At 68.7% G+C, this 40,631-nt stretch carries 37 protein-coding genes and 1 pseudogene; 21 read left to right on the top strand and 17 right to left on the bottom strand.

The window, feature by feature from the left end; genetic code table 11:
• The 3 genes from FHD68_RS04080 to FHD68_RS04070 all read right to left on the bottom strand — a co-directional run.
• Nucleotides 1-646, bottom strand: a 646-nt coding sequence (locus tag FHD68_RS04080) for an urease accessory protein UreD (RefSeq protein WP_139085300.1), incomplete at its 3' end; no start/stop codon positions are given.
• Nucleotides 647-771: 125 nt separating this feature from the next.
• Nucleotides 772-1,536, bottom strand: coding sequence for a GNAT family N-acetyltransferase (locus tag FHD68_RS04075; protein WP_127897887.1), 765 nt, complete (start codon nt 1,534-1,536; stop codon nt 772-774).
• A gap of 118 nt (nt 1,537-1,654) precedes the next feature.
• On the bottom strand, nt 1,655-2,734 hold the full coding sequence (locus tag FHD68_RS04070) for an AI-2E family transporter (protein ID WP_167550362.1): 1,080 nt from the start codon (nt 2,732-2,734) through the stop codon (nt 1,655-1,657).
• A 153-nt stretch (nt 2,735-2,887) separates the two neighbouring features.
• Here FHD68_RS04070 and ndk point away from each other — a divergent pair, with 153 nt between their 5' ends.
• The 4 genes from ndk to FHD68_RS04050 all read left to right on the top strand — a co-directional run bounded on the left by ndk (nt 2,888) and on the right by FHD68_RS04050 (nt 5,552).
• Nucleotides 2,888-3,310 carry a nucleoside-diphosphate kinase gene (gene ndk, locus FHD68_RS04065; RefSeq protein WP_045981761.1) on the top strand — a complete coding sequence of 141 codons (423 nt, stop codon included), beginning with the start codon at nt 2,888-2,890 and terminating at the stop codon, nt 3,308-3,310.
• A gap of 110 nt (nt 3,311-3,420) precedes the next feature.
• Nucleotides 3,421-4,347: an ACP S-malonyltransferase gene (gene fabD, locus FHD68_RS04060; protein ID WP_127897889.1), complete on the top strand. Its 927-nt coding sequence runs from the start codon at nt 3,421-3,423 to the stop codon at nt 4,345-4,347.
• A gap of 63 nt (nt 4,348-4,410) precedes the next feature.
• The gene (gene fabG, locus FHD68_RS04055; protein WP_127897890.1) at nt 4,411-5,148 is read left to right on the top strand and encodes a 3-oxoacyl-ACP reductase FabG; all 738 of its coding nucleotides are present in this window, start codon (nt 4,411-4,413) and stop codon (nt 5,146-5,148) included.
• A 170-nt stretch (nt 5,149-5,318) separates the two neighbouring features.
• A complete protein-coding gene (locus FHD68_RS04050) occupies nt 5,319-5,552 on the top strand; it encodes an acyl carrier protein (RefSeq protein ID WP_042251881.1) in 234 nt (77 codons plus the stop codon).
• Nucleotides 5,553-5,637: 85 nt separating this feature from the next.
• Here FHD68_RS04050 and FHD68_RS04045 read toward each other — a convergent pair whose 3' ends face one another.
• Complete coding sequence (locus tag FHD68_RS04045) at nt 5,638-6,456, bottom strand: sulfotransferase family protein (RefSeq protein ID WP_045981788.1); 819 nt, start codon at nt 6,454-6,456, stop codon at nt 5,638-5,640.
• 166 nt (nt 6,457-6,622) lie between these two features.
• Between FHD68_RS04045 and FHD68_RS04040 the strand changes: the two genes are divergently transcribed.
• Together FHD68_RS04040 and FHD68_RS04035 are read left to right on the top strand one after the other, a co-directional pair.
• A complete protein-coding gene (locus FHD68_RS04040) occupies nt 6,623-8,200 on the top strand; it encodes a DUF5928 domain-containing protein (protein WP_045981764.1) in 1,578 nt (525 codons plus the stop codon).
• 12 nt (nt 8,201-8,212) lie between these two features.
• Nucleotides 8,213-8,587 carry an HIT domain-containing protein gene (locus tag FHD68_RS04035; protein WP_045981765.1) on the top strand — a complete coding sequence of 125 codons (375 nt, stop codon included), beginning with the start codon at nt 8,213-8,215 and terminating at the stop codon, nt 8,585-8,587.
• 1 nt (nt 8,588) lies between these two features.
• Here the strand turns inward: FHD68_RS04035 and FHD68_RS04030 are convergent, their stop codons facing one another.
• Nucleotides 8,589-9,512 carry an ABC transporter ATP-binding protein gene (locus FHD68_RS04030; protein ID WP_045981766.1) on the bottom strand — a complete coding sequence of 308 codons (924 nt, stop codon included), beginning with the start codon at nt 9,510-9,512 and terminating at the stop codon, nt 8,589-8,591.
• A 90-nt stretch (nt 9,513-9,602) separates the two neighbouring features.
• On the opposite strand from FHD68_RS04030, the gene FHD68_RS04025 reads away from it, so the two are divergent.
• Complete coding sequence (locus FHD68_RS04025; protein ID WP_045981767.1) at nt 9,603-9,848, top strand: zinc-finger domain-containing protein; 246 nt, start codon at nt 9,603-9,605, stop codon at nt 9,846-9,848.
• Between the two features lie 55 nt (nt 9,849-9,903).
• On the opposite strand, the gene FHD68_RS04020 is transcribed toward FHD68_RS04025, so the two are convergent.
• Nucleotides 9,904-10,086 carry a DUF2256 domain-containing protein gene (locus FHD68_RS04020; RefSeq protein ID WP_045981768.1) on the bottom strand — a complete coding sequence of 61 codons (183 nt, stop codon included), beginning with the start codon at nt 10,084-10,086 and terminating at the stop codon, nt 9,904-9,906.
• A gap of 82 nt (nt 10,087-10,168) precedes the next feature.
• Here FHD68_RS04020 and polA point away from each other — a divergent pair, with 82 nt between their 5' ends.
• From polA to queE, 5 genes are all read left to right on the top strand, one after another.
• On the top strand, nt 10,169-12,967 hold the full coding sequence (gene polA / locus FHD68_RS04015; protein ID WP_139085296.1) for a DNA polymerase I: 2,799 nt from the start codon (nt 10,169-10,171) through the stop codon (nt 12,965-12,967).
• A 97-nt stretch (nt 12,968-13,064) separates the two neighbouring features.
• Complete coding sequence (gene fnrL / locus FHD68_RS04010; RefSeq protein ID WP_127897893.1) at nt 13,065-13,835, top strand: transcriptional regulator FnrL; 771 nt, start codon at nt 13,065-13,067, stop codon at nt 13,833-13,835.
• A gap of 88 nt (nt 13,836-13,923) precedes the next feature.
• Nucleotides 13,924-14,631, top strand: coding sequence for a 7-cyano-7-deazaguanine synthase QueC (gene queC / locus FHD68_RS04005; RefSeq protein ID WP_127897894.1), 708 nt, complete (start codon nt 13,924-13,926; stop codon nt 14,629-14,631).
• Nucleotides 14,631-14,984: a 6-carboxytetrahydropterin synthase QueD gene (queD, locus tag FHD68_RS04000; protein WP_127897895.1), complete on the top strand. Its 354-nt coding sequence runs from the start codon at nt 14,631-14,633 to the stop codon at nt 14,982-14,984. The genes queC and queD overlap by 1 nt, the downstream gene beginning before the upstream one ends.
• Nucleotides 14,981-15,688 carry a 7-carboxy-7-deazaguanine synthase QueE gene (queE, locus tag FHD68_RS03995; protein WP_127897896.1) on the top strand — a complete coding sequence of 236 codons (708 nt, stop codon included), beginning with the start codon at nt 14,981-14,983 and terminating at the stop codon, nt 15,686-15,688. The genes queD and queE overlap by 4 nt, the downstream gene beginning before the upstream one ends.
• A gap of 79 nt (nt 15,689-15,767) precedes the next feature.
• Here the strand turns inward: queE and FHD68_RS03990 are convergent, their stop codons facing one another.
• A complete protein-coding gene (locus FHD68_RS03990) occupies nt 15,768-16,607 on the bottom strand; it encodes a universal stress protein (RefSeq protein WP_127897897.1) in 840 nt (279 codons plus the stop codon).
• Nucleotides 16,608-17,011: 404 nt separating this feature from the next.
• Nucleotides 17,012-18,325, bottom strand: a complete 1,314-nt coding sequence (gene miaB, locus FHD68_RS03985; RefSeq protein ID WP_127897898.1) for a tRNA (N6-isopentenyl adenosine(37)-C2)-methylthiotransferase MiaB — start codon at nt 18,323-18,325, stop codon at nt 17,012-17,014.
• Between the two features lie 64 nt (nt 18,326-18,389).
• Here miaB and FHD68_RS03980 point away from each other — a divergent pair, with 64 nt between their 5' ends.
• A complete protein-coding gene (locus FHD68_RS03980; RefSeq protein WP_045981775.1) occupies nt 18,390-18,710 on the top strand; it encodes a TfoX/Sxy family protein in 321 nt (106 codons plus the stop codon).
• Nucleotides 18,711-18,714: 4 nt separating this feature from the next.
• On the opposite strand, the gene FHD68_RS03975 is transcribed toward FHD68_RS03980, so the two are convergent.
• Complete coding sequence (locus FHD68_RS03975) at nt 18,715-20,010, bottom strand: alpha/beta hydrolase family protein (RefSeq protein ID WP_127897899.1); 1,296 nt, start codon at nt 20,008-20,010, stop codon at nt 18,715-18,717.
• A gap of 123 nt (nt 20,011-20,133) precedes the next feature.
• Here FHD68_RS03975 and FHD68_RS03970 point away from each other — a divergent pair, with 123 nt between their 5' ends.
• Together FHD68_RS03970 and FHD68_RS03965 are read left to right on the top strand one after the other, a co-directional pair.
• Nucleotides 20,134-21,495 carry an aminotransferase gene (locus FHD68_RS03970; protein WP_045981777.1) on the top strand — a complete coding sequence of 454 codons (1,362 nt, stop codon included), beginning with the start codon at nt 20,134-20,136 and terminating at the stop codon, nt 21,493-21,495.
• Between the two features lie 36 nt (nt 21,496-21,531).
• Nucleotides 21,532-21,756, top strand: a complete 225-nt coding sequence (locus tag FHD68_RS03965; protein WP_046000050.1) for a DUF2798 domain-containing protein — start codon at nt 21,532-21,534, stop codon at nt 21,754-21,756.
• Between the two features lie 107 nt (nt 21,757-21,863).
• Here FHD68_RS03965 and FHD68_RS03960 read toward each other — a convergent pair whose 3' ends face one another.
• Nucleotides 21,864-24,005, bottom strand: coding sequence for a ComEC/Rec2 family competence protein (locus FHD68_RS03960; RefSeq protein WP_127897900.1), 2,142 nt, complete (start codon nt 24,003-24,005; stop codon nt 21,864-21,866).
• A 107-nt stretch (nt 24,006-24,112) separates the two neighbouring features.
• On the opposite strand from FHD68_RS03960, the gene gltX reads away from it, so the two are divergent.
• From gltX to FHD68_RS03945, 3 genes are all read left to right on the top strand, one after another.
• Entirely contained in the window at nt 24,113-25,501 is a 1,389-nt protein-coding gene (gene gltX / locus FHD68_RS03955; RefSeq protein WP_127897901.1) for a glutamate--tRNA ligase, read from the top strand.
• A gap of 79 nt (nt 25,502-25,580) precedes the next feature.
• On the top strand, nt 25,581-26,870 hold the full coding sequence (locus FHD68_RS03950; RefSeq protein ID WP_127897902.1) for a citrate synthase: 1,290 nt from the start codon (nt 25,581-25,583) through the stop codon (nt 26,868-26,870).
• 88 nt (nt 26,871-26,958) lie between these two features.
• Nucleotides 26,959-27,624 carry an SDR family NAD(P)-dependent oxidoreductase gene (locus FHD68_RS03945; protein ID WP_046000053.1) on the top strand — a complete coding sequence of 222 codons (666 nt, stop codon included), beginning with the start codon at nt 26,959-26,961 and terminating at the stop codon, nt 27,622-27,624.
• 56 nt (nt 27,625-27,680) lie between these two features.
• Here FHD68_RS03945 and FHD68_RS03940 read toward each other — a convergent pair whose 3' ends face one another.
• The 5 genes from FHD68_RS03940 to FHD68_RS03920 all read right to left on the bottom strand — a co-directional run bounded on the left by FHD68_RS03940 (nt 27,681) and on the right by FHD68_RS03920 (nt 33,366).
• Complete coding sequence (locus tag FHD68_RS03940; protein ID WP_240542498.1) at nt 27,681-29,486, bottom strand: aminopeptidase P family protein; 1,806 nt, start codon at nt 29,484-29,486, stop codon at nt 27,681-27,683.
• Nucleotides 29,483-30,175, bottom strand: a complete 693-nt coding sequence (locus tag FHD68_RS03935) for a metal-dependent hydrolase (protein ID WP_127897903.1) — start codon at nt 30,173-30,175, stop codon at nt 29,483-29,485. The genes FHD68_RS03940 and FHD68_RS03935 overlap by 4 nt, the downstream gene beginning before the upstream one ends.
• 69 nt (nt 30,176-30,244) lie before the next feature.
• Nucleotides 30,245-31,996 carry a single-stranded-DNA-specific exonuclease RecJ gene (gene recJ / locus FHD68_RS03930; protein WP_127897904.1) on the bottom strand — a complete coding sequence of 584 codons (1,752 nt, stop codon included), beginning with the start codon at nt 31,994-31,996 and terminating at the stop codon, nt 30,245-30,247.
• A 70-nt stretch (nt 31,997-32,066) separates the two neighbouring features.
• Nucleotides 32,067-33,032, bottom strand: a complete 966-nt coding sequence (glpX, locus tag FHD68_RS03925) for a class II fructose-bisphosphatase (protein WP_127897905.1) — start codon at nt 33,030-33,032, stop codon at nt 32,067-32,069.
• 73 nt (nt 33,033-33,105) lie between these two features.
• Entirely contained in the window at nt 33,106-33,366 is a 261-nt protein-coding gene (locus FHD68_RS03920) for a BolA family protein (protein ID WP_045981785.1), read from the bottom strand.
• Between the two features lie 82 nt (nt 33,367-33,448).
• Here FHD68_RS03920 and FHD68_RS03915 point away from each other — a divergent pair, with 82 nt between their 5' ends.
• Nucleotides 33,449-34,078, top strand: a complete 630-nt coding sequence (locus FHD68_RS03915; RefSeq protein ID WP_046000058.1) for a J domain-containing protein — start codon at nt 33,449-33,451, stop codon at nt 34,076-34,078.
• Nucleotides 34,079-34,097: 19 nt separating this feature from the next.
• Here FHD68_RS03915 and lnt read toward each other — a convergent pair whose 3' ends face one another.
• Together lnt and FHD68_RS03905 are read right to left on the bottom strand one after the other, a co-directional pair.
• A complete protein-coding gene (gene lnt / locus FHD68_RS03910; protein ID WP_127897906.1) occupies nt 34,098-35,615 on the bottom strand; it encodes an apolipoprotein N-acyltransferase in 1,518 nt (505 codons plus the stop codon).
• A 572-nt stretch (nt 35,616-36,187) separates the two neighbouring features.
• Nucleotides 36,188-37,738: pseudogene (locus FHD68_RS03905) on the bottom strand (DEAD/DEAH box helicase); the annotation flags it as partial.
• A gap of 270 nt (nt 37,739-38,008) precedes the next feature.
• On the opposite strand from FHD68_RS03905, the gene argS reads away from it, so the two are divergent.
• Together argS and FHD68_RS03895 are read left to right on the top strand one after the other, a co-directional pair.
• Nucleotides 38,009-39,751, top strand: a complete 1,743-nt coding sequence (gene argS / locus FHD68_RS03900) for an arginine--tRNA ligase (RefSeq protein ID WP_045981793.1) — start codon at nt 38,009-38,011, stop codon at nt 39,749-39,751.
• Between the two features lie 73 nt (nt 39,752-39,824).
• On the top strand, nt 39,825-40,631 hold an 807-nt coding region (locus tag FHD68_RS03895; protein WP_139085294.1), incomplete at its 3' end, for an SPOR domain-containing protein.

The raw sequence follows: 40,631 nt of genomic DNA, 5'->3' as shown, positions 1-40,631 counted from the left end.
CGGCCAGCCGGTCGGGCGCGTCATCCGCGATCATCGCCAGCGTGGCCAGCGCCGGGGCACCCGCGGTCATGGCCGGGTTCGCCAGCCGCGCAAGCGCGTCGTCGTCCAGCGACAGCGCATCGTGGTGGATCACGCGACCCGCGCGGCGCACCACGCGGCGGTCGCGCAGATGCAGCCGCGTTGGGCGTTCGCCCATGGCCAGGCGGCCCAGGACCAGCATCTCCAGCAGCAGGCAGCCCGCGCCGGGGGCCAGATCGACGGTCGTGTCCCGCTCCAGCCGCGCATCGTCATAAAGGATCGTCTCCTGCGGCACCCAGTCCAGCCAGCCGCCGGCGCCGACCGTTATTGCGACCGAGGCCCGCGCAGGCGCGCCCGTCGCGCGATAGGCGCGTTCGGCGGTCTGGGTCGTGGCCAGGGCGCGCGTACCCGCCCGCAGGTCCACGCCAAAGGACAGCCCGTCGCCCGATGCCAACCCGCCCGCGGTGTTCAGGAACACGATCTCGGGCAGGCCCGCGGTCATGCGGGGCAGCATCGCCTTGGCCGACCCGCGCTGGGCCAGGTCGATCAGGCCGCGCGGCCCCATGACCACATGCGCCGCCCCGTGGCTGCGCTGCATGCGGATGGATGGGGCACCGGTGTCGAACATGGGGGCAAGGGGCGCCGGACATCGGGCAAGGTCAATCACCGCCCCCGGCCATCCTGCACCCGCCAAGGGCAGATCGCCCGCATGTGCCCACGGTTTGGGCAGCGTGCCCGTTTTCGGGGCGGATGTCAGGCGGGCTGCTGGGCCAGCGCGTGCAGCAGGCGGCGGCGGGCGGGAGGGATGGCGCGGATCTCGACCCCGGTGAAGACATGCATGGTCATCAGCGCCGGATCGACGACGGCATGGTCGCTGACCCAGCCCCCCATCGCCAGATAGCTGCGCAGCAAGGGCGGCATCGTCTCTGCCGCGCGGCGGGGGTCGGGCTGGCGCAGGCGCAGGGCGCGGGCAAAGCGGAACACGGTCGGCGCCTTGACGCGCGGCCACCAGCGTCGTGGCGCCAGGTGGCGGTCCTTGAGCATGGCAAAGGCCTCGGCATGGGTCTCGGGGTCGAGGCCGCTGAAGCTGGAACAGCCGAACAGCATCTCGATCCCGGTCTCCTCGATGAAACGGGTCAGCGCGCCCCAGGCCAGGCGGATCACGTCCGGGTCGTGGCAGTCGGGATGCAGGCAGAACCGCCCCATCTCGACCATCGGACCGTCGAATCGGCCAAGCGCGGCCAGATCGTAGAACTGCGCCGAATAGCTGCGCGCGATCTGGGAACCGTCGGCCAGTGGCAGAAATCGGAAGCTGCAGACCAGCCGATCATCCCGCAGGTCGTGGATCAGCATGTGGCGGCAGTCGTCGTCCAGATGGTCCGCGTCCAGTGACTGTCCGTCGTCGGACCGGCCCGTGCGCGCAACGAAGGCCAACCAGCGCAGCCGCTGTGATTCGCGCAGATCGCCCGGCGTTTCGGCCAGGCGGGCACGATAGCGGCCCTTGCAGAACGGTTGCATCGCGCGACCCCCGGTCAATGTCACCCGCAGCATAGGCGGATCATGTGTCGAAATCACGACCGGGCGTGCATCCGCGCACGCAAAAGTTGCATGCCCTGCCGCGCGATGCGGCAGGGGGTCAGTCCATGCGGTCGCCCAGCACGTCCTCGACATAGATGCGGCGGACAAGATGCATGACCACGATCAGCAGCGGCGTGGCCAGGATCACCGCGACCAGCCCGAACAGCGCACCGACCGCGACGATGGCCAGCACGGTCAGGGCCGGGGGCAGCTGGACCGCGTATTTCTGGATCATCGGCATCAGCACCTCGCCCTCGAAGACCTGGATGACGGTGAACAGCAGCGCGACGTAGATGGCCGTATCCAGCCCCTGCGGCGCCGCCACGACCACCGCGATCGCGCCCGAGAAGAACGGCCCGATGATCGGCACGATGTTGGTCAGGCCCGCGATCACCGCCAGGATGAAGGCCAGCGGCACGTCCAGCAGGTAAAGGCCGATCCCGGCCAGCACGGCGACGATGCCCATGTCCAGCGCCTGGCCCGCCATCCAGCGGCCCAGCTGTTCGCCCAGCTCGTCCATGATCTGCGCCGCCCGCGCGCGGCGGGGCAGGGACACCAGGCGCAGGGCGCCGCCGCGATACAGGTCCGCCTCCATCGCGATGTAGAGCGACAGGATCAGCAGCAGGAAGGCCGAGGACAGGCTGCCCAGGACCGAATTCAGGCCGCCCAGGACCATGCCGAACACGTCGGGCAGGCGCTGTGCCAGCTGCATGGCGTTGTCCTCTCCGGCGGCAGCCTCTCCGCGCTGGATCACCGTGTCGGCGACGGGCCACGATGACGCCCAGTCCTGGATGGCCTGCCACGAGCCGGGCAGGGCATCGGCCAGCTGACCGAACTGGTCCCCGACGGACGGTCCGGCCAGCCGCACCAGAAGCGCCAGCACCGCCATCACCCCCAGCAGCACGACCAGCACGCCCAGCTTGACGTTCAGGCCCAGAAGCCGGTTCAGCCCCCGTGCGCCGGCGCGCAGCGCGATGGCGATTAGGATCGCCGCAAAGGACATCAGCAGCAGGTTCGACCAGAACCAGGCCGCCGCCAGCAGCACGGCCAGCGCCAGCGTGGCCACGATGGTGCCGGTGGTCAGGGATCGCCGGGCCGTCGGCGGGGCGGGCGCGGGGGCCGGGGAAAGCTGCGTCATTGGGTCTCCTGCAGAGTGCACCGGGACAAGGCGCCGATGCGGCCGGGGGTTCCGCCCTGCGCGCGCGCCTTGCCGGGGGCGGACAAGCCTGCTAACCGGGCGCGGATTTCCTTTCATGCGGGCCCGGCCCGCGCATCAGACAAGGTGAAGACCATGGCCATCGAACGCACCCTCTCGATCATCAAGCCCGACGCGACCCGCCGCAACTTGACCGGCAAGATCGCCGCCAAGTTCGAGGAGGCCGGCCTGCGCATCGTCGCGTCCAAGCGCATCCACCTGTCGCCCGCCCAGGCCGGCAAGTTCTACGAGGTCCACAAGGACCGTCCCTTCTATGGCGAGCTGGTCGAGTTCATGGCCTCCGAGCCGGTCGTCGTGCAGGTCCTGGAAGGCGAGAACGCCATTGCCAAGAACCGCGAAGTGATGGGCGCCACCAACCCGGCCAACGCCGACGAGGGCACCATCCGCAAGGAATTCGCGCTGTCCATGGGCGAGAACTCGGTCCACGGTTCGGACGCCGCCGACACCGCCAAGGAAGAGATCGCGTTCTTCTTCTCGGGCCTGGAACTGGTCGGCTGATCGGGTCCACCGTCCCTGACGTTTGAAAAGGGGCCCCCGGTGGCCCCTTTTTCTTTGCGCCGCCAACGGCTATGCCCATCTGCAACGCAATGATCACAGGGGGGACCGCCATGCGGGCATTCGTGTTTCCGGGGCAAGGCGCCCAGACCATCGGCATGGGCCGCGAACTGGCCGAAGCCTATCCGGCGGCACGCGCCGTCTTCGACGAGGTGGACGAGGCCTTGGGCGAGAGCCTGTCCGCGCTGATCTGGGAGGGGGACGCCGGCACCCTGACCCTGACGCAGAACGCCCAGCCCGCGCTGATGGCCACGTCGATCGCGGCGTTCCGCGCGATGGAGGCGGAGGGCCTGAGCATCGCGAATGCCGATTTCGTCGCGGGCCATTCACTGGGCGAATATTCGGCGCTGTGCGCGGCCGGGTCGCTGACGCTGGCCGACACCGCGCATCTGCTGCGCCTGCGCGGTCAGGCCATGCAGGAGGCCGTGCCGGTGGGCGTGGGCGCGATGGCCGCGATCCTGGGTCTGGACTTCGAGACCGTCGACCGCATCTGCCGCGAGATCGGGGGCGACGAGGTCGTGCAGGCCGCCAATGACAACGACCCTGCGCAGGTCGTGATCTCGGGGCACAAGGGGGCGGTCGAGGTCGCGGCCGAGGCGATGAAGGCCGCGGGCGCCAAGCGGGCGCTGATGCTGCCGGTGTCCGCGCCGTTCCATTCGGTGCTGATGCAGCCCGCCGCGGCGGTCATGGCCGATGCGCTGGCGGGCGTGGACATCCAGCCCCCCGCCGTGCCCTTGATCGCCAACGTGCGCGCCGAGGCCGTGACCGAGCCCGGCGCCATCCGCCGCCTGCTGGTCGAGCAGGTGACCGGGACCGTGCGCTGGCGCGAGTCGATCGCCACGATGGCCGAGGGCGGCGTCACCGAGTTTTGGGAGATCGGCGCGGGCAAGGCCCTGTCGGGAATGATCAAGCGGATCGCCAAGGACGTGACGGTGCGCAACGTGGGCACTCCTGCCGATGTGGCGGCGCTGAAGGGCTGACCGGCGGACCGGGGCGCCGCCCCGGACCCCGGGGGTATTTGGACAAAAAAGAAGAGGCTTGGGATGTTCGATCTGACGGGAAAGACCGCGCTGGTGACTGGCGCGTCGGGCGGGATCGGCGGCGCGATCGCCGAGGCGCTGCATGGGGCGGGAGCCACGGTTGCGCTGTCCGGGACCCGCGAGGCGCCGCTGCGCGCGCTGGCCGACCGACTGGGCGAGCGGGCGCATGTCGTGACCGCGAACCTGGGCGATGCGGAATCGGTCCTGGCGCTGCCGAAGGCCGCGGCCGAGGCGATGGGGTCGATCGACATCCTGGTCAACAATGCCGGAATCACGCGCGACAACCTGTTCATGCGCATGTCGGATGACGAATGGGCGCAGGTGCTGGACGTGAACCTGACCAGCACCTTCAAGCTGTCGCGCGCGGTGCTGCGCGGCATGATGAAGGCGCGGTGGGGGCGGATCGTCAACATCACCTCGGTCGTGGGGGCCACGGGCAATCCGGGGCAGGGCAACTATGCCGCCGCCAAGGCGGGCGTGGTCGGCATGTCGAAATCGCTGGCCTACGAGGTCGCCAGCCGCGGGATCACGGTGAACTGCGTGGCGCCCGGCTTTATCGAGACGCCGATGACCGACAAGCTGACCGACGACCAGAAGGGCAAGATCCTGACCCAGATCCCCGCCGGCCGCATGGGCAGCGCCGAGGAGATCGCCGCCGCGGTCCTGTACCTGTCCAGCCCCGAGGCCAGCTATGTCACCGGGGCCACGCTGCACGTCAACGGCGGCATGGCGATGGTCTGACCCGGCGTCCGCGGCCGGGATTGCGCGCACGAAACCGTGCGAAATCGGTTGCATGAGGGTTCATGGGTGCTATATCCCCGCCTTTAGCAGCAGGGGAACCGCCCTGTGCTGAACCGGACCGCGTGTCCGTGCAAAACTTGGGCGGATGCCCGCGAGAATGAGGATATGACATGAGCGATATCGCTGATCGCGTGAAGAAGATCGTGGTCGAGCATCTGGGTGTCGACGAGGACAAGGTGGTCGAATCCGCTTCGTTCATCGACGACCTGGGTGCCGACAGCCTCGACACCGTCGAGCTGGTCATGGCGTTCGAGGAAGAGTTCGGGATCGAGATCCCCGACGATGCCGCCGAAACCATCCAGACCGTCGGCGACGCGGTGACCTTCATCAAGGGCGCGGTCTGATCCACGCTTTTGGCCGCGCCCCGGTGCGGCAGGATTTGCGGCGCCCCCGAAAGGGAGGCGCCGTTTTTCATGGCCGGGTGGCGGATCAGCGTCCCAGCTTGGCGTGCACCTCGTCCAGGTCGACCTCGCCCAGGGGCATCTTGTTGTCCGGATCGTCGAAGTCGTAGCGGAACAGCCGGAAGTCGTCCTTGTAGATCTCCCAGATCAGGTGCCGCGACAGGTCGTCGAAATAATCGCTGACCTTATGCGCGCGCTTGGGGCCGTGGCCTTCGGATTCGTTGAACCGGGGCACCTGATCCAGATCGATCGCGACCTTGGTGTCGGCGGCGGCCAGCACCTTTGCCATGCCCTCGTTGAACGCCTCGGTGAAGAAGATCTGGTCGTAGCGCCCGCCGTTCACGATGAAGGTCGAGATGTGGCCCGACATGGCCGACCAGTGGATGTCTGGCTCCATCGGCTTGCGGAACCGGACGGTGTCGCGCGCGAACAGCAGAAAGCGGCGAAAGCTGGCGATCTGGTCGAATTCGAAGCCGTTGTCGGGGCTGCCCACGTCGATGCCGTAACGCTGGACCAGCTGCGGGACCAGGTTGCCGCGATAGCGGCGGCCGTTGCGCTGGATGCCCGCGATCTTGTCGAAGAACGACGACAGCAGCCGGGCATAGGGGTTGCGCACGCAGGTGAAGGTCACGCCCGAACGCGCCCGGACCGCGCGTTCGATCGGATCGTGGCTGTGGTCCTGGGCCCATTTGTGCAGCCCGTCGGTCGAATCGTGGATGTCCCCGTCGAAGAAGCGGCCGTGGTCGGAATGGAACATGATCTGGCCGATCGTCGAGCAGGCGCATTTCGGCACCACCCGATAGATCAGGCTTTCGCTTTCCGTCATCCAGACACCGGGGAAACCCATCGTGACATCCACTTCGCTTGCGATCAACGGGTCAGAGGCCCTGGCGTCGGGCCGTCCTGCTTGTCCCACCGACAAAAAAGGTTACACATTCAAACCAAAACCCGCAGACATATTCAACGCCTTACGTCAAACTGCACCTATTTGGCCCCGGGGGACCGTCCAGCGCATGGCACGCATCGCCTTCATCCTGCTGATGCACAAGGACCCGCAGGGTGTGATCGATCAGGCGCGGCGTCTGACGGCGACGGGGGATTACGTGTCGATCCATTTCGACAAGCGTGCCCCGCGGGCGATGTTCCAGCAGATCCGCGATGCGCTGGACGACCATCCCCGCGTGACCTTTGCGGCGCGTCGGCGCAGATGCGGATGGGGGGAATGGTCGCTGGTCGCCGCCACCCTGGAGGCTCTGCGCGCGGCCGAGACGGCGTTTCCCCAGGCCACACATTTCTACATGCTGTCGGGCGACTGCATGCCGATCAAGTCGGCGGAATTCGCGTACAATTATCTGGATGCCGAAGATTGCGACTACATCGAAAGCTTCGACTTCTTCAACAGCGACTGGATCAAGACCGGCCTGCGCAAGGAGCGGCTGATCTATCGCCACTGGTTCAACGAACGCAGCCACAAGGCGCTATTCTATGCCAGCCTGCAGCTGCAGCAGCGGCTTGGGCTGACGCGGCGGGTGCCCGACGACCTGCAGGTGATGATCGGGTCGCAATGGTGGTGCCTGCGCCGCCAGACGGTCGAGGCGATCCTGGACCTGATCCGCGCGCGCCCCGAGATCGTGCGCTTCTTCAGCACCACCTGGATCCCGGACGAGACGTTCTTTCAGACCTTGGTGGCCCATGTCGTGCCGCGCCAGCAGATCCGCACCCGCACGCTGACCTTCCTGATCTTCAGCGATTACGGGATGCCGATCAATTTCCACAACGACCATTACGACCTGCTGCTGCGCCAGGATTACCTGTTCGCCCGCAAGATAAGCCCCGAGGCGCAGGAACTGCGCGCCCGCCTTGGCGCGCTGTGGCAGGCCACGGGGCAGGATTTCACCATCTCGGCCGAGGGGCGGCGGCTGTTCAGCTTTCTGACCGGCCGCGGGCGCATCGGGCGCCGCTTTGCCCCGCGGTTCTGGGAGACGGACGGCAGTCTGGGCGCCGAACGCGTGGTCCAGATCGTGGTGGCCAAGAAATGGCACGTCGCCAAGCGGCTGACGGCGGCCATCCGCGCCGCTACGGACATTCCTGCGGTCGATTACGTGTTCAACGAACAGGACGCGCACCTGCCGGACATGGGCGGCGTGGCATCGACCGTGGACAAGCGCGAGCGTCACCGCCGCGCGCTGGTCAAGCTGATGTTCGAGCAGTTCGGCAGCGACCGGCTGGTGTTCTGCGTCGATCCGTCGGCGGTCAGCCTGATCGCCGATTTCGACGCCGACCGGGCGCAGACGCGGGTGCTGTTCGTGGACAGCCGGTTCGACGACGATTACGTCCGCGGTCATATGGGCAGGGTCGGCCTGGTCAGCCCGGACGCCCCGTCCGACATCGTCCACCGCCTGCTGCCCATCGTGCGCAACGACCTGCAGCACGAGGCGGACCGCCTTAGGGAGGCGGGGTTCCGCCATCTGGCGACCATTTCGGAATCCGCGGGGCCCGATCGCAACGCCGCGGCGCTGGCCGCGTTCCTTGGGGTGCCCGAGCCGCAGGCCCGCGCCCTGGCGGAGACGCCGCATCTTTTTGCCGACTGAAGGAAGACATTCATGGCCTATGACGACAGCAACATCTTTGCCCGCATCCTGCGCGGAGAGATCCCCAACGACACCGTGGCCGAGAATGATCACGCCCTGGCGTTCCGTGACATCGCGCCCAAGGCGCCCAGCCATGTCCTGGTGATCCCCAAGGGCCGCTATGTCGCCTTCGACGATTTCGCGGCCAACGCGTCCGAGGCCGAGATCGCGGGCTTCATGCGGCTGTGCGCCCAGGTCTGCGCGCTAGAGGGGGTGGGCCTGGATCGGGGCAACGGGTTCCGCGCCATCACCAATGCAGGCCATGACGGCGTGCAGGAGGTGCCCCATTTCCACCTGCACATCATGGGCGGGTCGATCATGGGGCCGATGATCGGGGCGCGCGGCTGATCTAGTCGCGGGTCAGTTCGACGAAGACGTCCTCCAGGTCGGGCTGTTCGGCGGCGACGTCCAGGATCGGCACGCCCGCGGCGCGCACCGCGTCCAGGATCTGGTCGGCGCGCAGCCGCGACGGGGGATAGGTGATCGCCAGCCGCCCGTCGGGCCGCGTCTCTGGGCGCGCGCCCGCGGGCAGGGGCGGGTGCGGTACCGCGCCGCCCGTGTCCAGCACCAGCGTCTTGCCGTCAGTACGCGACAGCAGGTCCTGGGTCGATTGACGCACCACCACCTGGCCGTGATTGATGATGGCGATCTCGTCGCACATCTGTTCGGCCTCCTCCAGGTAATGGGTGGTCAGGATGATGGTCATGCCCTGTTCGTTCAGGCGGCGGACATTCTTCCACAGCATCTCGCGCAGGGTGATGTCGACGCCCGCGGTGGGTTCGTCCAGGACCAGGATGTGCGGGCGATGGACCAGCGCCTTGGCCAGCAGCAGCCGCCGCTTCATCCCGCCTGACAGGTTCCTGGCATAGGCGTTGGCCTGGTCGGTCAGGCCCACCAGTGCCAGCAGCTCATCGGTCCAGCGTTCGGATTTCGGCACGCCGTAAAGGCCCGCCTGGACCTCCAGGCTGGCGCGGGGAGAAAAGAACGGGTCCATGTTCAGTTCCTGGGGCATGACCCCGATGGCGGCGCGCGACTGGCGCGGGTTCACGTCCTGGTCGAACCCCCAGATGGAAACCTTTCCGGCAGTCTTGTTCACCAGCCCCGCCAGGATGTTGATCATCGTCGACTTGCCCGCGCCGTTGGGGCCCAGAAGGCCGAAGATGCTGCCGGCGCGGATGGTCAGGTCGACACCCTTGAGCGCGTCCTTGGCCGGGGCGTTGCCTTGGGCGGCATAGGTCTTGCGAAGACCGGTGATCTGGATGGCGTCGGGCATGGGATGATCCTTGCAGAGCTTGCGAAGGCAGGCGGCGCTGCGCTAATGGGGTTAGACCAGATGATGCACGCCGCCACAAGAAGGCCAGCCATGACGCAGCACGTGACGCCCGAGACCCCCCTGTCGACCGAAACCGGGCCAGAGGCCACGACCCGCCCCGCCCCCGTGACCGAGGTGGTGACCCGCTGGCGCGTCAGCTGCGACGGCGATGATGCGGCGGGCCTGGGCCATCCGCGCGTCTGGCTGGCGATCAGCCCGGACATGGGGTTTGTCGATTGCGGTTATTGCGACAAGCGCTTTGTGATCGACCGCGATCACGCCCACGACGACCATTGACCCGCTGAGGATCGTCCCGACCCGCGTCGGTTTGCCGCCCCCATCGAGGGGGCCGTCAAACCGGGGCGGCCTTGCCGCCCGGCGCATCCCCGCGGGTCTTGCCCTTGCCCCGGCAGCGGTCCGAGCAGTAGCGGACATTGTCCCAATCGCGTTCCCATTTCTTGCGCCACGCGAAGGGCAGGCCGCAGGCCGCGCAGATCTTGGTCGGCAGGTCGGATTTGCGGCGCATCTTGGGCATGACGGTTTCCTGGGGGCATCGCGCTGGAAGATCGGTCCCGGTCGTGGCACAAGGCGGCCCTGACCAGCAAGGATAGGTGATCATGGGCGAGCGTTTCGGCAAGGGCTGTCATCTGCATCTGATCGACGGATCGGCCTTCATCTTCCGCGCCTATCACGCGCTGCCGCCCCTGACGCGCAAGTCGGACGGGCTGCCGGTGGGCGCGGTCGCGGGGTTCTGCAACATGCTGTGGCGCTATGTGCAGACCGATGACGGGCATACCGCGCCGACCCATGCGGCGGTGATCTTCGATCATTCCTCCAAAACCTTCCGCAACGAGATCTATCCCGCCTACAAGGCGCAGCGCCCCGAACCGCCCGAGGACCTGCGCCCGCAATTCCCGCTGACCCGCGACGCGACCCGCGCCTTCAACATCGCCTGCATCGAGACCGAGGGCTATGAGGCCGACGACATCATCGCGGCCATGGCCTGCGCGGCGCGCAATGCCGGCGGCACGGCCACGATCATCAGCAGCGACAAGGACCTGATGCAGCTGATCGGCGATGGCGTCGACATGCTGGACCCGATCAAGAACAAGCTGATCGGCCCCGACGAGGTCTTCGAGAAGTTCGGCGTCGGTCCCGACCGCGTCGTGGACGTGCAGGCGCTGGCGGGCGATGCGGTCGACAACGTGCCGGGTGCGCCGGGCATCGGCATCAAGACCGCGGCCCTCTTGATCCAGGAATACGGCGATCTGGAGACGCTGCTGTCGCGTGCCGAGGAGATCAAGCAGCCCAAGCGCCGTCAGACCCTGATCGAGCATGCAGACCAGATCCGCGTCAGCAAGCGCCTGGTCCAGCTGGATTGCGACACGCCGCTGGACGTGACGCTGGAATCGCTAGAGGTGAAGGCCCCCGATGCAGACCGCCTGCTGGCCTTCCTGTCCGAGATGGAGTTCCGCACGCTGACGAACCGCGTGGCGGAATCCCTGGGCGCCGAGGCCCCGGCCGTACAGGCGGCCCCCGCCAGCGAGGCGCCCGCGGCCCCTGATCAACCCGCCATCGACACCGGCGGCTATGAGACGGTGACCACGCCCGAGGCGCTGGACGCCTGGATCGCCGCGATCCGCGAGGCGGGGCAGGTCGCCATCGACACGGAAACCACGAGCCTGGACGAGATGCAGGCCGATCTGGTCGGCATCAGCCTGGCGGTCGCGCCGGGGCGGGCGTGTTACATCCCCCTGGGCCATGTCGCGGGGGGCGACGACCTGTTCGGCCAGTCCGCGCGGGTGGCGGGGCAGCTGGACCCCGCCGCCGTGCTGGCCGCGCTGAAGCCGGTGCTGGAGGATGCCGCGATCCTGAAGATCGGGCAGAACCTGAAATACGACTGGAAGATGCTGGCCCGCCACGGGGTCCAGATGGCCCCGATCGCCGACACGATGCTGATGTCCTATGCGCTGAACGCGGGCACGCACAATCACGGCATGGACGAGCTGGCCGAACGCTATCTGGGCCACAAGTGCATCTCCATCAAGGAGCTGATCGGTTCAGGCAAGAGCCAGATCCATTTCGGCCAGGTCGCCATCGACAAGGCCGCGCCCTATGCGGCGGAGGATGCTGATGTCACGCTGCGCCTGTTCCAGCATTTCGCGCCGATGCTGCCGGTGGAGAAGGTCTCGACCGTCTATCACACGCTGGAACGCCCGATGATTCCGGTCCTGGCCCAGATGGAGATGGCGGGCATCCGCATCGACACCGACGTGCTGAAGCGCATGTCGAACGCATTCGCGCAGAAGATGGCCGGGCTGGAGGATGAGATCCACGGGCTGGCGGGGCAGAGCTTCAACATCGGCAGCCCCAAGCAGCTGGCCGAGATCCTGTTCGACAAGATGGGACTGAGCGGCGGCAAGCAGGGCAAGACCGGGGCATTTTCCACCAGCGCCGACGTGCTGGAGGATCTGGCCGCCGAAGGCCACGACCTGCCCGCGCGGGTGCTGGACTGGCGCCAGATCAGCAAGCTGAAATCGACCTATACCGACGCGCTGCCCACCTATGTGAATGCCGAGACGGGGCGGGTCCATACCAGCTATTCGATCACCGGGGCGCAGACGGGGCGGCTGTCCTCGACCGAGCCGAACCTGCAGAACATCCCGATCCGGACCGAGGAGGGCCGCCGCATCCGCCAGGCCTTCATCGCACCCGAGGGGTTCAGGCTGGTGGCTCTGGACTATAGCCAGATCGAGCTGCGGATCCTGGCGCATGTGGCCGACATCCCGGCGCTGAAGCAAGCCTTCCGCGAGGGGATCGACATCCACGCCATGACCGCCAGCCAGATGTTCGGCGTCCCGGTCGAGGGGATGGACCCCATGATCCGCAGGCGCGCCAAGGCGATCAATTTCGGCGTGATCTACGGCATCTCGGGGTTCGGGCTGTCCAGGAACCTGCGCATCCCGCGGGCCGAGGCGCAGAGCTTCATCGACACCTATTTCGAACGCTTCCCCGAAATCCGCGCCTATATGGACAAGACCGTCGCCGACGCGAAGCAGGACGGATACGTCACAACGCTGTTCGGGCGGCGGATCAACACGCCGGGCATCAACACCTCAGGGCCTGCTGCCGGGGGCGCGCGGCGCGCGGCCATCAACGCGCCGATCCAGGGGGCTGCGGCCGACATCATCCGCCGCGCGATGATCCGCATGCCCGACGCGATCCGCGACCTGCCTGCGCGAATGCTGCTGCAGGTGCATGACGAACTGGTCTTCGAGGTGCGCGAGGATGCGGTGGACGACCTGATCGCCCGCGCCCGGACCATCATGGAGGCTGCGCCCGAACCGTCGGTGCGCCTGTCGGTGCCCCTGGTCGTGGATGCGGGGCAGGGGATGAACTGGGCCGAGGCGCACTGACACCACACCTCGCTCCTGCCGGCGCTTTGTGGCGGGCGAACGATTCGGTTCGCCTGTCGTTGCGCCGCGCACCCCATGGGCCTATCTTGGGGTCACCATGCGCCCCCCCGTTCCGACCCAGGTTCAACCGTCAAGCCCCCTGCAAGGCGGTGCGCGCTGCGGCGACTGCCCCATCCGCTATCGCGCCGTCTGTGCGCAATGCGAGGGCGACGAGCTGGCCCTGCTGGAACGGATGAAGTTCTATCGCAGCTTCGAGGCCGGCCAGCCGATCGTCTGGGAGGGCGACCGGATGGATTTCGTGGCCTCGGTCGTCAGCGGGGTGGCGACGCTGACCCGGACGCTGGAGGACGGGCGCGCCCAGATGGTGGGCCTGCTGCTGCCCAGCGATTTCCTGGGCCGGCCGGGGCGCGACACGGCCGCCTACAACGCCACCGCCGCGACGGGGCTGGTGCTGTGCTGTTTCCGGCGCGGGCCGTTCGACCAGTTGATGCAGCGCATCCCGCATCTGGCGCATCGCCTGCTGGAGATGACCCTGGACGAGCTGGACGCGGCGCGCGAATGGATGCTGCTTCTGGGCCGCAAGACGGCACGCGAGAAGATCGCCTCGTTCATCGCCATCATCGCGCGGCGGCAGGCGGCCTCGCAGAAGCGCCGCCCGGCGGGCCGCATCGTGCTGGAGCTGCCTTTGACGCGCGAGGCGATGGCCGCCTATCTGGGCCTGACCATCGAGACGGTCAGCCGCCAGATGACCGCCCTGCGCCGCGACGGCATCATCGAGATCGTGGGCAAGCGTGGCGTCACCCTGACCGATTACGCCCGGCTGATCGCCGAATCGGGCGGGACGGGCGACGACGGGGCGACCGCCTGAGGGCGGCGCTTTTCATCGCGTGCTCGCTCTGCTAAGCGGCAGCTTCCCGGTCGCAGCCTACCCGGGTCACAAAAACAAGGGTTCAAACATGCACACTGCACTTGTCTGCTCGGGCGGGCTGGATTCCGTCTCGCTTGCCCATGTCCTTGCGTCCCAGGGGCGCCTGTCGCGCATCGTCAGCTTTGATTACGGCCAGCGCCATCGCAAGGAGCTGGATTTTGCCGGCGCCTGCGCCCTGCGGCTGGGCGTGCCGTTCCACCTGGTCGACCTGTCGGGACTGGGCGCGGCGCTGTCGGGATCGGCGCTGACCGACGATCTGGCCGTGCCCGACGGCCATTACGCCGAAGAGACGATGCGCGTGACGGTGGTTCCCAACCGCAACGCGATCATGCTGACCGTGGCCTTCGGCATCGCTGCCGCCAATGGCGATGCGGCGGTGGCGGCCGCGGTCCACGGGGGCGATCACTTCATCTATCCCGATTGCCGGCCCGGTTTCACGGACGCCTTCGCCGCCATGCAGCGCGCGGCGCTGGAGGGGTATGCCGATGTCGTGCTGGACGTGCCCTTCGTTCACCGCACCAAGGCCGACATCGTAACGGCGGGCGCTGCCGCGGGCACGCCCTTTGCGCAGACCTGGTCCTGCTACAAGGGCGGGGCGCGCCATTGCGGACGCTGCGGCACCTGCGTGGAGCGGCGCGAGGCGTTCCACCTGGCGGGCGTGGCCGATCCGACCGACTACGACGATGCCGATTTCTGGCAGGCGGCGGTGGCCGCCCATGCCGCGGGGGGCGCGTGATGTTCCGCATCAGCAAGGAGTTCCATTTCAGCGCGTCGCACCGCCTGGACCATCTGGCGCCCGATCATCAATGCGCGCGGCTGCACGGGCACAACTATATCGTCGTGGTCGAATTGGCGGCGCCGGATCTGAATGCCGACGGCTTCGTGCGCGATTACCACGAACTGGCGGCGCTGAAGGCCTATGTCGACGGGACGTTCGACCACCGGCATCTGAACGAAGTGCTGGACGTGCCCTCGACCGCCGAGAACCTGGCGCGGCATTTCTTCGACTGGTGCCGGGCACGCTGGCCCGAGACCAGCGCCGTCAAGGTCAGCGAGACGCCCAAGACCTGGGCCGAGTACCGGCCATGAAACCCCTGCGCATCGCGGAAATCTTTGGCCCCACCATCCAGGGGGAGGGCGCCCTGATCGGACAGCCCACGGTCTTTGTCCGGGCAGGGGGGTGCGATTACCGCTGTTCGTGGTGCGATTCGATGCATGCGGTCGACAGCGCCTTTCGCGATAGCTGGGCCGCGATGCAGACCGCCGAGGTCTGGGCGCAGGTGCGCGCGCTGTCGGGCGGGCGGCCGCTGACGGTATCCATTTCCGGCGGCAATCCGGCCATCCAGGACTTTGGGCCGCTGATCGCGACGGGCCGGGCCGAGGGCTACGGCTTCGCGCTGGAGACGCAGGGATCGGTGGCGCGCGACTGGTTCGCGGACCTGACGCTGCTGGTGTTGAGCCCCAAGCCGCCCTCCAGCGGCGAGACGCCCGACCCGGCGGCCTTCGAGGCCTGTCTGGCGGCGGCGCAGGGCACGCGGACGGTGCTGAAGATCGTCGTCTTCGACGATGCCGATTATGCCTGGGCGCGCGATTGGGCGGGGCGGTATCCGGATCTGGACCTGGTTTTGCAGCCGGGGAACCCGGAGGTGGACCCGGACGTGCCCGTCGCGGCGCAGGATGTCGCGGACCGGCTGCTATGGCTGGTCGACAAGGTGATGGCGGACGGCTGGTTCCGACCCCGTCTGCTGCCGCAGCTGCATGTCCTGCTGTGGGGCAACCGGCGCGGCGTCTGAGTTGCGTTCCGCGACGGCGGGGGGACTGGCCGTCCCCCCGCACCCCCCTGCGCGCATCCCCGCAAGGCGGCGTACGTCTTCAACGCGCCAGGAAGACCGGCACGCGCGCCTGTTCCAGCATGTTGCGCGTCGCACCGCCCAGGATCGCCTCGCGCAGGCGGGAATGGCCATAGGCGCCCATCACCACCATGTTGGCATCGACCTCTATCGCGCGGCGGTTGATCTCGTCGCTGATGCGGGGGGCGGTGCGGGCCAGCACCGCGATCTGGGCGTGGACGCCGTGCCGCGTCAGCATCTGCGTCAGCGCCCCCCCCGGATCGGAGCGTTCCGGCCCGCTGCTGCGCGGATCGATGCAGGTGACCTCGACCATCTCGGCGGCGCGCAGCAGGGGCAGGGCGCGGCGGATGGCGGCCAGGGCCTCGGCGGACTGGTTCCAGGCGATCAGGATGCGGCGCGGCGCGGCAACCGGCTCGCAGCCCTGCGGCAGGACCAGGACGGGGCAGGCCCCCTCGAACAGCGCGGCCTCGGTGATCAGTTCGGCGTCGCCGGGCTGGCCCTTGGCATAGGGGCTGGCCAGGATCGCCAGGTCCGAGAACCGCGCCCGCAGGCCCACCAGCGATGCGATGCCCAGGGACTGGGTCACCGCGGCCTCGCAGGACCAGCGCAGGTCGTGGGACGCGGCCATGCGGTCGCGCACCTTGCGGTCCAGCGCATTGGCATCGGTCAGCGCGCTGTCGATCGCCTCCTGCCATCCATAGGATGTGCCGCCGGGAAAGAAGTACCCGGCCTGGCTGTGGTCTATGCCCAGGCAGAGGATATCCAGATGCGCGTCATGCGCCGCGGCAAGCGCCGCGGCATCGTCCAGCTGCGGCACCTGGAACGGGTGGCTGAGGACTGTCAGGATCGTCTTGTAGGCCATGATCGCCTCCTGTTGCGGATAAGCCATCGTAGCGGTGCGGAGCGGGCGGCGCCTTGATCCTGATCAAACCCCGCGCGATGCGCAGCAGCGAAGGGACGCCGTCAATCGTGCCGCGGGGATCCATCAGGACGCTTGTCACGGCCGCGCGTTGGCTCTGGTAGCGCGCCGGCCCTGGTCGCGGGCGATGCGGGGCGCAGCGCTGGCAGCACTGGAGGGGCGATGCAGGAGTGCCGCGTCATCACGGATCCTGCCGTTCCGACGACGGTGGCGGCATGGGCACAGACCTGCCGCCTGGTTCATGACCCCGGTCCAGGGCCGTTCCGCATGTCGCATGTGGCGGCAGGCCGGTCCGGACCCGGCGGATGACCCGGTCACAGACCCGAACGGGCCGCCCCGCCGCCGGGCTATGCGACCAGTTCGCCGTGCAGCGAGTTGCGCTGGCTGCCGATGATGCGCACGGGGCGCAGGTCACCGACCTGGACGCGGTCGGTGTCGACGAAGACGGAATGCAGATAGTCGGACTTGCCGATCATCTGGCCCGCCTCGCGGCCCGCCTTCTCGAACAGCACGTTGACGGTGCGACCGATCATGCCGTCCTGGACCGCATGCTGCTGACGGGTCAGCAGGGCTTGCAACTCCTGCAGGCGGGCGTCGGCCACGGCGGCGTCGACCTCGGGGCGGTCATAGGCGGGGGTGCCCGGACGCGGCGAATACTTGAAGCTGTAGGCCATGCCGAAGCCCACCTGTTCGATCAGGCGCAGGGTGTCGGCGTGATCCTGGTCCGTCTCTCCGGGAAAGCCGACGATGAAGTCGCTGGTCAGCAGGATGTCGGGACGCGCCGCGCGGATGCGGTCGATCAGGCGCAGATATTGGTCCGACGTGTGCTTTCGGTTCATCGCCTTGAGGATGCGGTCGCTGCCCGACTGCACGGGCAGGTGCAGATAGGGCATCAGGTGGGGCACGTCGCGATGCGCCTCGATCAGGTCATCTGCCATGTCGTTGGGATGGCTGGTGGTATAGCGGATCCGCAGCAGCCCGTCGATCTCGCCCAGGGCGCGGATCAGGGCGCCGAAACCGCCCGGGCCCCCATGCCAGCCGTTGACGTTCTGGCCCAGCAGGGTGATCTCGCGCACGCCGCGTCCGACCAGGTCGCGGGCCTCGGCCAGGATGCGTTCGGCGGGGCGGCTGACCTCGGCGCCGCGGGTATAGGGCACCACGCAGAAGGCGCAGAACTTGTCGCAGCCCTCCTGCACGGTCAGGAAGGCCGCGGGCGCGCGCCGCGTTGCGCGGGGGGCGGGCAGGTGGTCGAACTTGTCTTCTTCGGGGAAATCGGTGTCGATGGCGGGCGCCTCGCCGCGCACCATGGCGGGCAGGCGGTGATAGGTCTGCGGCCCGACGACCAGATCAACCAGCGGCATCCGGCGGATGATCTCGGCCCCCTCGGCCTGGGCCACGCAGCCCGCGACACCGACCTTCAGGTCGGGGCGCGCGGCCTTCAGGGGCTTCAGCCGGCCCAGGTCGCTATACAGCTTCTCGGCCGCCTTCTCGCGGATGTGGCAGGTGTTCAGCAGGACCATGTCGGCGTCCGACTGATCCTCGGTCAGGACATAGCCCTCGGCGCCCATCGCCTCGGCCATGCGCTGGCTGTCATAGACGTTCATCTGGCACCCGTAGGTCTTGATGAACAGTTTCTTCGCGGCCGGGTTATGGGCGGTCATGTCATGCCTGTTCCTGAAGGTCGCGCAGCGATACAGGAAATGCAGGCTTTTGGAAAGGCACGGGATGGAGAGCGACCTGACCACCATCCGCAACATCGGCCCCGCCACCGCGCAGGCGCTGATCGCGGCCGGCGTGCCGGACGCGGCGGCGCTGCGGGCGATGGGGGCGGACGCGGCCTATCGCGCCTTGATGGACGCCGGAGAGCGTCCGCATTTCATCGGATATTACGTGCTGCACATGGCGCTGCAGGGGCGGCCCTGGAACGACTGCAAGGGCGCCGAAAAGGCCGCCCTGCGCGCGCGGTTCGACGCGCTGGTGGCCGAGCGTCGCCCGATGACGGCGCTGGAGGCGGCGCTGGACCAGATCGGCCTGCGCCGCCCCTGACGGCCTACTGACCGGCGTTCTTGGTTTCGAACATCAGCCCCTTGGCGCTGCGCTCGGGAAAGCCCGGCCAATAGCTGTGGGTCGCATCTGGCGTGCCCGCGTCATCGACCGACCAGACCCCGTCCTCGGCATCGGGCACCAGGTCCAGGAAGGCGCCGCGATCCTCGCCCTTCAGGTGCTGGTCCAGGAAGGCCGTGGTGAAATGCTGCAGGACGTTGTTCATTCGCACGCTGTCCCAGACCGGATCGGCGTAATGGTCGAAGGGCGCGCGGCCCAGGGATTCCGAGAAGGCCCAGGCCTCGACCGGGGCGGGGATCGGGGCAGCGGCGTTGTGGTTGGCATGATCGAAGGTCAGAAGGTGCCGTGTCGCCGCGGTCGTCTGGTCGAAGATCTGCCGGATCGCGTCATAGATCGACACGTCGTCATCGCTGCCCGCGACCAGCAGCAGCGGCTTGGTCATGCCGGCCAGCCCGTCCGCGTCCCAGAACTCGTGCTGGCGGCCCCAGGGGGCGATGGCCACGATGGCCTTGACGCGCGGATCGACCAGGGCGGCGTGATCCTCGCTGCCCGCGGCCAGCCGGGACAGCAGCTTCTGCGGCGGGATGAAGCGTTCGGGCTCGGTCCGGTCGATGGCGGTCTGCGACAGGCCCGCGCCGCCAAAGATCATCGCGCCGTATCCGCCCATGGAATAGCCCACGACGGCCGCCGTGTCGGCATCGGTGATCGCGCCGATCTCGTCCTCCAGCCCGGCCATGCTGTCCAGCAGGAACCGCTGGTCCACCGCCCGGTTCACCAGGGTCGAGGCAAACGCCCCCATGTCGTCGTACGTGCTGTCGGGATGGTCTGCGGCGACAACGACGTATCCCTTGGAGGCCAAGTTCTCGGCCAGGTGGCTCATCAGATAGCGGTTGCCGGGATAGCCGTGCGACAGGATGACCAGCGGGAAAGACCCCTCGGCCGGCGCCGCGTCGCGGGCGGCGCTGCCGGACAGGGTGGTGGGCGTGACCCCGTCGCGCAGGATCGTGTCATAGGTGGTGCCGGGTTCGGTGCCGTCGGCCGCAGGATACCAGATCTCTGCCTGCAGGGTGCGTTCCGCGGTGGGGGGCGTGCCCGTGGCGGTGGTCGCGATCACGTCGATGCGGTCGGGGTCGGTGAAGCTGGCGGCGCGCACGCCGACCGGATGCGGGCCGCGCGCGGCCAGTTCCGGCGCGTCGGGGCGGATCAGGTCGATGCGGTTTTCGGACAGGGCGGGGGCGGCGCAGGCCAGGGTGGCGGCAGCGGCCAGCATCAGGTGTCTCATGGGGGCTCCTCCGGCGGTTCGGGCGAACTGTGCCCCGGTTGCACGATCTGCACAAGCGTCCCCCATTGAACGCCGCCCGGCGCCCGGCTAGCCTGCCCCCAAGATCCGGCAAGGAGACCGACCATGACCACCCCGCAAAGCTGGGAAGCACGCGCCGACGAATACTCGCTGTACGGCTTCACCGACCTGCCAAGCGTCCACAAGCGCGGCGCCGTCGTCCTGACCCATGGCGAGGGCCCCTATGTCGTCGACGTGAACGGCAACCGCTATCTGGACGCCAATTCGGGCCTGTGGAACATGGTCGCGGGCTTCGACCACAAGGGCCTGGCCCAGGCCGCCAAGGATCAGTACGACCGCTTTCCGGGCTATCACGCGTTCTTCGGGCGGATGTCCGACCAGACCGTGATGCTGTCCGAGAAGCTGGTCGAGGTGTCGCCGTTTTCGCGTGGCAAGGTGTTCTACACGAACTCGGGCTCTGAGGCGAACGACACCATGGTCAAGATGCTGTGGTTCATGCATGCCAGCGAGGGCAATCCGCAAAAGCGCAAGATCCTGACGCGCTGGAACGCCTATCACGGCGTGACCGCCGTGTCGGCCAGCATGACGGGCAAGCCCTATAACGAGGTGTTCGGCCTGCCTCTGCCGGGCTTCATCCACCTGACCTGCCCGCACTACTGGCGTTTCGGAGAGGAGGGAGAGACCGAGGCGGCGTTCACGCAGCGCCTGGCGCGCGAGCTGGACGAGACGATCCAGCGCGAGGGCGCGGACACCATCGCGGGCTTTTTCGCGGAACCCGTGCAGGGTGCGGGCGGGGTCATTCCGCCGTCCGAGGGGTATTTCCAGGCAATCCTGCCGGTGCTGAAAAAGCACGGCATCCCGATGATCGCGGACGAGGTGATCACCGGGTTCGGACGTACGGGCAACACCTGGGGGTCGGTGACCTATGATTTCGTCCCCGACGCGATCATCAGCTCCAAGAACCTGACGGCGGGGCTGTTCCCGATGGGCGCGGTGATCCTGGGGCCGGAACTGACCGACCGCCTGCAGGCCGCCATCGACAAGATCGAGGAGTTCCCGCACGGTTTCACCGCGTCGGGCCACCCGGTGGGCTGCGCGATCGCGCTGAAGGCCATCGACGTGGTGATGAACGAGGGGCTGGCGCAGAACGTCATCGACCTGGCTCCGCGCTTCGAGGACGGGTTGCGGCAGCTGGCGCAGAACCCGAATATCGGCGAATATCGCGGCGTGGGCTTCATGTGGGCGCTGGAGGCGGTGCGCGACAAGGCGACCAAGACGCCCTTCGAGGGGCATCTGTCGGTCAGCGAGCGGATTGCCAACACGTGCACCGACATGGGCCTGATCTGTCGCCCCCTGGGGCAGTCGATCGTGCTGTGCCCGCCCTTCATCCTGACGCCCGCGCAGATGGACGAGATGTTCGAGAAGCTGGACAAGGCCTTGGGCAAGGTCTTTGCCGAGCTGGCCTGAGCGAGGGGCGGGGATGGGTTTCGGAAAGATCGCCGGATGATACCCGCACGCTATGCCCCGATCCTGTTCGGCTTCTTCCTGTCGGGGCTGATGTCGTCGCTGGTGTCGGGGATCGCCACGGTCCGGGCGGTGGGTCTGTCCGACGGGGTCGCGGGGCTGTGGCTGGGGAACTGGCTGTCCAGCTGGGCGGTGGCCTTTCCGGCGGTGCTGGTGGTGGCCCCGGTGACGCGGCATCTGGTCGCGCGACTGACGCGGGCCTGACGACGACCCTGTCGGCGGTTGCGCATGGCGCGGGGTTCGCCTGCGGGTCGTAAGAACCTGTCCGGACGACCGTGCGCGGCGATCGCGCCCCGGGCCGCGGGCCCGTGCTATCGCGACAGCCGCATCGGTTGACCCGTGGTAACCTGCGGTCCATCCGCGGTCATGCGGATCGCGACGGCGCCGCTGCGGCGGAGGCGTGTCGGGTCCAGCAGCAGGCACCGTGGCGTGCCGTCGATGTCGACGGGTTCGGTCGCGACCACGATGCGATCGGGACGACAGGCGGCGGCGGCGCGGGCCCCCGACCCCTTTCCGGTCAGGTGCCAGACCTGCCAGCCGCCGGACAGGGCTGCCAGCCGGTCGCGGCGGTCGCCGGTCCAGGCGGGGCGGGCGGCGGCGGTTTCCTGGTCGGCCATGTCGCCGTCCTCCTGCAGCCAGGTCGAGACGACGAAGGCGCCGCCAGAGGGCTTCGAGATGGCGCGGCCCTCGGGGGTCATCAGGCCCACGGCCTCGCCCTCCGGCGCGATCAGCAGCAGCGGGCGGCGGGCAGTCATCCACTGCGCGGCGGTGGCGATCAGCAGCGTCATCGCCAGCACGAAGCCTGCCTGCGTCAGCACCCCACGCCGCGCCGCGGGGCGCCAGCAGAGGATGCCCAGCACCGCGCCAAAGCCAATCAGCGGCACCACGGCGGCGGGCGGCTTGGCCACACCGGTCACCGCCCCGCCCAGATCGGCCACGAATCGCGCGACCCACAGCATCCATTCCGTGCCGATGCCCATGACCCACAGGGCCGGCGCCTCCATGCCGACCAGGGCCAGGACGGCGCCGATGACGCCAGCGGGCATCACCAGCGTGCCCATGACCGGCACCGCCAGCAGGTTCGCCAGCAGACCGTATTGCGCCATGCGGTTGAAATGCGCCGCGGCGATGGGCGATGTCGCCACGGCGGCGATCAGCGACGACACGATCAGCATCGCCACCGGGCGCAGCCACCATGGCAGGCGCGGGGACACCCGCGCCCAGGGGCCATAGACCAGGATCAGGGCCACGGTGGCGGCAAAGCTCATCTGGAAGCCGGCGCTGACGACGGCCTCGGGCGAGTAGATCAGCACGATGGTCGCGGCCAGGGCGACCGTGCGCAGGGAAATTGCCCGCCTGTCGGCGATGATCGCGCCCAGCATGACGGCGACCATGATGAACGACCGTTCGGTCGCGACCCCGCCGCCGGACAGCCACAGATAGGCCGCCGCCGCCGCCAGCGCGATGCCGGCCGCCCATTTGTGCATCGGTCGCGCCAAGCCGATCCCCGCGCCCTGCACCCCCACCAGGACCATGCGCACCGCGCCATAGACGAAGGCCGCCAGCATTCCCATGTGCAGCCCCGAGATCGAGATGATGTGGTAGAGGTTCGAGGCGCGCATCACTTCGTTCGTCTCCTCGGCGATGCCGGAGCGGTCGCCGGTCATCAGGGCGGATGCCACGGCCCCGGCCTGTCCGCCGATGCGGTCCTGGATCGCGGCGCTGATCGACATGCGCGCCCGGTGCGCCCACCATACGCCCCCCTGCGGCGGCGCCACGGCCATGATCGGCGTGCGCGAATAGCCGACGGCGCCCAGGCCGTCGAACCATGCGAACATCCGAAAATCGAAGCTGCCCGGGGACGACGGGGCGGGGGGCGGGCCCAGATGCCCGGTCAGCATCACCCGCTGGCCCAGGGGCGGCAATGCGTCGTCGCCCATCAGCGACAGGCGCACCCGCGCGGGCGTGCGGTCGGGCGACAGGTCATGCAGCACGACCCCGTCCAGCGTCAGGCGCATCCGGTCGCGCCCCGACCGGTCGATCTGGATCACCCGCCCCTCGACCGGGCCGTAATAGCGCCATTCCAAGACCGGGGCCGCGACATGCGCGGCGCGGAACGCGACCAGGCCGGTGCCGGCGATCACGAAGGACAGCGCCAGCGCGGCCAGATGGACGGCATCGGCCTGCGGCCAGTCGATCCGGCCTCGGTCGGCCCAGAGGGGCGCGTGGCGTGCTATGGTCAGCGACAGCGCCAGCAGGCAGGCCATCACCGTCCAATGGGCCGCGCCGAACAGCGTCGGATGCAGGAACCACAGCCCGATCCCGGCGGACAGGCAGACCGGCACCCAGGGAAACAGTCCCGCGCGCAGCGCCGCGGCGGGGCGCGGGGCGGCCACAGGGCGGGTTGCGGTCTGGGGCAGGGGAGGCGCGACCGCACCCGATTGGGGCAACATCCTTGTCCTTTCGCGACCCGGTGACTATCACTTGGCCGCAAGATGGCACGGGGATGCTTACCAAAGCGTTAACGCCGTGCCGCGCCAGACCCTGCCCGAAGGCCGCCATGACCCAGATCGTTACCCGTTTTGCCCCCTCTCCCACCGGATACCTGCATGTGGGCGGCGCCCGGACGGCGCTGTTCAACTGGCTGTTCGCGCGGGGGCGGGGCGGCAAGTTCCTGTTGCGGATCGAGGATACCGACCGCGCCCGGTCAACCCCCGAGGCCACCGCGGCAATCCTGAAGGGCCTGACCTGGCTGGGCCTGGACTGGGACGGCGAACCCGTCAGCCAGTTCGAACGCAAGGACCGCCATGCCGAGGTCGCCCGCCAGATGCTGGAGCGGGGCTCGGCCTACAAGTGCTTCTCCACCACCGACGAGATCGCGGCCTGGCGCGAGGCGAACCCGCGCCAGCCCTTCCTCAGCCCCTGGCGCGATGCGACCGACCTGCCCGACGCGCCCCATGCGATCCGCCTCAGGGCGCCGCGCGACGGCGAGACGGTGATCGACGATCAGGTGCAGGGCGCGGTGCGCGTGGCCAACGACCAGCTGGACGACATGGTGCTGCTGCGCAGCGACGGCACGCCCACCTATATGCTGGCCGTGGTGGTGGACGATCACGACATGGGCGTGACCCATGTGATCCGGGGCGACGACCACCTGACCAACACCGCCCGCCAGATCCAGATCATCGACGCGATGGGCTGGCCGCGCCCGACCTATGCCCATATCCCGCTGATCCACGGAGAGGACGGCAAGAAGCTGTCCAAGCGTCACGGCGCTGTCGGCCTGCACGAATTCGCGGCCTTGGGCTATCCGCCGGCGGCGATGCGCAACTATCTGGCGCGGCTTGGCTGGAGCCATGGCGACGACGAGCTGTTCGACGATGCCCAGGCCCGCGCCTGGTTCGGGCTGGAGGGGATCGGGCGCGCGCCCGCGCGTCTGGACTTCAAGAAGCTTGAGCATGTCAGCGGGCACCATATCGGTCAAATGCAAGACGATCAGGTGCTGGCCGCGCTGGAGGATTATCTGCGCGAGACCGGCGCCCCCGCGCTGACCGCGACGCAACGTCAGCGCATCCTGGGCGCGATGGCGGCCTTGAAGGAAAAGGCGAAAACCCTGCCTGCGCTGCTGGACCAGGCGCGCTTCGCGATGATCGACCGGCCCGTCGCGGTCGACGAGAAGTCGGCCGAGGCGCTGGATACGGTATCCCGTGGTATGCTGAAATCATTGACTGCCGCAGTGCAGAATGCTAGCTGGAGCCGAGACGATCTGGAGGGGGCGGCCAAGGCGGTCGCAGAGCAGAACGGCGTCGGACTGGGCAAGATCGCGGGGCCGTTGCGCGCCGCCCTGGCCGGGACCAGCGCAACCCCCAGTGTGTTCGACATGATGACTGCGCTTGGCCGCGAGGAGACGCTGGCCCGGCTGCAGGACCAGACCGATTTGGCAGGCTGAAGCCTGCCCTTACATGCCAGGGCTGTCTGACGGGTTTACGCGGCGGACCGCCCGGCCTTAGCCGGAAGGACGCCTTCGCATGGCCGACAAGACCGCTAAACTGCATCTGAACGGGCAGGATTACGACCTGCCGATCCTGTCCCCGACCAAGGGGCCGGATGTCCTGGACATCCGCAAGCTCTATGGCCAGGCGGACGTCTTCACCTATGACCCCGGCTTTACCTCGACCGCCAGCTGCGATTCGACGATCACCTTCATCGACGGCGACAAGGGCGAGCTGTGGTATCGCGGCTATCCGATCGAGCAGCTGGCCGCCAAGTCCTGCTATCTGGAGGTCTGCTATCTGCTGCTGTACGGCGAGCTGCCGACCGAGGTGCAGATGGACGATTTCCGCGCCCGCGTCACGCGCCACACGATGGTGCACGAGCAGATGCACAACTTCTTCCGCGGCTTCCGTCGCGATGCGCATCCGATGGCGACCATGGTCGGCGTCGTGGGAGCCATGTCCGCCTTCTATCACGACTCGACCGACGTGAACGACGAATGGCAGCGCGAGGTCGCGGCGATCCGCCTGATCGCCAAGCTGCCCACGATCGCGGCGATGGCCTATAAATACTCGATCGGCCAGCCCTTCGTCTATCCGCAGAACGACCTGGATTACGCGTCGAACTTCCTGAACATGTGCTTTTCGGTCCCGGCCGAGAAATACGAGGTGAACCCGGCCCTGGCCCGCGCCATGGACCGCATCTTCACCCTGCATGCCGATCACGAGCAGAACGCGTCCACCTCGACCGTGCGCCTGGCGGGATCATCGGGGGCGAACCCGTTTGCCTGCATCGCGGCGGGCATCGCCTGCCTGTGGGGTCCCGCCCATGGCGGCGCCAACCAGGCCTGCCTGGAGATGCTGCGCGAGATCGGCACCGTCGACCGGATCCCGGAATACATCGCCAAGGCGAAGGACAAGTCCGACCCGTTCAAGCTGATGGGGTTCGGCCACCGGGTCTACAAGAACTTCGACCCGCGCGCGACGGTCATGAAGGAATCGGCCGACGAGGTCCTGGACCTGCTGGGCGTGGGCGACAACCCGACGCTGCAGGTCGCCAAGGAGCTGGAGAAGATCGCGCTGGAGGACGAGTACTTCATCGAGAAGAAGCTGTACCCCAACGTCGATTTCTATTCGGGCATCATCCTGGAGGCGATGGGCTTCCCCACGTCGATGTTCACGCCGATCTTCGCGCTGTCGCGCACGGTGGGCTGGATCGCGCAGTGGAAAGAGATGATCGGCGATCCGCAGAACAAGATCGGCCGTCCGCGCCAGCTGTATGTCGGCAGCGACCGCCGCGACTATGTGGACCTGAAGGCGCGCTGAGCGTCCTGGCAGGTCAGGCATGGGGGTCCCTTCGGGGGCCCCTTTTTCGTGGTTGCGCGGGGGGACGCGCGGTGGCAAGGGACCGGACATGAGCGAGATCGAACAGACAGGCGCCACCCGGCTGGCGCTGGTGACGGGGGCCTCTCGGGGGCTTGGGGCGGCGCTGGCCGAAGGGCTGGCGGCGCAGGGCTATCACGTGCTGGCGGTCGCGCGGACCGTGGGCGCGCTGGAGGAGCTGGACGACCGCATCCGTGCGGCCGGTGGCCAGGCGACACTGGCGCCGATGGACGTGACCGAACCCGAGGCGATGAAGCAGATGACCCAGGCCATCGCCGGCCGGTGGGGCGGGCTGGACCTGTGGGCGCATTGCGCGGTTCATGCGGCGCCGATGTCGCCGGCGCCCCATATCGAGGGGCGCGACTGGTCCAAGTCCATGCTGGTCAATGTCGAGGTCACCCGCGGCCTGATCGCCATGCTGGAGCCGCTGCTGCGCCAGCGCCGGGGAACGGCGCTGTTCTTTGACGATGCGCGGGGCGGGCAGAAGTTCTTTGGCGCCTATGGCGCGTCCAAGGCCGCGCAGATCGCGTTGGCGCGCAGCTGGCAGGCCGAGACGGTGCAGACCGGCCCGCGGGTGCTGATCGATTCGCCGGCGCCCATGCCGACCGCGGTCCGTGCGCGGTTCCATCCGGGCGAGGATCGCGGCGCGCTGGCACCGTGCAGGGACGAGGCGGCGCGCATCCTGTCGCTGTTGTGAGGTTTGCGTCCCGCGGCGGCGCGGGGGGCTGCCTGCCCCCCCGCACCCCCCGGATGTCACACCTGGCCGAGCGGTTCGGTCGCCTCCGTCAGCCAGTCCAGGTCCTGTCCCTGAAGATCGGGCGACAGGCTGATCCGAACCTGGGCGTGATAGGCGTCCAGCCAGGCGACATCGTCGGCCGACAGCGCGGCGCGGTCGATCAGGCGGCGGTCGATGGGGCATAGCGTCAGCGTGTCGAAGCCCAGCATCTGGCGGCCCGGTTCGGCATCGGCCTGGGTCACGACGATCAGATTCTCGATCCGGATGCCGAAGCTGCCTTCGCGGTAGTAGCCGGGCTCGTTCGACAGGATCATGCCGGGTTCCAGCGGCACGTCGCTGACGCGGCTGATCCGCGCCGGGCCTTCATGCACGCAAAGTGCCGCGCCGACGCCGTGGCCGGTGCCGTGATCGTAGTCCAGACCCTGCGACCACAGGAACTGACGCGCCAGGGCGTCCAGATGCCCCCCGGTCACGCCGGTCGGAAAGCGCGCCCGCGACAGGGCGATCATGCCGCGCAGCACTGCGGTGAAGGGCCCGACCGCGTCCGGGCGCGGATCGCCCAAGGGCACGGTGCGGGTGATATCGGTGGTGCCGTCGGCGTATTGGCCGCCGGAATCGATCAGCAGCAGGTCGCCCGCGGCCAGCCGACGGTTGGTCGCCTCGGTCACGCGGTAATGGACGATGGCGCCGTTCGGACCGGCGCCCATGATCGTGTCGAAGCTGATGTCGAGGATGCCCTGATCACGGCGCAGCCCCTCCAGTTGGCGGACCACGTCGATCTCGGACAGGGCGGCGGGGTCCTGACGGTCTAGCCATGCCAACAGGCGCACCATGGCCAGCCCGTCACGGTGATGGGCGCTGCGCATGCCCGAAAGCTCTGCCGCGTTCTTGCGGGCCTTGGGCAGGACGGCGGGGTCGGGGCCTGCGACGACGGTGGTGCCCGCGGTCTCCAGGATGCGGAACGCGGCCTCGGGCGCGGAGCCGGGATCGAGGCGCACGGGGCCTTCGAGGTCGGTCAGCGCCGCAGCCAGCGCATCATGCGGCAAAATGTGGACATGATTGCCCAGATGCGCCCGCAGGTCGGCGTCGAACTTGGCCGGGTCCGCGAACAGCGCCAGATCGCCGCTGTCCGACAGCACCGCAAAGGATTGCACCACCGGGTTCTTGGGCAGGTCGCTGCCGCGGATGTTCAGCAGCCAGGATATCGAATCGGGCAGCGTCAGCAGCGCCGCTGCCTGGCCCTGCGCCTTGAGATCGGTGGCCAGGCGGGCGCGTTTCTGCGCCGCGCTCTCTCCGGCGATGGCGTCGGGGTGGATGCGGGCAGGGCCCACGGGCGGGGCGGGGCGGTCGGGCCAGATCGCGTCGACCGGATTGTGGTCCAGCGCGATCAGGGCGATGCCGGTGTCGGTCAGCGCGCCCTCCATCCCGGCGATCTCCTTGCGGGTGTGCAGCCAAGGGTCGAAACCCACGCGCCCGCCCTGCGGCAAGGCCTCGGCCAGCCAGGCGGAGGGACGAGTCTCGGGCCAGGGCACCGGGGTGAAATGACCAAGGTCGATCTGGCTGCGCACCTGCACGCGATAGCGGCCGTCGATGAAGACGCCCGCCTGGTCAGCCGTCACGATCGCGAATCCTGCGCTGCCGGTGAACCCGGTCAGCCAGGCCAGTCGGGCGTCGGCATCGGCCACGTATTCGCCCTGATGCACATCGGCCCGCGGCACGATGACCGCGTCCAGCTGTTCGCGGGCCATCAACTGGCGGAGGGCGGTCAGGCGGGCGGCATGATCGCCACCGCCCGCCGGGTCGTCGAAGGTCTGAAAGCTCACAGCGCGATGGCCTCCATCACCTTGGGTTCGATCACGTTGACGCCGGACAGGGCGTCAATCAGCACCTGCGCCGACTGTTCCAGCAGGGGGAAGGTCTTGTAATGGCAGGGGATCACGGTCTTAAAGTCGAAATAGCGCTTGGCCGCATAGGCCGCGCGCGACATGTCCATGGTGAAATGCCCGCCCGCGCAAAGGATGCCGATGTCTGGCTTGTGCAGGTCGCCCATCCATTCCATGTCGGCCATGATGTCGGTGTCGCCCGAGACATAGATCACATGCCCGTCGCCCGCGATCATGTAACCCGATTCGTGGCCCGCATAGACAGGACCGTCCGGCCCGCTGATCGAGCTGGAATGCGTCGCGTTGACCATCGTCACCTGCGCGCCACCCAGATCGACCGTGCCGCCCTTGTTGAAGCCGATGCCCTCGATCTTGTCGGTCTTTTCCCAATGGCCGATCAGGTCGAAGATGCCCACGACGGGGATCTTCAGCTCCTTGGCAAGGGCCAGCGTGTCGCCGGTATGATCGCCATGGCCGTGGGTGATCAGGATATGCGTGGCGCCGTCGATGGCCTCGGCGCGCCGGTCGTCGGGAAAGACGGGGTTTCCGCTGAACCAAGGGTCGATCAGGATCACGGCCTGTTCGATCTGCAGACGAAAGCCGGAATGGCCAAGCCAGGTCAGTTTCATGGGGTCTCCTTCGCGCTGTCGCGGCAGGTTAGCGGCCGCGTCCGGTCGTGACCAGAACCCCCGGCGGGGTCAAAGGTTGCCGGTCGCGGGTGCCGCATCGTCCAGGCGAAGGCGCAGGCGTTCCCGCCCGCCCCAGGTCGACAGCTCCAGCTTGCCGGCCAGGTGGAACCGCCGCCCCTTGGCGCCGATCAGGCCGGGACCAAGCGGGCCGTCCATCGCGCCCCAGGCCACGGCCTCCATCGGGGGGCTGCCGGGGCTGCGGAACTGCAGGCGCAGGTGGCGGTCGCCCATGGTCGCGGCGCTGTCGATCAGCTGGTCGGAAAACGCAAAGCGCGGCGCGGGGGCGGCCTGCCCGAAGGGACCGGCATCCTCCAGCATGCGGTACATGGGCGCGGTGGCACCCGACGGCTCCAAGAGGCCCGAAATGCGCAGGTCGCCCGACCCGGTGCGGCCCGCCAGATCGCGGGCGATCAGTTCGGCCAAGCGGTCCATCGCGGCGGGGATCTTTGCCTCCTCGACGGTCAGGCCTGCGGCCATGGTGTGCCCGCCGCCCTTCAGCAGCAGACCCTCATGCGCCAGACGCTGGATCGCGCGGCCCAGATCGACGCCGGGGACCGACCGGGCGCTGCCCTTGCCGATGCCGTGATCGACCCCGATCACCACGGATGGCAGATCGGTCGCCTCCTTGACGCGGGCGGCGACGATGCCGACCACGCCCGGATGCCAGCCCGCGCCCGCGGCCCAGGACAGGCGCGCATCGCCCCGCGCCTCGACCTGGGACAGGGCCTCCAGGCGGACGGCGGCCTCGATCGCGCGGCGGTCGTTGTTCAGCGCGTCCAGCTGACGGGCCAGCTGATCGGCCTGCGACGCGTCGCGGCAGGACAGGCACAGTGCGCCCAGATCGGCGCGACCCACGCGCCCGCCCGCATTGATGCGCGGCCCCAGCAGAAAGCCCAGGTGGAACGCGCTTGGCGCGCCGTCCAGCCGGGCGATGTCGGACAGCGCGACCAGACCCGCCCGCTGCCTGCGCGCCATCACGGCCAGACCCTGGCGGACAAAGGCGCGGTTGACGCCGACCAGCGGCGCGACATCGGCGACCGTGGCCAGCGCGACCAGATCCAGCATCGCCATCAGGTCGGGCTGCGGCAGGCCCCGCTGGCGCAGCACGCGACCGGCCTGAACCAGCGTCAGGAACACCACGCCCGCGGCGCACAGATGGCCCAGGGCGCCGTCCTCGTCCATGCGGTTGGGGTTCACGACCGCCAGCGCGGGGGGCAGGGTCTCTCCGCCCAGGTGGTGGTCCAGGACGATCACGTCGCAGCCCGCAGCGGCGGCCAGCGCGTCATGGGACAGCGTCCCGCAGTCGACGCAGACGATCAGGTCATGCGCCGCCGCCAGCGCGGTCATGGCGGGGACGTTGGGGCCATAGCCCTCGTCGATCCGGTCGGGGATATAAAGCGTCGCCTGACGCCCGTGCTGGTGCAGCCAGTCGATCAGCAGGGCGGCCGACGATCCGCCGTCGACATCGTAATCGGCAAAGATCGCGATGCGCTGGCCGTTGACGGCGGCATCGACCAGCCGTTCGGCGGCGACGTCCATGTCGCGCAAGGTCAGCGGGTCGGGCAGCAGGTCGCGCAGCTTGGGCGTCAGGAACCCGGCCGCCTCGGCGGGCGGCACGCCGCGTTCGGCCAGCACGCGGGCCACCGGCAGGGGCAGGGCCGCCTGCTGGGCCAGCCCTTCGGCCAGCCGTTCCAGATCGGCGGGCGGTCCGATCCACCGCCGCCCGGTCAACGAGCTGTCGATGCCCAGAAATGCCGTCATGTGTCTTCTTTGTCCAAGGGCCCCGGGGTCGTCCCGGGACGGGACAGGGGGGCGCGGGGCCCCCCTTACCTCACTTCACCGGGTTGCGATAGGTCATGCGCCGCACCGATCCGGTCTTGGACCGCATCAGGATGGTCTCGGTCGTCAGGTATCCCGGCTCGCGCTTGACGCCGGCGACGATCGAGCCGTCGGTGACGCCGGTCGCGGCAAAGATCACGTCGTCGGTGACCAGGTCGTCGCGGGCATAGATGCGGTCCAGGTCAGTGATCCCGGCCTTCTTCGCGCGTCCGCGTTCGTCGTCGTTACGGAACATCAGGCGTCCCCATATCTGCCCGCCCATGCATTTCAGCGCGGCCGCGGCTAGGACGCCCTCGGGCGCGCCGCCCGAACCCATGTACATGTCGATGCCGGTCAGCTCGGCCTCGGCGCAGTGGATCACGCCGGCCACGTCGCCGTCGGTGATCAGGCGGATCGCGGCGCCGGTCTGGCGAACCTCGGCGATCATCTCCTCATGGCGCGGACGCTCCAGGATACAGACGGTGATGTCGCCGTCCTCGCAGCCGCGGGCGCGGGCCAGGGCGCGCACGCGTTCGGACGGGCTCATGTCCAGGCCGACGACGTCCTTGGGATAACCCGGCCCCACGGCCAGCTTGTCCATATAGACGTCGGGCGCGTGCAGCAGCGTGCCGCGCGGCGCCATCGCGATGACGGTCAGCGCGTTCGGCATGTCCTTGGCGGTCAGGGTGGTGCCTTCCAGCGGGTCCAGCGCGATGTCCACCTCGGGGCCCTCGCCGGTGCCGACCTCCTCGCCGATGAACAGCATCGGCGCCTCGTCGCGCTCGCCCTCGCCGATGACGACGACGCCCTTGATGTCCAGCATGTTCAGCTGGTCGCGCATCGCGTTCACCGCGGCCTGGTCGGCGGCCTTCTCGTCGCCGCGGCCGATCAGCCGGGCCGAGGCATGGGCCGCCGCCTCGCTGACGCGGGCCAGGCCCAGGGACAGCATCCTGTCGTTGAAATCCTTCGGCGCGGTCATGTCCCTCATCCCTTCGTGCTGCAGGTTGGGGGCTTTCTAGGGGGCGGGGCAGGGGGCAGCAAGCCTGACGGCGCTAACGGTCCGGGCTTTCCGACAGTTCCAGCGCCAGCGCGTGGATCCGCGGCACGATGTCGCCCAGGGTCGCATGGACCAGGCGGTGCTGCTGGATCCGCGTCAGTCCGGCAAAGGCCGGGCTGGCCATGCGAATGCGGAAATGGCTTTCGCCCCCGTCGCGAAAGCCTGCATGGCCGCGATGATCCTCGCTTTCGTCCAGCACCTGCAGGGTTGTGGGCTGCAGGGCTGCCAGCCGTTCGGTCATCTGGTCCGCGATCATCCGCATATCCTTTCCGTCAAGGGGTTTCATGTCCCGTCAGATAGCCTAAACTGCCCGCCTTGAGTCGCAAAGGTGCCCCAGGATGAGCAAGAACGACCCGTTCGGTTTCGACATTTCCGCCGCCAAGGACAAGAAGCGCAAGACCAAAGGGCGGCGCGGCATGTCGGGGGCGTTCGAGACCTCGACCCGCACCTGCGAGCGCGAGGGATGCGACGAGCCGGGCCAGTATCGCGCGCCCAAGAACCCGCGCAACCTGGACGACTATTTCTGGTTCTGCAAAGAGCATGTCCGCGACTACAACGCGAACTGGAACTACTTCCAAGGCCAGTCCGAGGAGGAGTTCCAGCAGTTCATCGACAATGCGACGGTCTGGGAACGCCCCACCAAGCCCTTCGGTCGCGCCGCGGCCGAGGACAAGTGGGCCCGCCACGGCGTCAGCGACCCGCTGGAGATCTTGGGCGCGAACGGCACCGCGCCGGAATCGCGCGCGCAGTCCAGCGCGCGCAAGCTGCCGCCCACTGAACGCCGCGCTCTGGACATCCTGGAGGCCAAGGATCACTGGACCCGCGCCGAGATCCGCAAGCAGTACAAGTCGCTGGTCAAGGACCTGCACCCCGACATGAACGGCGGCGACCGTTCCGACGAGGATCGCCTGTCCGAGGTGGTCTGGGCCTGGGATCAGATCAAGGAAAGCCGGTTCATCCGCGACTAGGGTCGCCAGGCGGACAGCGTCAGGCCGCGCGCCCTCGGCGGCGCGGCCACAGGGCCAGGCCCAGAACCAGCAGCAGCAGCGTCACGACCGGCACGTTCCCGACCGCCAGCCACGGCGTCGCGGGCAGCGCGCCGGGCAGCGCCGCGTCGATCTTGCCGGGCTGGTTCAGGGGCAGGCTGGCCAGGATGCGCCCGCGGGCGTCCACCACCGCGCTGACCCCCGTATTCGCGGCGCGCACCAGCGGCAGCCCCGTCTCGATCGCGCGCAGGCGGGCTTGGTCCAGATGCTGGTACGGGCCCGACAAGGTGCCGAACCATGCGTCGTTGGTGGCCTGCAGCAGCCAGCCGGGGCGCTGGTCCAGATGGCGCAGGTGCTGGGGAAAGATCGCCTCATAGCAGATCAGCGGCTGAAAGTCGGGGACGCCCGGCGCGGACATGATCTGCGGTCCGGGACCGGCGGAATAGCCGTTGCCCTGCCGCGCGGCAAAGGCGCCGATGCCCAGATGGGCCAGCGCGTCGCCCCAGGGGACGTATTCGCCGAACGGCACCAGATGGAACTTGTCATAGACCTGGGTGACCTCTCCGCCCGGCACGACGGTCGCAAGACTGTTGAAGAAGCGGCTGCCCTCGCGGCGCTGGATGCCCATGACCAAAGGCGCGCCCGCGGCCTGGGACATCATCGGCAGGACCGCGTCGGCATCCTCCAGCAGGAAGTTCACGGCCGTCTCGGGCCAGATGACCAGATCGCGGGGGCCGGGTTCGGCGGACAGGTCCAGCAGGCGCTGGAAGAAAACCGTGGACCATTCGGGGTCCCACTTCAGGTGCTGCGCCGCATCGGGCTGCACGATCCGCAGGGTCACGGGCCGGTCGGCGGGCATCGGTGCGGCCAGCCGCATCGTCCCCGCGATCCACGGGCCTGCCAGCAGGGCCGCGGCCAGGGCTGTCGCCATCACCGCGCGCCCGCGCAACAGGACCGGCACTGCGGCCAGCGCCATCGTCAGCGTGCCAAGGCCCAGGGCCCCGGTCCACGCGGCCATCTGGGCGACGGGCGTGTCGATCCATGCGTGGCCGATCTGGGCCCAGGGGAAGCCGGTGAAGATCCAGCCCCGCAGCCAGTCCGACAGGACCAGTGCCGCAGCGATCGCCGTGGCCTGCGCAGCGGGACCACGGGCCAGACGCGCGGCCGCGCCGGCCGGCACCGCCCAGAACAGGGCACCCCCAAGCGCCATCAGGATCAGCGCAAAGGGCGCCATCCAGCCGTGGCGGGCAATGTCGACCAGGAAGGGTTCGGTGATCCAGGACAGCGACAGGGCGAACCAGCCAAAGCCCGCGGCCAGCACGTGCCAGAACACGGCGGCGGCGGGCAGGGGGGACAGCCGCCAGATCAGCGCGGCCATCGCCAGCGGCGTCGCGGCCCAGATGCCCAGGGGTGCAAGGCCCAGGGCGGCGATCAGGCCCAGGGCCAGATCGGGCAGAAGACTGCGCAGGGGCGGACGGCCCCCGCGCAGTCGGGATAGCGGGCGAGGCGTGCCGCGCATCAGGCCTGCGCGTCAGCGTCCTTGGGCTGCGCGTCGGCGTCGGCCTTCTCGCGGCGGGTGCGCTTGGGCTTTTCCGGCGCGTCCGTCGCGGCATCGGCGGCGGGCGCATCGGCGGTCGCGGCCTTGCGGCGACGGGTGGGCTTGGGCGCATCGACCGAGGCTTCGGCGGGCGCCTCTGCCACATCGGTGGCGGGTTTGCGGCTGCGCGTCCGCTTGGGCTTGGGCGCTGTCTCCTCGACCGGCTCGGCGGCGGGGGCGTCGGTTTCGGCCGTCTCGGCCTTCTTGCGGCCGCGGGTGCGCTTGGGCTTGGGTTCCGCGGCGGGTTCGACCGCCGGTGCCTCTGCCTGAACGGGCGCTTCAGCCACGGGCTGCGCGTCCTGCACGGCATCGGCCGGTACGGTCTCGGGCTGCAGGGCCTCGGGCTGGGCTTCGACGGGGGCTTCGGTCGCCGTCTCGGCCTGCGCCTTGCCGCGACCGCGGCCGCGCGACCGGCGTGCGGGCTTGGGGGCGGGATCGGCGGCGGGGGCCTCTGCCACGGTCTCGGTCGGGGTGTCGTCCGACAGGCCGACGCTGCGCAGTTCGACCAGCATGAACTGGGGGATGTGATCGCCCATGCCCATCACCTGTGACCCGCGGTTGTCCTGATCGCGACCACGGCGTCCGTCGCGACGGTCATCCCGGCGGTCGTCACGACGATCCTCGCGGCGTTCGTCCTTGCGGGTCTCCTCGCGGCGCGGCTGCTCGGCGCGGGCTTCGGGTTCGGGGCGGGGTTCAGGCTGCACTTTGGGCTCCATGCGGGCCTCCGGTTCGGCTGCGGTCGCGACGGGTGCGGGGGGCGCTGCGGCTTCCGCCTCGGGGCGGGGTTCGTCGCGACGGCGGCGACGGCCGCGTTCGCGCGATCCGCCCTTGCGATCCTCCGTGGCGTTGCCTTCGGCCTTGCGGTCGTCGCGCGCAGGTGCGTCGCCACCGGCAAATCCTGCCGGCGCCTCGACCCGCGGCAGCGAGGATTTCAGCAACTGCTCGATCGCGGCCAGATACTTGTCGTCGGACGGCACGGCGATGCTGATCGAGGTGCCAAGACGGCCCGCGCGGCCGGTGCGCCCGATGCGGTGGACATAGTCCTCGGCGTGGCTGGGCAGGTCATAGTTGAAGACGTGGCTGACCGCCGGGATGTCCAGGCCGCGCGCCGCGACGTCGGACGCGATCAGCAGGCGCAGCTTGCCGTCGCGGAACGATTCCAGCGTGCGGGTCCGCTGGCTCTGGTCCAGGTCACCGTGAATCGGGGCCGCGTCGTATCCGTATTTCGCCAGCGACTTGGCGACGATGTCGACGTCCGTCTTGCGGTTGCAGAAGACGATGGCGTTGGTCAGCCCCTCGCCCTCGGCGTCGATCAGGGCGCGCAGCAGGTCGCGCTTCTGCTTGGCGGCCATGTCGCGGCGGGTGGGGGTTAGCTGGATCAGGCGCTGCGTGATCGTCTCGCTGGCCGAGGCCTGGCGCGCGACCTCGACCCGTTCGGGCGAGTGCAGGAAGGTGTTGGTGATCCGCTCGATCTCGGGGGCCATGGTGGCGCTGAAGAACAGCGTCTGGCGGGTGAAGGGCGTCAGCTGGAAGATGCGCTCGATATCGGGGATGAAGCCCATGTCCAGCATGCGGTCGGCCTCGTCGACGACCATGATCTGAACGCCGGTCAGCAGCAGCTTGCCACGCTCGACATGGTCCAGCAGGCGGCCCGGGGTGGCGATCAGCACGTCCACGCCGCGGTCGATCAGCTTGTCCTGTTCGCCGAAGCTGACGCCGCCGATCAGCAGCGCCTTGGTCAGGCGGGTGTGCTTGGCATAGGTGTCGAAATTCTCGGCCACCTGGGCGGCCAGTTCACGCGTGGGGCACAGCACAAGGCTGCGCGGCATGCGCGCGCGGGCCCGGCCACGGCCGAGCAGCGTGATCATCGGCAGGGTGAAGCTGGCGGTCTTGCCGGTTCCGGTCTGCGCGATCCCCAGCACGTCGCGGCCTTCCAGGGCGGGCGGGATCGCCCCCTGCTGGATGGGCGTCGGCGTCTCGTAGCCGGCTTCCAGCACGGCCTGCAGCACTTTGGGGTCCAGCTTCAGATCAGAGAACTTGGTCATTCGGGGCTTTCCATTAAGCCGCGCCCGTTCTGGCGCGATGCGTTCCAAGCCGCGCGCCCGTCTGGCGCAGTGGCGGCTAAGTTGGGACGCAAACACGGACGCCCCGCCTTGATGCCTGCCGGATGCAGGCCCGCATCGCGTAGACCAAAGGCGCTGCCGCGTCAATCTTTTGCGTCGTCCGTCCCGCCGGCGGGGCGGTGGCGCGGGGCTTTCGGTTGACCTCTCCCCGTCCGAAAGGGTAACCCCCGGGGGTCAATCAGGAAGCCCATGATGAACCTTTTCACCGATTTGCGCGGCGTCGTCGTCGAGGCGCTGGACCAGATGGCCGCCGCAGGAGAGCTGCCCGCAGGCCTGGATACCGCCAATGTCACGGTCGAACCGCCCCGCGACCCGGCGCATGGCGACATGGCAACCAATGCCGCGATGGTGCTGGCCAAGCCCGCCGGCATGAAGCCGCGCGAGATCGCCGACCGCCTGGCCGCGCGCCTGACCGACCCCCGCATCAGCGCGGCCGAGGTCGCGGGCCCCGGTTTCCTGAACCTGCGCCTGTCTCCGGTGGTCTGGCAGGGCGTGATCCGGTCGGCCCTGCAGGCCGGCACCGAATTCGGGCGGTCCGACCTTGGGGCGAATGCCAAGGTCAACGTCGAATTCGTCAGCGCCAACCCCACCGGTCCGATGCATGTGGGCCATGTCCGCGGCGCGGTCTTCGGCGATGCGCTGGCGCGGCTGCTGGCGTTTTCCGGCCATGACGTCACGCGCGAATACTATATCAATGACGGCGGCGCGCAGGTCGACGTGCTGGCCCGCTCGGCATACGAGCGCTATCGCGAGGCGAACGGGCTGGAGCCCGAGATCCGCGAGGGGCTGTATCCCGGCGACTATCTGATCCCCGTCGGAGAGGCGCTGAAGGCCAAGTACGGCGACAGCCTGCTGGACCGCCCCGAGGCCGAATGGCTGGAGGAGATCCGCGAATTCGCGACGCAGGCGATGATGGAGCAGATCCGCGGCGACCTGGCGATCCTGGGCGTCGAGATGGACGTCTATTCCAGCGAGAAGGCGCTGTACGGCACCGGGCGGATCGAGGATGCGATCGCGCGCCTGGACACGCAGGGCCTGATCTATCGCGGCGTGCTGGAGCCGCCGAAAGGCAAGCTGCCCGAGGACTGGGAGGCGCGCGAGCAGCTGCTGTTCCGGTCCAGCGCGCATGGCGACGACGTGGACCGGCCGATCCAGAAGTCGGACGGGGCCTGGACCTATTTCGCGCCCGACATCGCCTATCACTGGGACAAGATCGACCGCGGCTTCGATCAGTTGATCGACGTCTTCGGCGCCGATCACGGCGGCTATGTCAAGCGGATGAACGCGGCGGTCAAGGCGCTGTCGAACGGCCGCGTGCCGCTGGACGTCAAGCTGATCCAGCTGGTCAAGCTGTACAAGAACGGCGAGCCGTTCAAGATGTCCAAGCGCGCCGGCACCTTCGTAACCCTGCGCGACGTGGTCGAGGAGGCGGGGGCCGACGTCACGCGCTTCATCATGCTGACGCGCAAGAACGACGCGGCGCTGGATTTCGATTTTGCCCGCGTGCTGGAGCAGTCCAAGGACAACCCGGTCTGGTACGTCCAGTATGCCAGCGCCCGCGTCCATTCCGTGCTGCGCCGCGCGACCGAGGCCGGGATCGCGGTCGACGATTCGACCCTGGCGGATGCCGATCTGTCCGTCCTGTCCCACCCGGCCGAGCTGGAGCTGGCCCGCAAGGTCGCCGAATGGCCGCGCCTGGTCGAGAACGCGGCCCGCGCGCACGAGCCCCATCGCGTGGCGTTCTTCCTGTATGAACTGGCATCCGACCTGCATTCGCTGTGGAATCGCGGCAATGACGACATGTCGCTGCGATTCATCCAGGATGGCGACGCGGTCACAAGCCAAGGAAAAATTGCGCTGGTCCGGGCGGTTGGCGTTGTTATTTCATCTGGTCTCGCTATTCTGGGCGTCACTCCGGCGGAAGAAATGCGCTGACCGAATGCGTCGCCGTCGGGGAAGGCTGAGAGCAGGCAAAAGTTAATCCGGGGCAACCGGCGGGCAGGCGAACATGGCAGTGATGGACTTCCGCGAAGGCGGCTACGTTTTCTCGCGTCACAAGGTGAAGCGCGAATTCTCTTACGATCAGAACGGACAGCCGGCGGCAGCTGCCGGTCAGGCACAGCACCCCGGGCAGGCCGACGGCCTGCCGGCGCGGCTGGCGCGGGTGACCCATTACATGGGCGCGGTCGCATCGGTGGCGCTGATGGTCGGGTTGATGGCCTGGGGCTGGCAGCTGGTGTCGCGCGACGTGTCGGGCGTGCCCGTCATCCGCGCCGTCCAGGGCGAGGCCCGCACCACCGCCGAGGATCCGGGCGGTCAGCTGACCAACCATACCGGACTGGCCGTGAATTCGGTCGCCGGTGGGCAGGTCCTGTCGCCGACCGAGCAGGTCGCGATCGCGCCGGCGCCGGTGGACCTGTCCGCCGATGACGTCGCCATGGGAGAGTTGGGCGCCATCGCCCGCGAACCCTCGAACCCGTCGGAGACGCCGCTGACCTTCGCGGGCGAGCCCATCGTGCCGCTGTCCGACAGCGAGGCCCGCGCCCTGGCCGAGGCCGAGGCGGCCGCCGCCGCCGAACGCGCCCTGGCCGATCACGCCGTCAACCAGGCCGCGATCATCGACGCCCCCGCCAGCGAGGGTGCGGTGACCGAGGTCGTCACCGACGAGAACGGCCTTCCTGCACAGTCCGCAGCCATCGCCGAGGCGCTGGCCCAGGCCCAGGCCGAGGCGAACCCCGCCGTGGTCGTCGCATCGGCCCGCCCCACGCCGCGCCCCCGCGTGACGCAGGTTGCCGCGGCACCCGCACCCGTCGCC

It is taken from the genome of Paracoccus marcusii (genome assembly GCF_006151785.1).
Classification (GTDB): domain Bacteria; phylum Pseudomonadota; class Alphaproteobacteria; order Rhodobacterales; family Rhodobacteraceae; genus Paracoccus; species Paracoccus marcusii.
The sequence above is the reverse complement of the archived record's forward strand: the minus strand, read 5'-3'. Positions and strand labels throughout refer to the sequence as shown.

Excerpts from the sequence above, each read along its gene's own strand:
- fabG (WP_127897890.1), top strand. The coding sequence starts at position 4,411 with ATGTTCGATCTGACGGGAAAGACCGCGCTGGTGACTGGCGCGTCGGGC.
- fnrL (WP_127897893.1), top strand. The coding sequence starts at position 13,065 with ATGCGCCCCCCCGTTCCGACCCAGGTTCAACCGTCAAGCCCCCTGCAA.
- FHD68_RS04020 (WP_045981768.1), bottom strand. The coding sequence starts at position 10,086 with ATGCCCAAGATGCGCCGCAAATCCGACCTGCCGACCAAGATCTGCGCG.
- FHD68_RS03915 (WP_046000058.1), top strand. The coding sequence starts at position 33,449 with ATGAGCAAGAACGACCCGTTCGGTTTCGACATTTCCGCCGCCAAGGAC.
- FHD68_RS03970 (WP_045981777.1), top strand. The coding sequence starts at position 20,134 with ATGACCACCCCGCAAAGCTGGGAAGCACGCGCCGACGAATACTCGCTG.
- queD (WP_127897895.1), top strand. The coding sequence starts at position 14,631 with ATGTTCCGCATCAGCAAGGAGTTCCATTTCAGCGCGTCGCACCGCCTG.
- FHD68_RS04025 (WP_045981767.1), top strand. The coding sequence starts at position 9,603 with ATGACGCAGCACGTGACGCCCGAGACCCCCCTGTCGACCGAAACCGGG.
- queC (WP_127897894.1), top strand. The coding sequence starts at position 13,924 with ATGCACACTGCACTTGTCTGCTCGGGCGGGCTGGATTCCGTCTCGCTT.
- FHD68_RS04075 (WP_127897887.1), bottom strand. The coding sequence starts at position 1,536 with ATGCAACCGTTCTGCAAGGGCCGCTATCGTGCCCGCCTGGCCGAAACG.
- FHD68_RS04050 (WP_042251881.1), top strand. The coding sequence starts at position 5,319 with ATGAGCGATATCGCTGATCGCGTGAAGAAGATCGTGGTCGAGCATCTG.
- FHD68_RS03920 (WP_045981785.1), bottom strand. The coding sequence starts at position 33,366 with ATGATCGCGGACCAGATGACCGAACGGCTGGCAGCCCTGCAGCCCACA.
- queE (WP_127897896.1), top strand. The coding sequence starts at position 14,981 with ATGAAACCCCTGCGCATCGCGGAAATCTTTGGCCCCACCATCCAGGGG.
- FHD68_RS03945 (WP_046000053.1), top strand. The coding sequence starts at position 26,959 with ATGAGCGAGATCGAACAGACAGGCGCCACCCGGCTGGCGCTGGTGACG.
- FHD68_RS04030 (WP_045981766.1), bottom strand. The coding sequence starts at position 9,512 with ATGCCCGACGCCATCCAGATCACCGGTCTTCGCAAGACCTATGCCGCC.
- lnt (WP_127897906.1), bottom strand. The coding sequence starts at position 35,615 with ATGCGCGGCACGCCTCGCCCGCTATCCCGACTGCGCGGGGGCCGTCCG.
- FHD68_RS03990 (WP_127897897.1), bottom strand. The coding sequence starts at position 16,607 with ATGGCCTACAAGACGATCCTGACAGTCCTCAGCCACCCGTTCCAGGTG.
- glpX (WP_127897905.1), bottom strand. The coding sequence starts at position 33,032 with ATGACCGCGCCGAAGGATTTCAACGACAGGATGCTGTCCCTGGGCCTG.
- fabD (WP_127897889.1), top strand. The coding sequence starts at position 3,421 with ATGCGGGCATTCGTGTTTCCGGGGCAAGGCGCCCAGACCATCGGCATG.
- FHD68_RS04070 (WP_167550362.1), bottom strand. The coding sequence starts at position 2,734 with ATGACGCAGCTTTCCCCGGCCCCCGCGCCCGCCCCGCCGACGGCCCGG.
- FHD68_RS03950 (WP_127897902.1), top strand. The coding sequence starts at position 25,581 with ATGGCCGACAAGACCGCTAAACTGCATCTGAACGGGCAGGATTACGAC.
- miaB (WP_127897898.1), bottom strand. The coding sequence starts at position 18,325 with ATGACCGCCCATAACCCGGCCGCGAAGAAACTGTTCATCAAGACCTAC.
- FHD68_RS04040 (WP_045981764.1), top strand. The coding sequence starts at position 6,623 with ATGGCACGCATCGCCTTCATCCTGCTGATGCACAAGGACCCGCAGGGT.
- ndk (WP_045981761.1), top strand. The coding sequence starts at position 2,888 with ATGGCCATCGAACGCACCCTCTCGATCATCAAGCCCGACGCGACCCGC.
- polA (WP_139085296.1), top strand. The coding sequence starts at position 10,169 with ATGGGCGAGCGTTTCGGCAAGGGCTGTCATCTGCATCTGATCGACGGA.
- FHD68_RS03980 (WP_045981775.1), top strand. The coding sequence starts at position 18,390 with ATGGAGAGCGACCTGACCACCATCCGCAACATCGGCCCCGCCACCGCG.
- FHD68_RS03960 (WP_127897900.1), bottom strand. The coding sequence starts at position 24,005 with ATGTTGCCCCAATCGGGTGCGGTCGCGCCTCCCCTGCCCCAGACCGCA.
- argS (WP_045981793.1), top strand. The coding sequence starts at position 38,009 with ATGAACCTTTTCACCGATTTGCGCGGCGTCGTCGTCGAGGCGCTGGAC.
- FHD68_RS04035 (WP_045981765.1), top strand. The coding sequence starts at position 8,213 with ATGGCCTATGACGACAGCAACATCTTTGCCCGCATCCTGCGCGGAGAG.
- FHD68_RS03965 (WP_046000050.1), top strand. The coding sequence starts at position 21,532 with ATGATACCCGCACGCTATGCCCCGATCCTGTTCGGCTTCTTCCTGTCG.
- FHD68_RS03935 (WP_127897903.1), bottom strand. The coding sequence starts at position 30,175 with ATGAAACTGACCTGGCTTGGCCATTCCGGCTTTCGTCTGCAGATCGAA.
- recJ (WP_127897904.1), bottom strand. The coding sequence starts at position 31,996 with ATGACGGCATTTCTGGGCATCGACAGCTCGTTGACCGGGCGGCGGTGG.
- FHD68_RS04045 (WP_045981788.1), bottom strand. The coding sequence starts at position 6,456 with ATGGGTTTCCCCGGTGTCTGGATGACGGAAAGCGAAAGCCTGATCTAT.
- gltX (WP_127897901.1), top strand. The coding sequence starts at position 24,113 with ATGACCCAGATCGTTACCCGTTTTGCCCCCTCTCCCACCGGATACCTG.
- FHD68_RS03975 (WP_127897899.1), bottom strand. The coding sequence starts at position 20,010 with ATGAGACACCTGATGCTGGCCGCTGCCGCCACCCTGGCCTGCGCCGCC.